We start from the raw sequence: 56,334 nt of genomic DNA, 5'->3' as shown, positions 1-56,334 counted from the left end.
GGCCACCACGCCCTACGGAATCGTGCACTTCTTTCCGGGAGGCACCAAGGAACAATACGAGGCGTCGCTTGCAGCCGTCCATCCAGGCGCGGGGCTCCTGCCCGAGGGGCAGATCTTCCACGCCGGCGGGGCATCCGAGGGGGGCTGGACGGTCTTGGCAGTCCACGAATCGAAAGAAAGCTGGGAAAAATTCCGGGACACGATCCTCCTGCCCCGGATGCAGGCGGGTATTGAGGGCGGCTTCGCCGCTCCGCCCGACGAGACGGTGATCGACCTCTACAAGGTTCTGCCCTAGCAGCACGTAACCCACACAGCCACTTCAATCGCGCCCGTACCAGTCGAGTACGCGCAACGCGCGAAGGGTGTTCCACCGGCTGGACCGGCCGTCACCGGCATCAACCGGGAAATGGACGATCCCGGGATGCGTGTTTTCGAGCAGCCAGGTCCCGTCCGGCTGTTCCTTTGACCGGAGCACCTCCACGGCTTCGGCCAGGCGCGGGTCCGGGGGCTCTCCGGTCGAACGGAAGTACTCCAGGGCACGGAGCACGTCGTAGTGCCAGCGGGTCGGAAAGGAGAACGTCAGCCAAGCCGGGTCTATGACCGCGCCGGTGCTCTTGCGTCGGAACAGGCCCCGCTCCAGCAGATACTCCTCGCCCCGGCGCCGCGCGTCCACGGACTGCGCCGAGCCGCCCGTGACCCGTTCGTGGGCCAGGAGGCCCTCGAGGACGTTGATCGTCGTGGCGGCCGAGGACACCACGGCGCCGGACTCCGCCCAACAGTTCCACCCGCCGTCGTCCAGTTGCCCGCTGACAAGCCTGGAGACGACGCCGTCGACGTCCTGATCGAAGTACGAGCCGAGCGCCACCGTCATTCCGTTGATGCACGGCTCCACCTCGCCTTGGAAATACGGCTGGCCGCCCTCCTCCCAGCGGCAGTTGTCCCTGACCAGCGCTATGGTCTGGCGCATCTGCTCACTTTGCGGGTCGACCCCGAAGTCACGCAGCAGGAGCAAGCTGTACGTTGTGGCGGTCCAGGGCTGGGGGACGCGGTCCCAACCTGTGTCACCGCCGGCATCATCCGCACCGCCGCCCTCGGGACCGCCGCCCTCCGCACCGCCGCCCTCGGGACCGCCGCCCTCGGCACCGCCTCCGTCGGGGCGGTCGCCCCGGGCGGGGAAATATGCGCCATGCGCCCATTGGCCGTCCTCGTCCCGCAATGCCAGCAGGCGGGCACCCCAGCCTTCGGTCGCTACCCGCGCGCGCTCTGCGGTAACGACCTCGGGCGCGGCGTTGCTGAGATCTTGCAACACCTGCCATCGAAGGGAAGGATCTGAATCCATCAGCCAGTCCAGGACGGTCATACGCCGATGGTAGCGCTCACGGCTCGCTGGCATCGGGTGCTCACAGTCGAGTGGGCACGCGGCATTGCCCCGGACGTCCGTGGCCAGCGGGCCGGACGCTCAGGAAGCCTTCGGCCGGATCACCAGGACAGGGCACGGGGAGTGGCTGGCCACCTGGGCGGAGACCGATCCGATGTGCAGCCCGGCGAAACCGCCGTGGCCGCGGGAGCCGACGATCACCAGGTCGGCTTCCCGTGCGGCCTCAAGTATTGCCGACGCCGCTGAGTCGTTTTTGATGGACCGCGTCACGACATTGACACCCACTGCGGATTTCGCCGCCTCGGCGCCCAGCGCTTCAGCCTGCTGCTCCGGGGAGTCCTCCGCCACGATTTCGCCTGCCGCCGTTTCCAGCATCGCCGGATACCACGCCATTGGCGCCTTGTTCCAGACAGTCAGGACCCGGAGCTCCGCACTGCGGTACCGGGCCTCTTCAACACCCCACGCCAGGGCCTCGTGGGATTGCTTCGAGCCGTCAAATCCGATCACGATCACAAAGGGATCAACTTTTTTCATGGTTCCAGACTTTCACTGCCGGTTTGCGGCGCCTAGGGGCCTCTGACCCCATCCGGGTCCGGTGCCTCGCCGCGAAGGCCGTCAAGGCCGCCGCGGGGTTCAGACGATGCCACGCTTGGCTGCCGTCTTGAGCGCGTCGCGCCTGCTTACCGCCCCGAGCTTGCGGTAAATGGACCGTTCGTGGGTCTTGACCGTGTTCACGGAAATGTACAACGCCTCGGCAATTTCAGCAGCGGTCATGATCGAGCGCATGTAGGAAAGGACTTCGCGTTCGCGCTCGGTCAGGTTCCAGTAGGACTGTGCACGAAGGCGGGTCTCACCCTGTGCCTCGCGTGCCATCAGCGCTGCGATGAAGGACTCGTGCGCGGTGCCCCAGACAGCGTGCTCCACGAGCAGATCCGCCAATTCCTCTCTCCGTTCGGCGAAAGGACGCAGGACGGTTTCAGGCTCGGCACGAAGGACAGCATGTTCAATCCGCTCGTGTGCCGCCGCGGCATCTCCGGTTCCATGGGCCATGATCGCCTCGGTCAGGCTCAGGCAGGTGTCGATATATGAGCTGCCGCGGCGATCGGCCAGTGACTCGGCACAGCGTTGCGAAGCGGCGGTGTCACCTTCGCGGCGCAGCAACTCCGCCAGCAGCGTATCCGCCAATGCGCCGTGCCCCCCGGCACCGAGTGGTTGGACGGTCCGCAAAGCTCCGTCCCGGTCGCCCCTGGCTTCGGCAATTTTCGCCACCGCGATGGTCTCCAGGGCATTCCATGAAACGGCGTACCGTCCCCGCCCGTGAAAGGACTCCAGCGCCGCACCGGAGTCGGCCAGGCGGACCAGGTCGCCGGCGGCGCAATCAACCAGGACCCGATAGATGGCGCTGAGCGGACCGGTCGGGAACAGCTCGCTGCCCAATCGCTGCGCTTTGGTAAGACAGGTCCGCGCAGCCTTCAGATCATCATTCCAGTAGCACGCGATGCCACGGGCCAGCCAGGCCGGAGCCATCCGCTGCCGCGAATTCCAACCCAGCGCCTCTCCCCGGTCCAACGCCGCCGTGCCAAGTTCGTCGGCGCTCACGAGGTCACCGGCGATGGCGTGAGCCAACGCGAGCTCGGCCTGGGCGCAGATTTCCACGGCTTCCAGCTGTTCCGGGTTGCCTGTGGCCGCCGTTGCCTGGAGCAGCGCCGTGCCAAGTTCGCCGGTGCGGTGCAGCCGGAACTCTGCCTGGGCCAGCAGGAAGAGTCCTGTCGAGAAGGAGCTGGAGCGGCCATCTCCTGAAATGTCCGTCGTCGACCGGCCGTCGTCCGTCTCGGTGTGCGGGTCCAGCCGGCCGTCGGCGGGCAGCGGCTCGTAGAGCGCCCGGTAACTCTCCAGTCTCCGGCGTCGAATTGCGTCCAGCGCGAAGGTCCGCGACAGCGCCCGGTCGGTGAGCTCGGCCGCGGCGGTGCCGTCGCCGGAAAGGGCACGGCAGACCGATCGGATCATCAGGATCTCCGGATCCTCGCCCCACGGTGCCGGGAGGTCCAGGCACAGCCGTTCCAGGGTCTGCACGTCGTTTCCGAGCAGGAATTCGAGCCAATGGGCGCCGAGGGAAATCACGGCTTGCCGGGGTGCGCTTCCTTGCAGCGCCTGGGCGACGCCCTCGACGACGTCGACGTCCTGGTAGTACCTCGCCGCCACGCGGTGCAGACGCTCGGCGAGCAAAGGGTCGCGCCGCTGCAGGATGCGCCGGCACTGCGCCGCGAAGAGGGAATGCCACCGGAACATCGATTCGCCCGCACGGTATTCGTGCTCCTCGATGAAGAGCCCGTTACGGAGGCATTCCTCAAGCAGCACGCCGCCGCGGGGACGGCCTTCGAGTTCGACGGCGAGCCGGCGTCCGAGCCAGTCGCTGGTAGTGGCCCTGAGAATGAATTCGGCCAGCGACGGTTCGATCTGGTCGAGGATCTCTTCTGCGACGTAGTCGGCGAGCGGGACGTGCGTAGGCGCGGAGCCTGGCGTTGCAAGCGGCACGTTGCGGGCCTGCGCCAAGGAGACCAGGCTGGCGTGGACTGCCACAGGCCAGCCGGCAGTCATCTTCCAGAGCGACCCGGCGTCGAACGTTTGATCTTGTCCCAGCGCACTGGCGAACTGGGCAACTTCCTCCCGCGTGAAGGCCAGTTCGGCGGCGCGAAGTTCACCCAGTCCCTCGCCGTACCGGAATCTTTCGAGCTGAATGGACGTATGGCCGCGTCCCGAGAGGACCAGCCGCAGTGAGGGGGGTGCGGATGCGGCGAGCACCCCGACGATTCCGTTCGCCAGCCCCGGCCCGGCCAAATGGACGTCATCGATCACCAGGACAATCGGTTCAGTGAGGTGCTCGAGTGCCCCGAGGAGAAGGTCGTAGGAGGCCGCCCGGTCGTGGGCAAGGCTCGGGTCCAGGGCGAGGAGGGCGTCGGTTCCGGGTAACGGCAGTTTGCCCGCCGCGGACTGGATCGCCCCAACAACACCGTGAAACAGCCGCGCGGGCTGCGTGTCGAACCTGTCCAGCGACAGCCATGCGCACGGCAGAGCGCACTTGCGGACCCAATCACCCAGAAAAGTTGACTTGCCGTAGCCGGCCGGGGCCGCGACGAGGGTCAGGCGGTGCGAATCCGCGGCCGCGGACAGGGCGCTTTCCAGACGTGGACGCTCCAACGCTCCGAGACCGCGCACAGGCGGGCGGATCTTGAACTGTGGGCCCGGTACCCATTCGGCTTCTAGCCTATCTCTCACATTCCACATGCTAGGTGGGGGCAAAAGGGCACCAACAGGGCGCAAAGACCCCTTGTGCGCCGCTCCTTAGTGCGAAAATACGGCGATTAGGGCGACCCGATTGCGGCACGGCACGAATTGGGTGCCCGGCTGTATCATCAGTCATGCCTATGAAGCACGGCAGCCCGACAGACCCGATTTTCCTTCATGACCTCGACAAGGCCGACCGCAGGCGGGTCATTATTTTCGCGATTGCACGTCTCATCGCATTTTCGGTTGTGGTCCTCGCCCTGTATTTCTTTATTCCCGTCGGGGGATTCAATGACGCCGATCCCGCGGCCGCCTGGATCCGCCTGGCGGGTGTCGTGCTGGTCTTTTTCGCAGTCCTGGCAATTCAATTGCGGCTGATACTCGTGGCGCATATCCCGAGGGTTCGGGCGGCCGCGGCTGTCGCCGAAACCCTGTTGATGTTTTTGTGTCTCTTCGCGCTGCTTTACACATCAATGTCGATCACATCTGCGGCGGCGTTTAGCGAGCCCCTGAGCCGAACCGATGCCCTTTACTTCACCACTTCCACGTTTGCCACCGTCGGGTTCGGGGATATTACGCCGGTAAGCCAGCTGGCGAGGGGTGTCGTGTCCGTCCAAATGATTGCCGATTTAGGTGCACTCCTGTTGATCGCAAAAGTGGCATTCTTCGCGGCAGGGCGGCGGCTGGGCGGCGAATCCTGAACCCGCCGCCGTCATCACCCAAAACGGATGACAGCAGGCCGGCCGGCTGAAATTTCGCGGGCAGGGCCGGGATTCGGTGCGCCACTTTGCACGTCCGACGCGCGGCGTCCAGCCCGTAGGGACGGCCGAGGCGGGCCCTTCCCCGGCGTGACAGATCACCCTGTGTGGGTGGGGCTGGACCGGCACGCCGAGTGAACAATGAAAATAGCCGTGAAATGCCCAGCCGCGGAACACAAGCTAAGGCGGATCCCCTCATGTCGCTGAACGATCAGCCCGCTGGCCCCGCTAGCCCGGAACAGGAAGAAATTCTGCGGTTACGGGCCGAAGTCGCCCGTCTCCAGCAGGAACGGGACACTGCCCGCAAGGCCCCGCCGAGGCCGGCCGTGCGGCATCCGGGGCTGGCCCGGCGCATTGTGGCAATCGTGCTGGTGGTTATCACTGGCCTGTTGGCCTTCGCGACAGTTCCGGCCCTTTACCTTCGCAGCGAAGTCATCGACACCGATCGCTACGTCGCCACCGTCGCACCGTTGGCCTCGGACCCTGCGATCCAGGCCGAAATCGCCGACAAGGTCACCCAACAGATCAACGACGCCGTGGATTTCCAGACCATCACGCGCGATGCCCTGAACGAGCTCGCTAAAACGGCGCCCCGCGTGGCGGCCGTGCTTACCGGGCTGGCCCCGATGCTTGCGGAGCAGACCAAAACGCTCATCCATACCGCCGTTGCCAGATTCGTGGCGACACCGCAGTTCCAGGACCTTTGGATCCAGGTGAACCGGGTGGCGCACCAGGGGCTGGTCAACCTTGCCACGGGAAGCACGGGAGGCACGGTCAGTATTGATGAGAATGGCACGGTGTCGATTTCCACGAAAGAGATCATCGCCCGGGTCAAGACTCTCCTTGTCCAGCAAGGGGTGGATATCGCCTCGAGGATCCCGGAAGTTGACGCGCAGATCGCCCTGTTCCAGTCTCCTGAACTGGTCCGTGCCACGGAAACCATCCGGACCCTGGACCGGCTCGGCCCAATACTGGCGTGGCTGACGGTGCTCAGCGCCGTGGGCGCCATTGCCGTTGCCCCCCGGGGCCGGAGACGGAGCACGACGAGCGGCGTGGGGTTGGCCGTGGCGGTGTCGATGGCGGTGCTGGCGCTGTCCCTTGTGATCGGGCGAAGTTACGTCCTGAACTCGATTCCATCGAGTGCTGTCTCCCCTGCGGCGGCCGAAAGCCTGGTCGAGGCACTCCTGGTACCGCTGCGCACCAGCCTGCGCCTTGTCTTCGTCGTCGGACTGCTGATCGCCCTGGCAGCTTTTCTGGGCGGCCACTCGCGTCCAGCGGAGTATGTCCGGCACGGCCTGGCGACGGCGGGCGACTACATCACCGGCAAGATCGGCGGTGGCCAGGCCAAGCCATGGCAGCTCTGGTTGGCCCGGTACCGGCGGATCATCGAAGCCACCGTCGTCGGCATCGCTGTGCTGGTGCTGATCTTTTGGCAGGACCCGACGGCGGCCGTCGCCATCTGGACGGCCGTCCTGGCCGTGCTGGTCATTCTCGTGGTCGAACTGCTGTGCCGGCCGGCCGTAGCCGGCGGGCCGGGCGCCGAACCCGGCGCCGAACCCGGAGGCGAGCCGGGCGTCGATCCCAGCGGTGAGTCCAGTGTCGAGTCCGGCGGCGTGCCAGGCGGTGAGTCGGTCACGGCGGGCGGCCCTCCCGATGACACGTATCCCACGATTCCCATCCCCCGGGCGCCCGACGCCGGAGGAACCAGCGTGTGAAGGACCGGCGGGACCGGACCACCAGTTAGCGCCGCGCCAGCTGGTGCTGCGCGGCAGCGGCACTCGCCGCAGACGCTGAGGGGGGCTCCGCCGCCGGCACTAGGGGGCGGTCGGCGTGAACGGGAACAGGTCCTCGCCGGCGCCGTGCACCACCACGCAGGTAGCCTCGGGTACTTCCCGCCACGCCCCGCGGAGATCCCCCAGCGGTTCGGAGACGACCAGGCGCGCGTTGTCCGCCAGGTCATGAAGCAACGGGTTCTCCGGGTACTGGACGCGAAGGGTCGCGACGTCGGTGCTGTGGAACAGCGACCGGGACTGCCGTTCACTCGAGTAGCGGAACGCCCAGGTGGTGTCGCCGTCGGTCGTGGCGACTGTCATCTGGATTGGCTCCTCGATCCCGTGGCGCCGGCCGACGTCTTCAATCAGTCCAACCGCGGCAGCTACGGCCGCCCTCGGGTCCTGCTCCAGCCCGAAGGTCAGGGCGAGGAAGAAGAAGAGCTCTGAGTCCGTGGCTCCCTCGATCAGCGGAAAGAGCGATGGCTCAACGGCTATGGCCAAGTCGCGCTTCACAGTCGGGAACTCCCGGATGAGTCCGTTGTGCATCCATAGCCAGCTGCCGTGGCGGAATGGATGGCAGTTGGTCTGTTGGACTGCCGATCCGGTCGAGGCCCGAATGTGCGCGAAGACCCGGCCGGCCGACGCCTGGGCCGACAACTCGCGGAGGTTGCGGTCATTCCAGGCCGGCTCCGTGCTGTGGAACAACCCGGGATACGGCGCGGATCCGTACCAGCCCACGCCGAAGCCGTCCCCGTTGGTGGTTTCAACGCCCATTCGGGCGTGCTTGCTTTGCATCACGAGCGAGTTGGTGGGTTTGTACAACAGCTCCTCCAGTTGCACCGGCGAACCCGAATACGCTAGCCAACGACACATGGCATCCTCCCTCAGTTGTGGACAGCAGTCCATCACGGCGACGGAGCGGGCACATCATCACCCCGGGGTGATTCGGGCCGCGGGGTGGGAGGTAATGGGGTCCCACCCGTGTTCGATAGTTCCGTCGTCGCGTCGCCGCTGGTCAGCGGCGCGCCCGGCATGGAGAGCCGCGCGAAAGGATCACCCGCGGCGGGTGACGCGCAAGCGGGCCCCTCACCCAACACTGGTGGTACCTGCCAGTGATTGGGCTGCCAGGCGAAAGCCCATGGAGAGGTGAGTCCAATGTCGAATCCAAGACCAGTCCTCGCGCGAATGTCTGCGCTCGGGGCGGCGGTTGCGCTGCTCGCCGGCTGCGCCACCTCGGGACCCAGCAGCAGCCCCAGCGCGAGCCCGACGGCGAGCGTTTCACCGGTTTGCGCTGCCGCCACTGGCTTTTCAACAGCCCTGACGAATTTCAAGGACTCCCTCAAGCCAGGCGCCACCATCGGCCAGATCCAGGCGGCCCGGGATCAGGTTCGGAAGAGCTACGACGATCTGGTCAACGCGGCCAGCGACGCGGCCAAAGATCGGGTGGATGCCGTCAAAGCAGCCCAACAGAAGTTCACCTCCGCTGTGAACTCCGTTCCCGACGACGCCACCCTGACGCAGGCGGCCAACTCGCTCAAGGACGAAGCCGCGAACGTGCAGGCCGCCATCAGCGATCTCTCGAATGACGCCAAGTGCTAGTCCGGGCCTCCTGGAATGCCCGCGGTGAAACCCATTCCCATCCAAGGCTGCGTTCGTAGGCGACGCCGCACCAAGCGAAAGTAGGGAAGCCAAAATGAATTTCTTCGAGAACTTTTGGGATATTCTCTGGTGGCTGTTTATCTTCTATGCAATTATCGCCTTCCTGTATGCAGTGTTCATGGTGATCGGCGACCTCTTCCGCGACGACGAGCTCAGCGGCTGGTGGAAAGCCGTCTGGATCGTTCTTCTGGTCTTCATTCCGTTCCTGACCGTGCTGGCATACATGATTGCCCGCGGCAAGGGCATGGCGGAGCGGTCAATGGCGCGGGCCCGCAAGTCCCAGCAGGAAACCGATGCCTACATCCGCAGTGTCGCCACGGCCAGCCCCACCGAGGAGATCGCCAAAGCCAAAGCACTCATGGACGCGGGAACCATCAGTGCGGAGGAGTTTGCCCAGATCAAGAGCAAGATCGTCGTCTGACTCCGGGTTGAGGCGCGAGGAGCAGGCCTGGCCAACTCGCTATTCATGAGGCCATGAGGCTTCTAAGATATGGCTAGGCTGAACCAAGGAGGGCTCATGGAGCCGGAACCATCGGAATCCAATCCACGTTCGGCCCTCCCCCGCACCCTCATAATCCTGCTCGCCCTGGCCAGCGCGACGATTTCAGCGTTCGGCCTCGGCGCGATCCAGGGAATAGTCACCCCCGTCTTTTTTGCCTTCGTGCTGACGCTTTGTGTCCATCCGCTGCGCCGCTGGATGCAGGCACGGGGAATTTCCCGGGGCATCGCCACCGGGACCACTATCGCGGCTGTCTTCGGGTTGCTGACCGCCTTCGCCGCAGTCCTGATTGCCTCGCTCGCCCAGTTCTCCGCGCTGCTGCCGCAATACGCCCCCCAAATGGCCGAGATCGGCGCCAGGGTCTCCGCGCTGCTGGAATCTGTTGGATTTGGCCCGGAGCAAGCCCAGGCAGTCCTGAACGGGTTTACGCCGGGCCGCATCATCGGGTTCCTCGGCGGCCTCCTGGGAAACGTCGCGAGCCTGGTGACCAGCCTCGTGATCATCCTGACGATGCTCATTCTTATGGCGATTGACGGCTCGCGCGTGCCGGCGCTCCTGATTCATCTGAACTATCACCGGCCGGCACTGGTTTCAGCGCTCAACGGCTTCGGAACCGGTGTGCGCCGCTACATGGTCGCCACCACGGTCCTCGGAATCGCGCAGGGGTTGTTCAACTGGCTGGTTCTGGTCATCCTGCAGATCCCCGGCGCCCTGCTCTGGGGGCTGCTGTCCTTCATCTGCAGCTTCATCCCCAACATCGGGTATTTCATCGCCATCATCCCGCCCTTGTTCTTCGGCTACCTCACCGGGGGCTGGCCGACCGTCGTGGCAGTCATCATCATCTATGGCGGAATCAACAGCATCATCCAGTCGATCATCCAGCCGAAATATGTGGGCAACGCGGTGTCGCTGAGTGAGACGTTGACCTTCTTCTCCGTCCTCTTCTGGGCAGTGGTCCTGGGTCCTGTCGGCGCCGTCCTCGCCGTCCCCCTGACGCTCTTGTTCCGGACCATCCTGCTCGATTCCGACCCGACACTTGCATGGTGGCGGCCGTTGACGGGCGACAAGAAGGACCTCGAACTGCTCATCAAGGAAGAAGACAAGGCGATCCGGGCCCGCCGCGGACGACTGAAGACGGGCCGTCCGGACACCGGAAGCGGGCCGAAGGCATGACATGCCGTCGGGGTGCTGCCGGGGGACGGTGAGGGGGGCATGCTGAGCACTCTCAGCAGCCTGGCTCTCTTCGCCCTGGCCGGGGCTCTCAGCACAGTGCCTGTCAGCGTGACGATCATGATTCTGCTCTCGCCAACTCCGCGCCGCGGCGCCCTTCCCTTCCTGATCGGCAGCCTCGCGGGTTCGATCGTGGTCGTGGGCCTGGCAGCGGTCGGGCTGCAATTCCTGCCCGTCAAGCCGCCGCGCCTGCGTAAGGACGAATGGGTGGCACAGATTGCCATTGTGATCGGTGCGCTTCTGGTTGCGTACGCCGTGTACCTCCTCGTGAGCAAGGGTGGCCGGGACAACGCCATGCTTGGCAAGATGAAGTCGCGGTTCCGCTCCGCCCGGCCCTGGGAATTCGTCGTACTGGGCCTGGGCTTTAACCTTCGTCCGAAGGCGCTCCTGCTGGCCGTCACCGCCGGTGCCGTGATCGGTGTCCAGGAACTGCCGCCGCTGCCAAGCAGCCTGCTTGTCCTCGCCTACGCCGCCGTGGTCCAGTCAGCCGTCATCATTCCGGTCGCTGTGTGGCTGCGCTCCCCCGAACGGGCCCAAGTGCCGTTGACCGCCCTATACAACTGGCTGCAGCGCAATGGCCGCAGGATTGCGGCGATCGCGACGCTGACGATCGGGATCTTCCTCGTCGGCTACAGCCTTCTCCAGCTCTGATCGGGCTGCCCCGAAACCACGCACCCCGCCGGATCCCGGGGAACTCCGCTGTCAGGGGGTGCAGCCTGGACGCTCGCCGCTGTGAACTTCAGCCCAGGACGCTCCCCTCGCCGGTGCCGGCGGGCTTGGGGTCAGGGATCCGAATCATGCGGAACGAGGTGCCGAGCCCGGCGAGGCCGGCAAGGATCGGGACGAACAGTGCAATCTGGAGGGCCAGGGGCCGTGCCTCCGTGTTGATGCGGATGATTTCGTTCTGGATGTCCTCCGGCTGGCCGGCGATCTGTTCCTGGAGTTGCGCGTCGCTCATCACCTGGGCGTCGTCTTCCAGTACCGTCGCGACCTGCTGCTTGTCGTCGGGCGGGAGGACCGTGCTGGCATCCGACAAGCCGATGAAGATGGTCGAGAGCGATGCCAGCATGATGCCGCCGGCGAACGCGAGTCCGAAGGACAAGCCGAACGATCCCGCGGCCGAGTTCACGCTGGCGGCCTCGCTGACCCGCTCGTCCGAAATCGGGGACAAGGTGTAGTTGTTGAGCTGGGATACCAGCAGCCCCAGGCCAAAGCCTGAAATGATCAGCGGGATCAGCAGCCACCAGCCGGAGTCAGCTCGCGGCACGATCGGGACCAGCACCACCAAACCCGCGATCAGAAACAGAAAGCCCCAACGTATGAGGCTGGCCGGGCGCCGCCTCCCGGACCTCTTCCCGACGATCATGGCGACAGCGAACATGGTCAGCGAGAGCGGGGCGATGGACAGACCTGACTGCATCGCGTTGTATCCGAGCACCATCTGAAGGTAGATGGGCAGCACGATCATGGTGCCGCCCAGAGCGATCTGCTGGAGCATTTGTCCCGTGGCACCAAAGCGGAAGGCTTTTGCCTGGAACAGGTCCGGATCCAGCAGCGTCGGCTTGTTGCGGCGTTTGCGCTGAAGGAGCCAGTAGACCAGGCCGCCCAGTCCGACGGCACCCACGGCCAGGAGTGCGCCCACTGCCTCGCCGCCTTCCTGCCAGACCAGGATTCCGAGCACGACGCCGCCCATTCCGACGATGGACAGAAGTGATCCGAAGATATCCAGTTCCCGGGGCCCGGTGTACGGCACGTCTTTGACGAGCTTGATTCCGGACAGGACGACCGCGATGATGAGGGCCTCGAGCAGGAAGGCGACGCGCCAGGACAGGAACGTGGTCAGGAAGCCGCCGAGTAGAGGCCCGACGGCGGCGGCGATCGCGGCCGACGCACCGACCAGGGCGTAGACCCGGTGCTGGGCATCTCCCTCGAAATTTCCGTGGATGAGGGACTGCATGGCGGGAAGGAGCAGCGAGGCGCCAAGGCCGCCGATCAGGGCCCAGCAGATGATCACCGGGAGGAGGGTCTGGGCCAGGGTCATCGCCACGGCGCCGACGGCGTAGCAGGCAAGCCCAATGACGTAGGCGCGCTTGCGTCCGATGAGGTCGCCGATCTTGCCGCCGATCAGGATAAAGGCCGCGGATACCAGCGCCTCGAGGGCGATTGTCGACTGGAGTCCGCTGACGGTCGCACCTATGTCGTCCACCACCGCGGAGATCGAGACGTTCATGATCGACGTGTCGACAACCAGCACGAACATCGCCATCGCCAGCAGCAGCGCCAGCCTTTGGTTGAACTGCACCGGCGGGGTCCCGGCGTCCTTCGGAGAGTTCATCGCGGTCCGCCTCCCACACTCGATGGCTCGCTCGGGTCCACCACACAACCGGACATGTCGCCTCCTCTGGAGCAGACCGGGCAGTTCACGCATGAGCATGGTCCTGCAGGCACATCCCACCAGCGCCCACCGCAATGCGATGCTGATGCAAAGCTAGCGGTCCGGCGTCCTGACCGAATCATGCCCAGCGGGTGAGGTTGCTGCCACCTTCCGCCGGCAACGAGGCGGGGCTGCGCTCCGGTGGTGCCCGCGATGGCCTAACGTAGAAGGCTGCCCGGGTTTCGTTCCCGGGCGAAATTCACCACCCACCGCTACAGACTGACGCCCGGAGGAAATCCCAGATGCTGGAACAACTGGCAGCCTTCGTGCTGACCTGCCTGGTCGTAGTGGTGGTGCCCGGACCCGACTTTGCGCTTGTCCTCAGGAATGCCCCCCGCGGCACACGGGCGGCAACCACAGCCGCCGCCGGCATCATGGTTGGCAACACGATCCTTGCCGTACTGGCGGTGCTCGGTGTCACGGCGCTGCTGGGGGCCTCGGAAGTTGTCGGGACCGGGATCAGAATTGCCGGGGCCGCCTACCTGCTCTACCTGGGCCTGCGCGCCTTCGCTGAGGCGTTCGCCAGAAAACCCAAACCCATCCAACCCCCGTCACCGGAAGCAGAACGCCAACGCGGCGGCAGCTCACCTTTCGTGCAAGGAATGGTAAGCAACTTGCTCAACCCTAAAGTCGCCGTCTTCTACTTGTCGCTGTTCCCGCAGTTCACTGTCGCCCCGTTGCCGCCCCTCGCCCAGCACGCATTGATGGCGGGCATCTTCCTGCTTATCGCGTTGGCCTGGTACGTGCTGCTGCTCAGCGCGCTCAAGAAAGTGACCGGAGTCCTCGCCCGGCCCCGGACCAGCCGGATCGTCGTCGGGAGTTCAGGCGCCGTCCTGGTCGGGGTTGGCGGCACCATCCTGACTCAGACGCTGGCCTCCGCCTAGCCGCCCGGGCACGCTCCCGCGCAGCGTTCCCGGGTGTCTAAACTCCGGATCAACCCCGGGGGCGTTGATAAGCGCCCCACACGGCGGGATGATCAGCACATGCCCGGCAACCGTCACCGAAGGAGCCCGACCGTGAGCGCCGCAATCAAGACAACCGAGAAGCTGATCATCATCGGGTCCGGTCCCGCGGGCTACACCGCGGCGATCTACGCCGCCCGGGCCGGGCTCAAGCCTCTCGTCATCGCCGGTGCGGTCACTGCCGGGGGCGCTCTGATGAACACCACCGAGGTGGAAAACTTCCCCGGGTTCCCGGGTGGCATCCAGGGCCCCGAACTGATGGACGGCCTGCAGCAGCAGGCCGAAAAGTTTGGCGCGCAGGTGGTGTTCGACGACGTCACCGAGGTCCGGCTCGCCGGGCACCTGAAGCGTGTGGTCACCGGCGCCGGGGAGAGACATGAAGCGCCCGCCGTCATCCTCGCCACTGGCTCGGCGTACAAGGAACTGGGCCTGCGGGAGGAGAAGAAGTTCAGCGGCCACGGACTGTCCTGGTGCGCCACTTGCGACGGCTTCTTCTTCCGCGACCAGGACATCATCGTGGTCGGCGGCGGCGACTCGGCGATGGAGGAGGCCACGTTCCTGACCCGCTTCGGCAAATCGGTGACCGTGGTGGTCCGCAAGGGCGAACTGCGCGCCTCCCGGATCATGGCCCAGCGGGCCAAGGACAACCCCAAAATCAGGTTTGCCTGGAACTCCGCCGTCACCGCGATCCACGGCAACGGCAAGGTCACCGGAGTGACCCTGACCGACACCCGCACCGGCGACACCCGGCAGCAGGCCGCCACGGGCATCTTCGTCGCGATCGGGCACGTGCCCCGGACCGAGCTTTTGGCCGGCCAGATAGACCTCGATGCGGACGGCTACATCCTGGTCGGCTCCCCCACGACGGTCACCAACCTGACCGGGGTCTTCGCCTGCGGCGACGCCGTGGACCACCGCTACCGCCAGGCCATCACCGCCGCCGGCACCGGCTGCGCCGCGGCCCTGGACGCCGAACGCTTCCTGTCCGCGCTCGAGGACGCCGACAGCATCGCCACCGCGCTGGTCGAAGACCCCACGCACTCCTAGGCGAGCCTTGAAGCGGCCCATCCCGACGGCACTCCCCGGCACCCGCGGTGCCCCGCGGTACTTACGGGTCGGTCGCCGCGCTGTCTGTTGCGGAAACTGGCCGGTCCGCAGGCTCAGCCGGCGCTGACAGCGGGGGGACAAGCAGGCTAGCCTCAAGCTGGTCGGCATCGACGGCTGCGAGGTTACGGATCAGGATGATGAGCCAGGCGAAGATCAGCGAGGCGGCGATCAGCTCCACTGCGGTCAGGTTGTAGTAGCCGACCGGGAACCACAGCACCGCGGCGGCCACAATGACCGCCAGGAAGAGCCACCCCAGCGCAGCGAAGGTGGCCGAGACGGACGGAACCAGCGTGCGGATGCGGACAATGAGGGACGCGAAGACCACCACCATGCCGGACGCGACCAGGGTGTGGAGCCCGAAGCGCTCATCGACGGGGAACAATCCCACGCAGGCGAGGAAGACGCCGATCAGGGCGATCCCGCCTTCGAGCAGCCTCACCCGATGCAGCGCGGACGGGGACTTCGCGGTCGCCGCGAGGGTCGCCGTCGCATATCCCGCCAGCGTGGAGATGACGACGCCGGCGACGATCAGGGTGAAGTTGAACGCCACTCCGGAGACGTCGGAGCTCATGCCGAGGGCACTGAGGTTCTCCTGCCACCACAGTGGATTCTGTGCGGTGAGCATGCTCGTGAGCAGGCCGGTGACCAGGAAGCCGGCGAGGAGGGCGGCGAGCCGGTAGGCGGTCATGCTGAGCGCGGACAGGTAGGCGATATAGGCGCTGATGGCTCCCGTGGTCCCGACCAGGACAGCGGCCGCGAACGGGTAGACGACCGCACCGATGAACGCCTGCTGAAACAGTGAAAAGAGCGCCAGCCAGCCGAGCAGGAAGATGCAGGCGTGCGCCAGCGCGAGTGCGGCGATATCGATGGACGTGCGGATCCGGCCTCCCCCGCGGGCCTCGGGTGCCACAGCCGGACGACGTTGCAGGCAACCGGCCACCACCGCCCCGGCGCCCACCACTGCCGTGCCGATCGAGGCAATGTCACCGATTGAACCCCGTCCGGACAACGGGACCGGTTCCCGCCCGATCAGCAGAAAAGCGATGCCGCCCAGGACGAGGAAGGCGGCGCTGCCGACGAAGAGCGCCCGCGCCTCTGACGTGACGGCTGCTGGCTTGTTCGGGTCTACCATCACTCACTTCGATTCGCTGGCGTTGACGGCTCGTGCAGTTCCGCCGTCAGCGTCAGCCCCTCGTGCCCCAGAAATCTTTCGCATCCCGGGCGCTCGCACACCGGCGGTACTCCAACGCTATGGCCGCGGCGGCCCGGGGCCGTCACCCGGAACGGATGAACCCGCGCCACCGGCCTCAGGTTTGTTGGCGCGCTGCTGGCCCGATGTTGGCCCGCCATCGGTGGACGGAACACACGGCCGGCGCGTGCGTCACTGACCCGCGTGCGGAACGACCAGTACGGGCCTGCCCTGCAGACGGGTCAGGGAAACGCTGACCGAGCCCTCCAGGAGCCGGCCCATCTGGGCAATCCGCCCAGGCCGCTGCCCGCCGACAATCAGCGCAGCCGCGTCCGCGCTCTGCGCCAGCCGGTCCAGGGCGTGGGCAACTTCGCCGTTCAGCACCCGGAAGGACCATGCCCCGCCGGGAGGACCGAGAATGCCCTCAAGGCAGCTGAGCAGCTGTGAGGCCGGGTATTCGGCTTCGACATTCGGGGCGGGATCCAGTGAGGTGCCATCCAGGACTCCGGCCGGCTCCCACTCCGTGAGGTAGCTCGCCGGGTCCACGAACGCGCAAATCAGGTGCACTCCCATGATCGCGGCGAGCCCGGCGGCGGCCCGTACCAGGCGCCCGTCGAATTCCCACGGCACACCGACAACCAGCGGGCCGTCCGACCATTCACCGGCCCCGGCCTGCTGAAAATCACCGGGAGTTTCCATGGGTCCTGTCAGTCGAGGCGCGCACCCGCAGGATGTCTATGCCCTGCGGGCGCAGCGGGAATCCACGCCTTCATTATGCCCACTCCCGGCCTCCCGGTCTCGCGGCCTCCCTGGGGAGTGCGGATTAGCTCGCGGCCGCCGACGTCAGAGCCTGCAACAGCGGCGTCGTCGGCCGACCGATCAGCCGGGACAGCTCGCCAGTGACGGTGGCCAGCAGGCCCGCCTCGGTGTCCGCGTCCAGGGCGGCGAGGAATCCCGCGGTGCCCGCGTCGAGGCCGGCCGCGGTCAGGACCTCAACCAGTTCCGGGGCGGAGACGGGCTGGTAGACAACTTCCCGGCCCGTGATCCGGGTGATCGCCGTCGCCAGTTCCTTGAAGTCCCAGGCGTAGTCGCCGGAGAGTTCGTACGTGCGGCCCTCGTGCCCGGTGGAGCTGAGCACCGCCGCGGCCGCCGCGGCGTAGTCAGCCCGCGTCGCGCTGGCCACCCGGCCGTCACCGGCAGCGGCCACGACGGCGCCCGTCTGCTTGGCCGTCGCCACGGTCTGGGCGTAGTTCTCGGTGTACCAGCCGTTGCGCAGGATGGTGTTGTCGAGTCCCGACGCGCGGATGAGCTCCTCTGTTGCCTTGTGCTCGGGCGCCAGGATCAGTTCGGTGGTGTCCGCGGCCAGGACGGATGTGTAGGCGATGAACCCGACGCCGGCGGCCCTGGCCGCGTCGATGACGTTGCCGTGCTGCGCCACCCGGGAGCCCACCTCGCTTCCGGAAACCAGCAGGAGCCTGTCAACGCCCGTGAGCGCAGCCTCGAGAGCCGCGGGATCGGAATAGTCCGCGACGCGCACCTGGACGCCACGTGCAACCAGCTCCCGGGCTTTCGCGGCGTCGCGCACGATGGCCACCAGCGAATCCGGTTCCTGGCTGGTGAGCAGTTCATCGAGGACCAGCCTGCCCAGCTGTCCTGTCGCACCCGTTACTGCAATCGTCATGTTGTGCTCCTCATCAGTGGTCAAGCCACGTCACGTTATGGTTGGCCGGCGATCCGGCACTGGCGGGCATAACCGGACCCCGGTCCGGTTCATTCCCCTTGTTACGTTGTGCGACCGCTACGTCAGGGTCCACGACCGCTTGGACAACCCGAACCAGAACCCGTCGATTGCTGTCCTGGCCTGGATGTCTCCCGAGCCGTACGCAGCCCCGAGGGCAACATAGAGCGGAGCCCAATGCTCGCTGCGGGGGTGCGCTTCCCGGGCGGCGGGTGCCTTGTTCAGGAAGTCGAGGATGGAGTCGACATCGCCGCGGGCCATGGCCTCCTCCGCCCAGTGGTCGAATTCGCTGGAGGCCGCGGGAGGGGCGGAGTCCGGTCCCCCGGCGGGATTAAACCAGCGCAGGTTGTGCGTCGTGAATCCCGATCCGACAATCAGCGTTCCCCGCTCCCGCAAGGGCCCCAGCGACATGCCGAGGTCGAACAACCCCTGAGGATCAAGCGTCGGCATGGACATCTGCACGACCGGCACGTCGGCGTCGGGGTACATCTCCTTCAGCGGAACGTAGGCGCCATGGTCCAGCCCGCGGCTTTCATCGCGCTCCACGTGGTGGCCGTGGCCGGCGACGAGCTTCTCGACTTCGGCAGCCAGCTCGGGCGCCTGCGGGGCGTCATAGGCCACCTCGTAGTACTTTTGCGGGAAACCGCCGAAGTCGTAGACCAGGCCCGGATCCCGCCCGGTTGCACTGAGCGTCACGGGGGCGTTTTCCCAGTGGGCGGAGACCATGAGGATGTCCCGGGGCTTGCCGAAGGTGCCGGACCAGTCGTGGAGTTCGCGGGTCCACGTGGAGTCGTCGGCCAGCGGCGGTGCGCCATGGCTGAGGAAGAGAACCGGGGGGCGGTCAGTGGTCTGAGTCATGGGATCATCCTAATCCATTTTGATTGAAGCTTCAAGCTTTCGGTCAGAACGAGGGCACACTGAACCCCAGACCCAGAAGGCCCCGGCCCGCCTGCTCGAGAACCGGATCCCGCGTCAGCGCCGCATGGTTCATCAGGACATTGACGTCGCGCTGGATCCGCTGGAGCGGATGCGACAGCCGGTGCACGCTCCCGCCGGATCCCAGCATGATCACCCGAACCGCCTCGGCCGACGCCTCGCCGCTCAGGGCGAGGGACAGCCGATACTGCCCGCGGTCCGGCTCCGTCATGGTCGAAGGCCCGCGCGCATGGGCGGCAGAGACCACCCGGACCGCCTCCTGCCAGTGCAGCCGCGCGGTGGCCACCAGCCCGAAGGCGTGCGCATACCGGACTTGCGCGAGCGGGGAGTCCGCCTGGCGGCTCTCCACGGTGTGCTTGACCTTCCGGACCAGAACCAGCTCGCGGAACAGGTCGAGCGCGTATTCGGCAGACCCCAGGGCAGCGGCCGGGGCCACCATGTTCAGCAGCGCGCCCATGGGGGTATGGATCAGCGGATCCGCGTGGAGCAGGCTCCCCGGATTGGTTTCCGCGCCCAGGAGTTCCCAGTCCAGAGTTCGATGCTCCGGGACGAACAGGTTCCCTGCCCGAATGTCGTTGCTCCCGGTACCCCTCAGGCCGGCCGTCTGCCACACGTCGAGGAGCTCGACGTCGGCCAGCGGCACCAGGCACTGGAGGCGCACGTCGCCGTGCTGCGCGGCGAGCAGCGCCCACTGGGCATGCATGACCCCGGAGGCAAAGGTCCACCGGCCCGAGATGGAATAGCCTCCCGGCACTTTCCTGGCCACTCCAGCCGGCGCCCCGGTAGCGGCCGCCAAGGGAGCCGGTCCGTTCGCAAAGACCTCGTCCTGCGCCTCCCGCGGCCACCGCGCGAGCATCCAGACATGTTCGATCAGATGGCCGGCACTCCACGCCGTGGAGGCGCACCCCCGGGCAAGCCGGCGCACCACCTCCACATAGGTTTCCAGGCCCATGCCGAATCCGCCGACCCCCTTCGGGGAAAGCATGTGGAAGATTTCGGCCGCGTGCAGCTCCTCCATGGTGGCGTCCGGAATGCGCCGGAGCTCCTCGGTTTCCGCGGCCCGCTCGCGCAGGCCGGGCACGAGCCCCTGGACCCGGGCGAGCATGTCGTCATGGGTCGGGACGGCCGCCGCCGCCCGGGCACCGGCCCGGGACGCAGCCCCGACGTCGCCAGGGGCACCGCCGGGCGCACCGGCGACGGGTCCGGCGTCGGACGGGAGCACGAGCGTGTGGCCGGTATGGTCGCGTTTTGCGGCCAGGTACCGAAGATTGGCCGCCGAGGCATGGACGCCGGTGGCGACCTGCCCGGACACTTCGAGGCCGAGGCCGGTCAGCTGGGCTGCCTTGTCCGGGTTGTTGCTGAGCAGCCGCAGCGTGCCGGTACCCATTGCCCCCAGCATCTGGGCCGCCGCCGTGTAGTCCCGCTCGTCTTCGCCGTGGCCCAGGGCCAGATTCGCGGCGTAGGTGTCCAGGCCGCCATCCTGCAGTGCGTAGGCGTCAAGCTTCGAATACAGGCCGATGCCGCGGCCTTCCTGGCGGAGGTAGAGCAGGAAGCCCCCCTCGGCGGCAATCCGCTCCACGGCCTCCCGCAGCTGCGGGCCACAATCGCACCGCTGGCTCCCGAATACGTCGCCGGTGAGGCACTCGCTGTGCAGCCGCACCAGCGGTCCGGCACCGCCTCGCGCCGCGCCCTGCAGCGCCTCCTCCCACTCGCCGAGGGCCAGCAGCAGGTGCTCCTTGCCGTCGGTGAGCCCGCTGAAGGTCAGCACTTCGGCAACGGCTTCGAACCCGTCCGGGAAGCGCAGTGGCACGAAGACGCGGCTGCGCACGGCGGCCGAAGGTGCTGCGGCCTTCGGCGTTGCAGTGGTTTCTGGCGCAAGGGTCATCTCGGGTCCTCAGGTATTGGGCAACAGGTGCTGATGTTGGCGGGGCGGAGCCGTCATGCCAGTCGGCTTCGAGCGACACGGTCCTTCCGGCCACATTTACTTGAACCTTAAAGTTATAGGACCGGGTGGCAGGTGATGCAAGCGATGACCCCGCATGACGGCCGGGCGGGCGCGTCGGCGCGCACCGGCCCGGATTGGCAACCAGCCGGTGCCATCATGAGGGCGTGACTATCCCGAAAACCATCCTGTTGTTCGTCCTCGCCGCCGTTGCCGAAATAGGTGGGGCCTGGCTCGTCTGGCAGTCCGTCCGCGAGGGCCGGGCCTGGTGGTGGGCCGGGCTGGGTGTCGTGGCGCTGGGCATCTACGGCTTTGCCGCGACTTTGCAGCCGGACGCACACTTCGGGCGTATTCTCGCCGCGTACGGCGGCGTGTTCGTGGCCGGTTCACTGGCCTGGGGCATGATCTTCGACGGCTTCCGGCCCGACCGGTGGGACGTCCTGGGTTCGGTGATCTGCCTGTTCGGGGTCGCCGTTATCATGTTCGCGCCCCGCGAGGCCGGATGACCGCTGCTGTCCCTAGGAAAGGATCCAGTAACCATGACCCGATTCGTGATTGGCCCGGACGTTGCCCTTCATCTTGCCCTCGAAAGGTCGGCGGTTTCAGACGATCACCAGCTCGTGGCCCCGACGCTCCTCCGCTCGCAGGTGCTCTCGCTCCTGTACCAGTCAGTCCGGCGCGGCGACGTGACGCGGGCCGATGCCAATCGTCAGCTCGACTACATCCGGGGCCTTCGCATCCGGCTCCTCGGCGACCGCGTCCTGCAACGCACCGCGTGGAGCCTCGCCGAGGAACTTGGCTGGGATGACACCCTCGACGCCGAATACGTGGCCCTGGCCCGGCTTCAGGCAGACGCCTTTGTGACGCTCGACGCCGGGCTCGCCCGCTCCGTGCAGGGCCTCGTGACGCTCGCGGCACCTGAGGCGCTGCTCACTCCGCCATAGGGCGGCGGCGGCCGACTACCGCCCGGCGGTGCGTTCGAGCACCTGGCCGAGGATCCGCGCGCCTTCCCTGAAAGCACCCGGATTGGGTCCGGCGAAGTTCAGCCGGATGAACGGTCCGGCCGGTTCGGCCGGGAACCACTCGGTACCGGCCGCGATGATGACCCCCGCGGCCTCGCAGTCCCCGACGAACTGGTCGACGTCGGTCCCGTCGGGAAGGCGGGCCCAGAGATTGAGTCCGCCCGTGGGCACGTGCTCCACGTGGGCCAGCGGGGCAAGTTCCCGCAGGCTGCTGAGCATGAGATCACGGCGGGACTGGAGCTGCAGCCGCAGTCCGCGCAGGTGCGTCTGCCATCCCGGCTGCGTCACGACGTCGAGGGCGGCCGCCTGGAGAACACCGCTGACATACATCGATTCGGCTCCCCGGTCGGCCAAAATGCGCTCACGCGCCGGGCCGCGGGCGATCACCGCGGCAATGCGTATGGCCGGGGACACGCTCTTGGTCAGCGAGCGGAGGTAGACGACGTGGCCGGAATCGTCGAGGCTGGCAACGGGCACGGAATCGGTGGTGATGCCGAAATCATGTGCCCAGTCATCCTCCACCAGGAATGCACCGTGTTCGCGCACCACGTCGAGCACCTGCTCGCGCAGACGGGCCGGCCATTGCGCGCCAGTGGGATTGGCATAGTTCGGCTGTGCGTAGAACAGCCGCGCGCCGGTCTCGCCAAAGGCGCGGGCCAGGTCCTCGGGGTCCGGGCCTTCGGGACCACTGGGTACCGGAACAACCCGGACACCGGACTGCGCCGCAGCCTGGAGCGCCCCCCAGTAGGTCGGGGATTCCACCAGCAGCGGCTGCCCGCTGCCGACCAGCGCCCGGAACACGGAACTGAGCCCGCCCTGGCTCCCCGGGAGTACGATCACGTCGCGCGGCGTTGGCGGGGCGACGCCGGCCCCAGTGGCAGCCCGGAGCTCGTGCGCGAACCAGGATTGCAGGTCGGGCAGGCCCGCTGCAGGCGGACGTGACAGGGCAGCCTCACCCCGGGCAGCCCGGGTCAGGGCCGCCCTGACCAGCCGCTCGGGCAGCAGTTCCCGGTCCGGATAGCCTGAATGGAAGGCGATGACATCATTTGGGGCGCTGCGCATCGCAGTGGAGACGGGGCGGAGCGGCGCCCGGGGCGATCCCAGCGCCGTCGTCTGCCAGCCGTAGTCCGCGGGCCGGGCTGTTCGAACGGCCCGCACGAACGTCCCGACGCCGGGGCGGCTCTCGATCAGGCCCTGCGCGGAGAGGGTCCGCAGGACCTTTTGCACGGTCACGGGGCTGGCCTGGTACTCGGCGACCAGGGAACGCGTGGAAGGCAGCCGCGCGCCCGGCGCGGCGGCCGCAATCCATTCCCGGAGCCGCGCCGCCATCTGCGAAGTGCTATCGTAAGACATGAAAGACAATAGTAGCGCTACTCAGGGAATCGATCAACCGTTATCGTCCCGGCCGGCAGCCGGACTGTGGTGGGGATTCGTCGGCGTCGCCGCATTCTCCTTCACTCTGCCGTTCACCCGGGTGGCGGTTGCGGGGTTGTCTCCGTTGTTCATCGGATCGGGCCGGGCTGTTGTTGCGACCGTTCTCGCCGCGTTCGCCCTCACTTTGACCCGGCAGCGCCTGCCCCGGGGCGCCCAGTGGGCGCGTATTGCGGTGGTCGCCGGCGGGGTGGTGGTCGGATTCCCGCTGCTGACCTCCTTCGCCCTCACCTCGGTTCCCGCCAGCCACGGCGCGGTTGTTATTGCGCTACTCCCCGCGGCGACCGCAACGATGGCGGTCATCCGCGGCCATGAACGGCCGCCCAGGCCTTTCTGGGTGATCACCGGCGCGGGCGCAGTGGCGGCGATTGGTTTCGCCTCTGCGCAGTCCGGCGGCATCGGGCAACTGCAATTGGCCGACCTGCTGCTGTTCGGCGCCGTCCTCTCGGCGGCAATCGGCTACGCCGAAGGCGGCCTGCTGGCCCGCGAACTCGGGTCGTGGCAGACCGTCTCCTGGGCCCTCGTTCTGTCCTCGCCGCTCATGGCCGGCATCGCGGCGTTCTCTATGGCCAGCCAGCCTCCCTCCGCTACTCCGGTGCAGTGGGCGGCCTTCGCATACTTGGGCGTCGTGAGCATGTTTTTCGGCTTCTTCGCCTGGTACCGCGGCCTGGCCATCGGACCCATGGCGCAGGTCAGCCAGATCCAACTCGTCCAGCCGGTCTTGAGCATCTGCTGGGCCGGGCTCATACTGGGCGAAGACTTGACCTGGGCGACCATCATCGGCGGCACGGCGGTCATCCTCTGTGCCGGCCTGGCCGTCCGCTCCCGGCCAAGTGCGGCGAGGGCGGCGGGAAGCAATCCGTTCGTGCTGGACAGCCCGAAGGACAACGCGAGGGCACTGTGACAGTGAAACAATCCGGCTGATCTGATCACCTGCCCCGCCCCCGAAGCCTCCCAGCCCCAGACCGATCCGCGATCCGAATGGAAGTTCCGTGTACATCCCCGCACATTTCGCCGCCGGCCCCGATGCAGTCCGTCATCTGCTCACGCGCCCGTCCGCGGCCAACCTGGTCACCGCCACCGCGAAGGGCATGCTTGCCACGCTGCTGCCCTTCGTCTTCGACCCCTCGGCCGGTGAGCACGGCGCCCTGCACGCGCATCTGGCCCGCAACAACCCCCAATGGTCTGAACCCGCCCTCGGCGAATCGCTCGCCATTATCCAGGGCGCGGACGCCTACATCTCGCCGCGGTGGTACGCGTCCAAGGCGGAGCACGGACGCGTGGTTCCCACCTGGAACTACTCCACGGCCCACGTGTACGGCACCCTGGTCATCCACGACGATCCCGCCTGGCTCGCCAGCCATGTGAGGCGGCTGAGCAACCACAACGAGGCCGGCTCCGAGCTGCCCTGGACTGTCGAGGATGCCCCGGAGCGCTACATTGCCGGCCAGCTGCGCGCGATCGTCGGCGTCGAGCTTCTCATCACGCGGATCGAGGCGAAGCAGAAACTCAGCCAGAACCGGCCCGACGCCGATGTTGACGGTGTGGTGGCCGGGCTGCGGGCCCGCGGTGACCTGGCAAGCGCCGCGGACGTCGAGAACGCACGTGAGGGCCGCGAGCAGATTCACTGCCCGCACTCCGACTCCCCGGCCGGTCCGACTTCCTGATCCTGGCACCGGCTGCGCCTGCATCCTGATGGCCGACCCGGCACCTGGGCCCGGCCCGGCCGTTTCGCTAGGTTTTCGCTACGAATTCGGGCCGGCGCCGCGGAAAAGGTCAGGCGCTAGGGGGATCCCCGTAGCGCCTGACCTGTGGCGTGTCACGTGTCCGTTTCCGTAGCGGAATCCCGTGCCATCTCGTGGCCGAGGTTCATCACCCGGCGCGCCAACTCCCCCGGGTCCGGTTCCCCGGCGCCCAGCGCCCCCGTGCCCAGTTCACCCGCTCCCAGGATCCCGGCGGCACGCAGGTCTTGCCGCTGCAGCCCCGGCCTGCCCAGCAGGACAGCGGACCACAGCGCCTGCACGGTTGATACGGCCACTGTGGCTCCCGTCGGCCCCGCGACCAGCCAGCCGCCGCTGGTCGCGGCCACTCTCGGGGCTCCCGGCCAGGATTTGCTGGCACCATTGATCGTTTGGGCGACAATCAGGTGCTGCCGCAGCGTTCTGGCCGGGCCCAGGACGGGATCGCTCACCACACTTCGTCCGCACGCACCGCACATGTGAGCGTCCCTCCTAGGGCATGACGTCGCCGGAATTGGGCCCGAGTGTCTGCCCCACATACAGGTTGCCGCCGGGATCGCTGGCCAGGAGCAGCGCCGTCGGCGCCACCTCGGCCGCCAGCCCGAAGCGCAGCAGCGGCAGCCCGGCACGCTTCGCCGCTTTCCACTCCTCCGAGATGCCGTCAACCAGGGGCGTTTCGATGGGTCCCGGGGCAATGTTGTTGACCAGCACGTTGTCGGCGGCCGTTTCCAGGGCCAGCGCCTTGGTCAGCCCCACGACTCCAGCTTTGGCGGCACTGTAGTGGCTGAGCCCGGTGCCGCCCTTGATGGCCAGCTGGGAGGCGATGTTGATGATCCGGCCCCACTTCTGCTGCCGCATCTCCCCCACCACCTCCCGGCAGCAGAGGAAGACACCGGTCAGGTCAACGGCAATCGTCTCGTTCCACATGGCAAGTGTCATGTCTTCCAGCGGCGATTCCGTCAGCAGGCCGGCACTGTTCACAAGAATGTCGATGCTGCCGAGCCGGGACCGTGCTGCGGCAAAGGCCGCCTTCACGCTCGCCTCGTCCGAGACGTCGACGGCGATGCTTCCCGCCGCGCCCGACCGGTCCAGGATGGCGACTCTGTCGCCGTTGGCGGTGAAGGCCTCGGCGATGGCCTTGCCGATGCCGCTGGCTCCGCCCGTGACCACAACGGCGCGGCCCTCCGTGTTTCGGGAGGCGTCAGGGTTGTTCATGTTTGTCCTTCCGAGGCTTTTCAGGCACGCATCTTGATGGTGAGGCCGCCGTCAACAATCAGGGACTGGCCCGTGACGTAGACAGCGTCATCGGAGGTCAGGAAGCCGATCACGCTGGCAACTTCCTGGGGCCGTCCGACGCGGCCCCAGGGGATTTCCAGACCGGCGCGCTGCAGGCCCTCGGGCCCGAGGGAATTCACCGGATCCAGGGACTGGGGAGTTTCGATCAGTCCGGGGATAACGGCGTTGGCGCGGATGCCGCGCGGCCCCAACTCGGCGGCCACACTGCGGATCAGGCCGAGCACGCCGGCCTTGGCGGCCGCGTAGTGGGCATGTTCCTCCCAGCCGTAGACGCCGCCGGCAATGGAGGATACGGCAACCAGCGATCCGCCGTCGGTCATCTTCGCGGAACCGGCGCGCAGGGTCCGCATCACGCCGGTGAGGTCGACGTCGAGCATGTCGTGCCAGCGCTGGTCGGTCATCTCCGCCAGGGGCGAGTTGCGCAGGATTCCGGCGTTGGCCACGGCGTAGTCCAGGCGGCCGTATTCCTGTATGGCGCGGTCGGCGAAGGCATCGACTGACGGGGTACTGCGGACGTCCACTTCGTGGATGACCCCCTGGCCGCCCGCGTCCTTCACGAGGCGAAGGGTTTCCTCCGGGTCGTGCGGGTCGCCGGGAAAGGTTCCGATGACAGAATGCACGCCGCGGTGGGCGTAGTGGACCGCGAGGGCCCGTCCAATGCCGCTGGCCGCTCCGGTGATCACGGCCACCCTGTTCTCAGGCGTCATGGGGGTGGTCCTCGAGCAGGGCTTCGACCGGCGGCTTCGCGGCGATCATCAGCAGGCCGGAGAAAAGGGTTCCGGCCGCGCCGACCCACAAGGCTGCAGCACCGGTTCCTACGCTGGCGGCCGCTAGCGTGAACAGGAAACCACCGAGAATGGTGCCGGGCTGGCTCATTGCGCCGATAAAGGCTGTGCCGGTGGCACGGCAGCTGACAGGGTAGCACTCCGCCATGAAGTACTGGATCGCGGCGTACGGTCCGACCAGGAAGAACAGTCCGGCGCCGTAGGTGACGATGATCATGAAGGGGTCCGTGGCAAGGGGGCTGAGCATGATGGCGAAGGAGATGCCGGAGATAATCCAGCCTCCGATGATGGTCCGCTTGCGGCCGATCTTGTCACCGAGCCACCCATGGAAGACATAGCCGAAGTACGCCAGCCCGTTGATGACGATCAGCATCCAGAAGGCGTCAGAAAGTTCCACACCCTTGGCGTTCTTCAGGACAGAACTGCCGAGAATGCTGAAAATGAGGATGCCGAAGAAGTTGAAGATCCAGGCCAGCGACAAGACGATCGTATTCCGGCGCAGGTGCGGCTCCCAGATGCGCTTGAGCGGGGCCGCGGAGGAGTGCTCGACGCCGAAGGCGTGGGCCAGGGAATGGGCTTCCTCGGTCTTGCCGCTCTTCTCGAGTTGGGTCAGCTTGTGGTGCAGTTCGAACTGCGGCGTCTCCTTCAGTTTCTTTGCGATGACCCACACGATGATCGCGGCCGGAACGGTCGCCATCAGGTACAGGGCGCGCCAGCCGAGGGACGGGAGGAAGACGAGGGCGAGGGCGCTCGCAAGCAGGAAGCCCAGCGGCCAGCCACCCTGGATGAAGGAGTAGTGGAAGCCGGGGCGCTTGCGCTTATCCGCGACTTCGGTGACCTGGTAGACCTCGTTCATGTAGGTGGCGTTGACGGCCTGCTCCGAGAACCCGAGCCCGCCGAAGGAACGGACCAGCACCAGCAGACCGTTGCTGAGGAACGGGATCCCGGTCGGAATCAGGGCCGTCAGGCCCGAGACAATGGCGGTCCCGCCGATAGTGGTCATCATGCCCTTGCGGCGGCCGAGCCGGTCAATGACCGGGCCGATTCCGAAGCAGACGATCGCGGTGCCGACGGCGATCCAGGTGTTGATTGCGTACGCTTCGGTCGCGGTCCAGCCGAACTCCTGCTGCATGGCCGGCAGGAGGGTGCCGAAAAGTCCGAAGTCGAACACGGCGACCGTCCAGGCACAGAGCGCCAGGACGGTGGCGACGGTTGTGTGGTGCTTGGAGAATACCGGGAAGCGGCGTTTTTCGTCCGGTCCGGGTTGCGTCAGATCGACGGCGGGCTGCTGGATGGTCATTACTGGTTTTCCTTTCGGGGGCTGCGGGCGAGGAAGGAGTCCGCGATCTGGTCGAACTTCAGCCAGCTGACGCCTTCGTGGGAATTGATGTGTTCGATGAGGCGCTCGAGCATGAGCAGCACTTGGGGGCGGCCCGAGACATCCGGATGGATGGTCATGGTGAAGACGGCCTGATCCATTTCCCGGTACACCCAGTCGAACTGGTCGCGCCACATTTGTTCGACGTCCCGGGGACTGACGAATCCGTGGGAGTTCGGGGCCGCCTTGATGAACATCATGGGAGGCAGGTCGTCCAGGTACCAGTTGGCCGGGATCTCGACGAGGTCGGTTTCGGTGCCCCTGACCAGCGGCTCCATCCAGGTTTCCGCGGCCTTGGTGTAGTCGATCTTCTTCCAGCTGTCGCCGACCCGGACGTAGTAGGGCTCGAAGTCCTTGTGCATCAGGGAGTGGTCGTATTTGATCCCGCGTTCGAGCAGGATCTCGTTGGTGACCGGGGAAAATTCCCACCAGGGAGCAACGTAGCCCGTGGGCCGACGGCCGGAGACTTTCTCGATGAGTTCGATCGACCGGTCCAGGATGGCCGTCTCCTGCTCGCGGGTCATGGCGATGGGGTTTTCATGCGAGTACCCGTGCACGCCGATTTCGTGCCCGGCGTCGACGATCATCCGCGTCAGGTCCGGGAAGGTCTCGATCGAGTGGCCCGGCACGAACCAGGTGGCGGGCAGGCTGTACTTCTCGAAAAGCCGGATGAGCCGAGGGCCGCCGACCTCGCCGCTGAACAAGCCGCGGGAGATATCGCAGGGCGAGTCCTCGCCCCCGTAGGAGCCGAGCATTCCGGCAACTGCGTCCACGTCCACGCCGAACGCGACTTGGATGTCCTTAGTCATGAGATCAACCTTTCACTGCGCTTTTGTTGAGGTTTGGCTTCTTGTTGAGGTTTGTCTTTGGGCTGTGGATTGTTGGTGAGGCTCGGATGTTGGGCGGCAACTAGTCAGGAAGCGTGCCCCTCAGGGCGAAGGCCTCCGCGATCCCGGCGGCGGGAGTGCCGAGCCTGAGCAGAAGGCTCAGCAGGACAAGCGATTGGGATGGCTTGAGCAGCCCGGCGGGGATGGCACCGGCAGCGCGCAGGTCCTCGCCGCCGCCGTCGCCGTACCGGGGCACCACGGCACCGGCATCCACCCGGGTGCTCGTCACCACCACGACGCCGGCAGCGGTGGCGCGCGCGACTTCCTGGCACAGCACGCGGTTAGCGTTGCCCGTTCCCGTCCCCTGGAGCACGATCCCTGCCGCCCCGGCCTGGAGGGCAGCCCGCAGGAGGGTGGCGTCGGCTCCGGGGTAGGCAGCAATGAGGTCCACGCGCGGCGAACCGGCGTCCGCGCCCGGCAGGGGCAACGGGGGAAGGCCTGGTCGTACCGGCTGGATCTCGACCTCGCCGGAGTCGGACACCGATCCGACGGTTCCGAAGTCCGGGTTGGCGAAGGCATCGAGGCTGGTTGTGTGGCGCTTGCGCACTCCGGCCGCAGGGAAGATGGTCCCGGCAAAGGCCAACAACACACCGGTTCCGCGCGCCCGCGGAGAACCGGCGACGGCGATGGCACGGGACAGATTGCCGGGTCCGTCCGGGGAGTCGGCGTCGGCAGCCTGCTGCGCTCCGGTGAATACGACCGGGCGGGGATCATCGTGGGTGAGGTCAACGAGATAGGCCGTTTCCTCCATCGTGTCCGTCCCGTGGGTGACCACGACGCCCAGAACCTGCGGGTCGGCCAAGGCCTCCCGAATCGTGGCGCAGATGGCGATCATGTCCTCGACTGTCAGCAGGTACGAGCCCTTCCGGAAAACGTCGAACACGCGGACCGGATGGGCCGCTGGCACGCCCATACTGGCAAACACCTGCTCCCCCGTGTCGGACGCCACCGCGGCTCCGCCGGCCTCGGACGCACGTGAAGAAATCGTTCCTCCCGTGGCCAGCAGGACCACGTGGGGGCCAACTAAATCTGTGACGGTCATGTCCACTCCGTTTGTTCTGTAACTGTTTCCGCACACTTACCCAATCGATTGGGTTGGTGGTTAAAAGTTATTCCTGCCATGTTTCCTGCAGATGCTCCCGGAAGTTTCAGGGGGGTAAATACTTCGCCGCCGGCTCCCGGGATTCCGTCTACCCAATCGATTGGGTACGCCGTTTGATTGACTATAGAATGTGAGGTGGGACACGTCAAGAGTGCCTGGACCAGAGATCCGGGCATTATCAGGCACTCTTGGTGATGACGACCTTTTGAGCTGAGGCAGGGGACTGAATGGAAGAGAGCACGGCCGATGGCCGCACCATCACGCTGAAGGATCTCGCGAGCGAGCTCGGAATCCACCCCTCGACCGTATCCAGGATCCTGCACTCGGGCTCCGAAGTGGCGCGCGGGGCAGCCTCTGTAGCTACCGCCGAACGCGTGCGCGAGCTCGCGCGGAAGCGCGGCTACTCCCCCGACCCGCAGGCCGCCGGCCTGCGGACGCGGCGCACGCATCTCATGGGCGTGATAGTTCCCCGGCTTTCGGACCTCGTTCTGGCGATTATGTACGAGGGCATCGACGAAGCCGCGGCGGAGCTCGGCTATTCCACGTTTGTTATGAACTCGCGCGATGAGCCCGAGGAACAGCGCCGCAAGACGGACTCCATGCTGGCCCGACGCGTGGACGGGCTGATCATCGGCGACGCACACCTGGACAGCGGCCTGTTGCGGGAGCTTGCCTCCCGGAAGGTGCCGTTCGTGCTCATGAACCGGCGCGTCCCGGGCTTCCCGTCGGCCACCTGCGACGACGTCCTTGGCGGCGAGCTTGTGGCCGACCACCTGTGGGGCATGGGGCACCGGGACGTCGCCGTGATCGCCGGCGAGCCCTATGCCAGCACGGCCGTCGACCGGACGGCCGGTTTCGTGGACCGCTGGCGCGCGCTGGGCGGGAAGATTCCCCCTGACGCCGTTGTGTGGTCCCGATTCGATACCGGCGGAGGACGGGAAGCGGCCGAGACCATCCTGGCTCACGGCAACTCCCACCCGACTGCACTGTTCGCCGTCAACGACTTCGCGGCCATCGGCGCCATGGGAGCCCTGCGGTCCCATGGCCTCGGCGTCGGCCGCGACGTGGCGGTGGTTGGCTTCAATGACACCTCGCTGGCCGCGGAACTGCCCATCCCACTCTCTTCGGTCCGCTCGCCCATGCTTGATATCGGGCGGACGGCGGTGCAGCTCCTCAAGGGCGTCCTGGACGGCCGGGAGGTCGAATCGGTCAGGCTGGAGCCGGTCCTGTGCGTGCGGGAAAGCAGCGGCTTCGGCATCGCGGTGTGACACTGCAAGAGAATCCTCCAGTCAGTCGAATCAGTGAGTGGAATCGGGAGGCCATGCGGGCACGCGCCGTCCGTCAATCCGTAGCCCAACCGTGCAGGCTCCACGCCCATGAGTTGAGGAGCCCATGACTTGAGAGTAGTGACCCGGGTCACAGCGTCCTATCGGAGGTTCGCCCAAGATTGGGGCGACTTTTAGTGCAAACTGCCCAGTCCCTTTAGCGGGCGGCCGCAACGATGCCGAGGGCGAGCATGCACGTGGCGCGGACTTCGCCATCGGACAGGTCCAGTTTCAGCAGCTCCTCGATTTTCCGCAGCCGGTAGCTGAGCGTATTCCGGTGGATGAAGAGTTCATCGCAGATCTTCGCGGAGTTCCCGCTGTGGCGCAGGTACGCGCCGAAGGTCTCCCGCAGCGAGCTGCCGCCGTCGGAGGCCAGGGGCGCCAGCAGTCGTTGGCACATCGCAACCAGACCCGGACTGGGCAGTCCCTGCACAATGCCGGCGAGATCTGCCAGCGGCGCCTGGTGCACCCCGGGCCGTCCCACATGACGGCGGGCAAGCTGAAGCGCCAGCGGCAGTTCGCTGAGGCCCGCGGATTCCGAGACGATGACGGACAGTTCCGGGGCGTCCGTAAAGAATCCGCGCGCAGCATCCAGTAAGTCGGCCGCCGAGTGCCGGTGCTGCAACAAGAGAGTCGTGAGTCCGGCCTCTTCCATGAACCGCACAGTGCCGAACCCGGCCTGTAGACCCACCCGGGCGCGCCATGCGATGGCGCGCAGCTTTGCGGGGGCCACCTCTTCTGAGCTGCCGATCAGCACCGCACCCCAGTCGCTGTCAGGATCGAAGCCGGACTCGAGGGCGTAGCGGCGCAGCGGCGTGGACGGCTCGCCGCGGTCCTCATAAAGGGCCTCCATGAAGCGTGCGGCTTCCCGGGAATGCAAGGGCGAATGGGACCCGAGGGTATAGCTAAGCTGCATAGCGATGACGGCGGCCACGGGGCCCAGAATGGGCTGCAGCACAATGTTGCTCCCGATCCCCTCAATGGCAAGCCTGAACTGCTCGGACTCGCCGCTGGGAAGGCGCAACGCGGTCCGCGCGGTCCCGCCGTGAGCCGCTCCCGCGGAAACAAGCTCGAAGGCGTTCTGGTCGATCACGGCCACCCTCGCATCGATGGCATCCGCCACCCTCTCCAGGACCTCCGCCAGGGAATGCCCGTCGGCCGCCAACCGGGTGCATTGGTCCGCCAGTTCCCAGCCCTTCCGCAACTCCTCATAGCGCTCGGCAGCGATGACCCGCTCCACGTGCCGCATGACCAACACAAAGGGCACCTGCGGCGCGAGCTCCAGCAGCGGCAGGCCGTGCACCTCGCAGGCACGGAGCAGGCCGGCCGGCAGCTCGCTGTGCGCCGCGCCCAAGCCGAACGCCAGCCCTGAGACGGGGACGGAAACCAGCCGTTCCACGTAGGCGTCCCAGGTCCTGAAGTCCTTGACGTTCAAGCCCATGCCGTTGGTCAGCACCAGGGCGTTCACGCTGAGGAAGGGCGTGGGGTCCATGTGTTCGGTGGGAGCGCACCAGGTGATGGGCCGGGCCAGTCGGCCCTCGCCGCCCGCAACCCGAAGCCGGATGTTGAGATCGGCGTTGTCTGCTAAATCAGAAATTCGCACGGGGCCCTCCCACTACGGCGGGCGTCCCCCACCGGACAGTGCAATAACCATAATTGATGCCCGCAGATTCAGCGACCTGCACAATATCGGGCACGTGAATTGCTGAGTAGCGTTGCACCCATGCAACCCAATGTGACTCCCGACACTTCTTCAGGCACCTCAGCCCACGCCTCTCCCTTCAGCGCTCCCCCCGCCTCTCCTTTCGGTCAAAGGCGTGTGCTCTTGAACTCCGATATGGGCGAAGGCCTTGGCCTCCACGAGTTCGGCAACGACGAAGAACTCATGCGCATCATCGACGTCGCCAACGTGGCCTGTGGGTATCACGCCGGCGATCCCGACGTCATGGAACGGACCGTGGCGTTGGCTGCTGAGCACGGCGTGGCGGTCGGAGCGCACCCCGGCCTGCCGGACATTGTGGGGTTCGGACGCCGCCGAATGGTTCTCACCCCGGCCGAGGTCGAATCGATCATCTTGTATCAGACCGGAGCCCTGACGGCGTTCCTCGCAAAGTACGGGCTGGAACTGAACCACATCAAACCCCACGGTTCCCTCTACGGCATGCTGGCCGGCGACGAGGAACTGATGCAGGCTGCCGCCGGCACAGCCTTGCAGTTCGGCGTTCCGTTTTTCGGGCTCGCGGGGACCGCCCACGAAAGCGTGTGCCGGTCCATGGGGGTGGATTTCGTGCCCGAACTCTATGTTGACCTCAACTACGGCCCGGCCGGTGAGCTGCTGATCCAGCGCCGCCCGGCGCCCACCGATCCCGACGCCGCCGCCGAGCGTGTCAGCAGGGCGCTGGCCGGCAAGCCCGTCCTCGCCGTTGACGGCACCGAGCTGGACATCCGGTTCCAAAGCATCTGCGTCCACTCCGACGCACCCAATTCTGTCGCAGTGGCCACCGCAGTGCGTGCGGTCCTGGGCTGAACCGATCTATCCAAACCATCTGAAAGAGAGCATCCCGTGGCAACCATCGTTTCCCCGCTCCCCGGCGTCTTTTATCGCAAGCCCGGCCCCGGCAAGCCGCCTTTCGCCAATGAAGGCGACGCCATCGAGGTCGGACAGACCCTCGGCATTATCGAAATCATGAAGCAGTTCACCGAAATCCAGTCCGATGTGGCCGGCACCCTGGAGTCGTTTGAGGTCAACGAGGGCGACATGGTCAACCCAGGCGACGCAATCGTCGTCGTCCGGGAAGGATAGCCATGAAGAAACTGCTCATCGCCAACCGCGGCGAGATTGCCGTTCGCATCGCCCGGACCGCCCGTGAAATGGGCATCGAAACATTCGTGGTGGCCAGCGAAGCCGACGTCGAATCCTTGGCTGCCCGGTCCGCTGACCACGTCGTCGTGGTGGGTCCGGCGCCTGCCACCGCCAGCTACCTGAACCAGGACGCCATCGTCGCCGCGGCCGTGGACAACGGCTGCGATGCCGTCCACCCGGGCTACGGGTTCCTCTCCGAGAATGCGGACTTCGCCCGGAAGGTCGCTGATGCGGGCCTGATCTGGGTGGGGCCGCGTGCGGACGCCATCGCCATGATGGGCAATAAGTCCTTGGCGAGGGAATCGGCCCGGAAGGCTGGCGTCCCCGTGCTCCGTGGCTCGGACGGCCCCCTCGATCCGGCGGCCGACGCCGTAGAAATCGCCCGCAGCATCGGCTACCCGCTCGTGATCAAGGCTTCCGCCGGCGGCGGCGGCCGGGGCATCCGCTTTGTGCACAGCGAAGGCAAGCTTCTGGAATCCATTGAGCAGACACGCGGCGAAGCGGCTGCTGTCTTCGGCGATCCCACCGTTTACCTGGAACGCTTTGTCCAGCATGCCCGTCACGTGGAGGTACAGGTCCTCGGCGATGGAACAAACTTCATCCATCTCGGCGACCGCGACTGCTCTATGCAACGGCGCTCCCAGAAGGTCATTGAAGAAGCACCGGCGCCGGACCTCCCGGACCACGTCCGCCAGAGGATCCGGGATTCCTCCGTGGAACTCGCCCGCGAGTGCGGCTACAGCGGCGCCGGAACGGTCGAATTCCTCTATGACCCGGTCAACCATGAAGCGGCGTTCATCGAAATGAACACCCGGATCCAGGTTGAGCACCCGATCACCGAGCAAATAACGGGCGTCGATCTGATCCGCGAACAGCTGCAGATCGCGTTCACCGGGGCGATGTCCCTCCGCCAGGACGACATCGCATTCAATGGCCACTCCATCGAATGCCGTATAAATGCCGAGGACCCCGACCACCACTTCTTCCCCAGCCCTGGCCTCATCACGGCCATGGACTGGCCCGCCGGCGCAGGCGTCAGGGTGGACACCGGGGTGGAGACCGGTTCCACGGTCACTCCGTACTACGACTCCCTGATGGCCAAGCTGATTGTGCATGCGGACACCCGCGAAGCGGCCATTGAGGCGATGCTGACGGCCCTGGATGAGACCCGCATCGAAGGCGTCAAAACCACCATCCCGGTGCACAAGAAGCTGCTGAGCCGGCCCGAATTTGCGGCCGTCACCCACCACTCGAAATTCCTTGAAACCGTCCCCGATCTGATGGAGGCACAATGAGCAGCCCGGAACCCGCCGTATTGGAGGCCCGTTACACCTGGGGCGGAGACGAATTCCTGTTCGTTGAGGTCGCGGAGTCCATGAGCCTGGCCGCCAACTTCAGGGTGATGTCCATAGCAGCGAAGCTTTCGGCCATGCAGCTGCCCGGCATCGTGGACATCTGTCCCGCCAACGCCTCGCTGCTGGTGCGGTTCGATCCCGATGTCCTGCCGCCGTCGACCCTTGAAGAGACCGTCCGGACCATTGAAGGGGATCTGGCGCACCATCACGACCATTCGCTGGAAACCCGGATCGTCGAGGTCCCGGTCTGGTACGAAGACCCGTTCACGGCGGAAGTGGCCGAGCGATTCCGCGAAGGATTCCATCAGGAGCCCGGCGGCACCGACATTGACTACGCAGCCAAGGTCAACAACCTCAAGGACGCCGCCGAATTCATTCAGCGCCACCATGAGCAACCTTGGCTTGTCTCCATGGTTGGCTTCGTCGCAGGCCTCCCGTTCCTCTTCCAGCTGGTGGAGCAGGAAAAGCAACTCGAAGTACCCAAGTATCTGAGTCCGCGCACCGACACCCCCAAACTGACCGTGGGCCACGGCGGCTGCTTCGGCTGCATTTACTCCGTGCGCGGTGCCGGCGGCTACCAGATGTTCGGGGTCGCTGCCGCGCCCATCTTCGATCCTGCCCAGTCCCTGGCCGATTTCAAGGACTTCATGGTGTTCTTCAAGCCGGGCGACATCGTGAAGTTCAAGCCCGTCACCGAGGCCGAATACAACACCATCCAGTCTGAGATCTCCGCCGGAACGTTCCGCTACCGGCAGGTGCCCGTGACATTTGATCTGCCCAGGGCGCTGGCGAATCCCGCGGGCTACAACCAGGAACTCATGGAGGCCCTCAATGGCGTTTGACATCAAGAACCCCGGCCTGGCCACCACAGTCCAGGACCAGGGACGCACCGGCCACTACAACGTGGGCATCCCGCAGAGCGGTTCCCTGGACCAATACTCGGCCGAACTCGGCAATGCCCTGGTGGGCAACACCGCCAAGGAAGCCGTCCTCGAATGCACGTACCTGGGCCCGGTACTGACCACCGACCAGGATGCCGTCGTCGCCGTTACCGGGGCACCGGTTGAGGTCAAGGTCAACGGCGACGCCCGGCCCCAGTGGACCCGGCTCCAGCTGAAAGCCGGCGACGAACTCAGCTTCGGGGTCATCCGGGGAGGCACGCGCTACTACATCGCCGTTCAGGGCGGCATCGATGTTCCTGAGGTGCTCGGCAGCCGGTCCACCTACAGCCTGGGCGCGATCGGCGGGTTCCAGGGCCGCAAGCTGGAGGCCGGTGACCAGATTCCGGTGGGCGCCCCGCTCAACGCCGGAGCCCTGCCCGACGCCGATACAGTTCCGGAGGAATTCCGTCCCCTATTCGCCAAGGAACAGGCCGTCCGGATCGTCCTGGGCCTTTACGACCACCGGCTCACCGACGAAGGACTGGACAATCTCCTCCACAGCGAGTGGAAGGTGACCCCGGTGGCTGACCGGATGGGGCTGAGGTACTCAGGTCCCGGGGTGCAGTGGAAGGAGCGGGAGCAGCCATTCGGCGCCGGTTCCGACCCGTCCAACATTGTTGATGCCGGATACGCTGTCGGCTCCATCCAGATTCCCGGCGGCACCCAACCGATCATCCTGCACCGCGATGCCGTCTCCGGCGGCGGTTACGCCATGGTGGGCACGGTCATCAGCGCCGACATGGATCTGGTGGCCCGGGCCGCCCCCGGCACATCCACCAGGTTCGTGGCAATCAGCCTGGACGAGGCCCTTGTGGCGCGCAAGGAACTCGCCGAGCTCAAGAGGAACGCCCGTGGGGCCATCGGCGCCGGCGGCTGAGTAGCGGACCGGCGGCTGAGTAGCGGCCGGCGGACTAGGGCGGATAGACCGGCACAGGAGCCTTGTGCTTCTGTGCCCGCGGGTCCTTACTGGTGGGAGGAGACCAGGCCGCCCGCCACCAGGGCGCGACATCGCAAGGATCCAGCTCCCGGTTCAACGGTTGGGGCGGCAGGCGCTCCAACCGTCGAACCTGGATCTAGGAGGACAGTCATGTTCGCTCGCGTCAGCACGTATCAGCCCGGCCCGGACAGCTCCGGGGCACCCACAGACGACACCGTCAACCGGGTGCTCCAGCTGCCCGGATGCCTGGGCATCTATTACCTGCTGGGGAAGGACAGCAAGTCACTGTCAATCACGCTGTGGGCGGACGAGCAGGCCCTCGCCGGCAGCCAGGAGGCCGCAGCCAAGATCCGCGCCGAGACCAGTGCGGAGCAGCACATGCAGATCCTGGGCGTGGAGGAATTCGAAGTGCTGACCAGGCAGCTCAAGGATTGAGCGTCAGGACGGGGCGTAGCCACGGGCCAGGGACGACCGGCGGAAGTCGGTCTGCCACACGTCCGTGTCCTGCCCGTCGGCGTCGGTGAGGACGTAGTCGGGCCAGCGGTCAAACGCGGAACAAGGATGGGAAATCCCGAAATCCACCGTGTCGGTGACATCCACTCCGGACACCCCGGTGAGCACCGCGTGATGGTCAAAGAGATTGCGCACCGCTGCGGTTGCGCCGGGCTTGAGGGCTCCGTCCGCGGTCCGGACCGAGAGGACGCTGGGCAGTCCGGCGTCGTAGGGAAGGTCCCGCTTGCCGGCACCGACGACGGCCAACCCGGCTTCGGGCGTGGACAGGACGATCGCGCGAACCGACAGCGCCGGAATGAGTCCCGGAACGGGGCTGACGGCGGCATAGGTGCCGTGGTCGTGGGTGACGTAGCAGCCCGATCTGAGAACAATTCGTGTTCCGGGCACCTGGCCGCGATCGGGAAGGAACTCAACCACGCGGTCCGGGAACGCGGAACCACCCATGGAGTAGATGGGAGTGGCTGTCTCAAAGAACTCCGCCGCTTCCAGATAGATGTCCCGCACCAGCCGGCAGTGCCGGTCAACCGCTGTGACGTTATCCTCGGCCCTGCTGTTGGGCACGACGCCTTCATACCCGGCAACACCCACCAGCCTCAGTCCCGGCGTGGCACGGACCAGCCCGGCCAGCCGCAGACCCTCGGACAGGCTGCGGATGCCGGTGCGCCCGCCGGGAGTTCCGACGTCGATCAGCACCTCCAGGTCGGCCGCCGCGCCGTCGAAGATCTCGGCAGCCACCTTCACGCCTGCTGCCGAATCGACGAAGCAGCGGATTTCCCGGGCGGGATCTTCCTCCAGCCAGGCACGGATACGCGTTAGCCCGGACCTGTCGACGATCTCGTTGGCGACGAGGACGCGCTGATGACCCCAGCGCAGTGCGGAGGCGACTTGATCCACGGTGGCGACTGTGACGCCGACGGCGCCGGCCGCCAACTGCCGCTCGATGATCGGTGCCGACATCGTTGTCTTGACGTGCGGCGCGAGGTCCACGCCCCGCTCCCGGCACCACGCCGCCATGACCCGGATGTTGTTCTCGAGGGCAGCGCTGTTGAGCCGCAGTTGCGGATACGCCGGCGCCGTGAGGGGCGTTGCCGCGAAGTCCGCATCGGTTCCGTCCGATCTTCCGCTCAGCCTGCTCACACGTATCCCCTGTTCTTCGGTCCCAAAATGCTGCCTCGACTCCGACAAATCTACTTCAGTGACGTGTCTACCGGAGTGACGTGCCTCTGGCGGCACGCCCAGGCCCGGGCCGCCTAGACGTCCAGCGCCGGGTTCCGGTCGAAGAAGCCGGCCGGCTTGAGCCAGAACGCGACTGTGTCCACCGGCATGACCGGCCACTCCTCCGGTCGTGGGATGTGGTGAATGCCGAAAACGTACCAAAGGACGACGTCGGTATTTTCCACGGACCGCCCCTGCCGCACCCATTCGGGCATTCCCAGCCCGCCTGTGCCCTGGTTCACGAACTCGCCGGCCGGCCAGCGTTCCGCGGCATCGTTGGGCGTCACCCATACCGTGTGCCCGATGACCTCCGCACGCTGGAAAACCGGAGATGCCGGGTCAAAGAACGACGGGAAAGCTGCGCCGGGCACCAGCTTGTACGACACCGGGGTCCCGAGCCCGTTGACCGAGTTGTCGTTCGTCACCGTCCAGGCCCGCTGGGTCTCCCAGGAGTAGTCGTCGTGCCCCTCGGTCGTGATGGGGGTCTTGTTCTGATGCAGGGCGAGCCCGTACGGATTGTCCGGACCCATCGGGACCATCGCGGTTTCCGAACGGTACACGGTGTTTGCGGTGCCGTCGATGTCCAGGTCGAGCCGGGCCACAAGGAAATGCTGGTGGAAGGGTGCGTAGGTCCGGTTGTCCACCAGCGTTCCGCTCGGATGCTGCTGGCCCTCGCCGAAATGGCTGACCACCATGATGCCGGTGGCCCTCACCTCGCACTCAATGTTCCCGTCCTGGTAGAAGCGCCAGTACACCAGGTATTCATAGTTGGCCACGGTGACATGGAAAGAAATCACCAGTCGACGTATCCGGCGCACTTCCATGCCGCCGTCGTGGTCGATGTGCTTCCATAACACCGCCCCATCCTCTTCGTGGATGCAGATGGCGTTCCTGATGGTGTAGGGCTCCCCCGCAGAATTGTGCATGACCGCATCCAAATACCGGATTTCCCCGAGGCAGTCGCAGCCCAGTTCCAGCGACGTCGTCATGAATCCCAGACCCCATTCGCCGACGTCGAACGCGGTGCGCCGGTAGTGGTCATCGCTGGGATCCCGGTAGGGAACGGCCATTTCGGCGAAGGACAGGCGGTTCGCGATCGGCCGTTCACGGCCGCCGTCGCGATAGCTGACCCGGTGCAGCGTCAGCCCTTCGCGGTAGTTGAACCCGACGCGCAGGGACCAGTTCTGCCAGCTGATCCTGTTGCCGTCCATCTGAAAGGAAACGCCTTCGGGCTGGACAATGTCCAGCGGCTTGAGCGGTTCGCGGGTGCTTGCGTCGCGGAGCCGGTCCGGGATCAGCGCCGGGACATATTCGCCCATGATCTCGGGACGGTCCACCGCAAAGGTGTCCTCGATGTCCAGCAGCTCCATGGACGCCAGGTCAATGACGCAGTGGAACCCGTTGACCGGCCCCGCGTACGGGTTGGCGCCCGCACCGGCACGGACCCACGTGTCGGACCAGCCGATCCGGCGCCCCTGGTGCTTCTCCGGGATCATTGACAGGCCATAGGTCCACACGTCCATGAAGACCAGGGACAGATCAGTGATGCCGCGTTTGGCAAGCGCGGCGATCACCTGCGGGTGGCTGCGCAGCGCTGCGTCAGCTTCTTCCCACTCATCGACGGTCATGTTCGCCTGAACGCCAGGGATATGGGTGAAGGAGAGGACGACCCCGTGAGTCAGCGATAGCCGCGCCTGGTAGGTCTTGTTGGAGGACCGTTCGAAGCAGTTCACCCCGACGATCCGTTCCGGAGCCGGCGCGTCGGCATCGGCTTCGAAGGCGGCGACAGCGGACTTTTCCGGTTCGATCAGCTCGATGGCTGCCAGCCGCCACGCCGGAAACGTGACGCCCTGTGCGCTGGCGAGCAGCTCCGCCGCGGCACGGAACTCGTCCGCGCTCAGCGGATCCAGTGGATGAAACTGGGCCGAAATTCTCACGGCGCTCTCCTTCTCTCAGACCACGTCCACGGCCCCGACAACCAACTGGAGCCGCTGGACCGCTGGCGGATCCTTAGTTCGTTTCCTCCCTGACGTGCCAGGGAGAGCCATAGCCTTCCGGCTCCGGGGCTGCCATCAAATCCAAGAATGGCTTGGACGGGAAAGCTTCGGGCCCCAGGACGCCGGCCCCTGTCCAGAGCCCGGCGGCAAGCAGCTCCAGGGCAATGATCGGATTGATGGCCGTTTGCCACACAACGCATTGACTGGCGTAGTTCTCCATGGTCCACGCATTGTCGACCACATGGTAAAGATAGGTACTCCTCAGGCTGCCCTCCTTATCCTTGCCTCTTACCAGTACGCCGGCACACGTTTTACCCGTGATTTGGGGTCCGAGCGTGGCGGGGTCCGGCAGACACGCTGCGACAACGTCCCTCGGACTGACCAAAGATCCTTTGACGTTCACCGGCTCCGTGGAGTCGAGACCGAGTTTGTGAAGAACCCGGAGCACGTCGATAAATTCGTTTCCCAGGCCGTATTTGAAGTTCACGGATTTAGCATCGATCCAACGCGGCATGAGAAGGACTTCCTCGTGCTCCACATTGACGCATTCGACTGGCCCAATGCCCTCAGGGAAATCAAAGACTTCGGGCTCGCTAAATGGCTCCGTGGTCCTCCAGCCATGATCGGATGAATAGACAACTGGCGGGTTAAGGCATTCCTCAATCGTTGTCCAAATAGAGAATGAAGGGGCAAAGTCATATCCTTCAACCACCAGGTTGGCCCCGTCCCGGACGGCCAGTTCGTCGATCTCGGAGAACAGGAATTCCTGGGCATAGGCGGCAAGAACATCCGACAAACCGGGTTCGACGCCCATGCCGACCAAGGCGAGGCGGCCGGCGGCTTCCCATTCGCCGGACCGTTCAAATTGGAGATCGCCCAGTTTCACCCCCGGGCGTTGATACGGCACTTCCGGATGCGGCGTGGACAGCGACATGGCCATATCGAGGTAAGTGGCACCGGCCTCCGCTGCGCCTTCAAAAATAGGCATCACAAAGCGCGGATCAATAGCATTGAGGACGTGCGTTATGCGGTGCCGGCGTATGGCATCTGCAACGGCCCCCTTGCTCGACGCATCCAGGGCCATCGCCCCGAAGCGTTGACGTAGTTCAGGAGGAACGGATTCCACGACAGATTCCGCGCGCGCCGCATCGTAGTCTGCGACAATATATTCTTCGAAAAAGCCCCTGCGCGCGGCGATGCCGGCGGCTGCTCCGCCCACGCCGCCTGCGCCTATGCATAGGATCCTCATTGGTGTCCTTCAGGTGGGGGAGCCACGACAGCGGACGAATATTCTATGGCGATCCGGCTCATGAGTCCAAACTCCTGGGCAGCGTCTGACCGCGGAAAAAGTCCGGCTTCCGGATCCACCAGATCGCCATGAGCACGGCCCCGATCAGCAGGCCGCCAACGCCCACGACTGCCTCGGCCCCGACACCGAAGATCGTCACGTTGTTGCCTTCTGCGTCCTGCAACCAATCAGGCTGGGCGAAGTTTGACAGACCGTAGATGAAGACGGCCGCCAGCATGAGGCTGCCAACCAAAGGGAACAGTCCGCGCATGATGAAGTTCCGGAACGACGACGTGAGTGTCTTGCGATAGAACCATACGCAGGCGAGGCCGGTCAGTCCGTAGTAGAACGCGATCATCAGCCCAATCGACCCAATCAGGGCGAGAAGTAGAACCGGGCTGATGAACGTGAAAACGAGGTAGAAGAACGCTGAGGCGAGGCCCATACCGATGGTGGACCAGGTCGGCGTGAGGTATTTCGCGTGGATTCGGGCAAACTTTTCCGGGATCGCCTTGTGGACCGCCATTGAAAGCGTAGTGCGTGCTGTCGGAAGGATGGTGGTCTGCGTCGACGCCGACGCCGACGTCAGGATGGAGAATCCGAGAAGCGTCATGAGGATCGATCCAACCGGGCCCTCGCCGAACAGTGTAGGTCCGATAGCCGAAAATACGTCGGCAGAGTTTTCCGGGTTTGCCAGTCCGATTCCCGAGTCGCCGACGCCGGCAAAGGCCACGGCGGCGACGGTCACGATCGCATACGTGGCCAGCAGGAGAATCGTGCTGATGATGGCCGCGCGCCCTGGCGTCTTCTCAGGGTTCTTCGTCTCCTCATTCACAGAGACGGCAGTGTCCCAGCCCCAGTAAATGAAGATCGCAGTGAGCATTGCCGGGGCAATAGTCTGGCCAAAGTCGAGCGTGAACGGATTGAACCAGTCCCACTGCGGGATGAGGGAGTACGGCTCGGCCGTTCCCGAATACACCCTGATCAGTGCGAAGCCCGCGAAGAAAATCAGGATTGCGATTTCAAACGAGAGCAGCACGTACTGCACGTGGGCCGTCAGCTCGATGCCCCGATAGCAGATCCAGGTCATCACCGCGATCCATGCCAGACCTGCAATCGTTGTCGCAACGACGTTGCCCGCCAGCTCCGCGACTTCCGGCAGCCCGAATCCTCCGACAAAAATGAACGAATACGCGCCAGCGATCTGAGCCAAATTGGCCATGACGACTATGTCGGCGATGACAATCCCCCAGCCACCCATCCAGCCGGTGACTGGACCAAACGCTCGAGTTGCCCACGTGAACGTTGTGCCGCAGTCAGGCTCAGCCTTGTTTAGCTCCTGGTAAGCGACCGCGATGAAGTACATAGGGACGAAGGCTAGAAGGACGATTCCGGGTGCCTTGACCCCTGCGAAGACAGTGCCGCCGACGACGATGAATCCCAAACTGGCCGCGAGGCTGTAGGCCGGGGCCGTCGAGGCCACACCCACAACGACACTTGATACGAGACCGAGCGCACTCCCTTTCAGCCCCTTGCTGCCAACCTCTTTGGACCCTGAATGAACGGTGCTTGCCATCTTGTCTCCCAACCGAGGAACCGGCAGCGCCGGTAGCCGAGTCCAAACTTTGCCCAACGAAGAGCGGGAGACCTATGCGTAACTAATGCAAATAATCCAGCTTCTGGAGATTTCCCGCAAGGGGTGGATAGGTCGGGGCAGCCTTGCCCGCTACGGCTTCTCTTCCTCGGCGGCCTCGGTGAAGAGGGCACCCTGCGCGGCTCCCGAGCCCGACCTCCCGCCGCCCGCTCCGCGCAGGATGAATGCGATACCGACGGCGGCCGCCGCGCCGACCAGCGGCCCGGCGACATACACCCAGTAGTCGCTGAAATTTCCGCTGGCGAGATCCGGCCCGAACGTTCGTGCCGGATTCATCGACGTGCCGGAGATGGGGCTGCCCCACAGGCCTGCCAAGGCAATGTATGCGCCGACACCGAACGCCCCAAACAGCCCGACGTTCTGGGCCCCGGAGGCGGTTCCCAGGATGACGCTGACCAACACCATCGTCAGCAGTGCCTCCATCAGGAACGCGGCGCCGGCCGAATAACCAGCCGCCGGATAGTTTGAACCGTAGGTGGCGGAGACCCCGATCACGCCCTGCAGCAGCAGGCAGGCGAGCGTCGCGCCAATGAGCTGAACGACGATGTAGGCCGGCACCCGGCGCCACGGGAAGTCACCGCGGAGCGCGAACGCAATGCTGACCGCAGGGTTCAGATGCGCGCCCGAGATCTTGCCCATGAACAAGATGATGCCCATGACCATCAGGCCCGGAGCCACCACTGCCGCCGTGCGGCTGATGACGCCGGGGAACGCCTGGCCCATCATGCCGCCGCCGGCCGCGACGACCACGAGCAGGAACGTGCCGTATAACTCCGAGAACAGGCGCCGCCATTCCTGGCGCGGATCATTAAAGTCCTCAATCCGCTGCAGGACGCTTTGCTCCACTATTTCAAGTATGTTGGGTATGACGTCGTGATGCGCGTGGTCCCGGCGAGCGCCGTCTTTGTCCTGATTTGCCGCCATGGCTGTCCGCCTCCGCAGGTTCTGGCCATGTGGTCTGCCGTGCCCAGCCTCGGTCTGCCACCTCAGAAGGCCAATGTACCGCTGACGGCGACAGTTGTCAGCGCTCCGCGGGTGGCTCGCTGCCAGCGGGTGGCTCGCTTAGGGTCAGTGTGGCAATTTCGAAGGACATCCGAGGGACAAAGTCCTAGCATTCAGCCATGAGGCAAGAAACCTGGCAAAAGTATTCCGAGTGGCCCCTCGTCGGTGCGGCTTTTGTTTTTCTGGCGGCCTACTCCATCCTCGTCATTGCAGAACCGCCGCAGCCCTACGCCGACCTTCTCGGAATCGTCGTGGGGTCAACGTGGGTCGCCTTCGGCGCCGACTACATTGTGAAGTTGCTCCTGGCGCCCCAACGGGGCCGGTGGTTCGTCCGCCACCCCTTGGACCTGCTCATGGTGGTGCTCCCCGTTGCGCGGCCGTTGCGGCTCCTGCGTCCGTTCACCTTGCGCCGGGTCATGGAACGGGCCCCGGGCACCGCCATCAGGACCCGCGTCCTGGCCTACGTCATTGTCTCCGCGGTCCTCCTGCTCTACACGGTCGCCCTGAGCGTCTTCAATTTCGAAAAGAGCGCACCGAACGCGAATATCACCTCGATGGGCGACTCGTTGTGGTGGGCAATTGTCACCATCACAACGATCGGCTATGGCGACTACTACCCCGTAACCGTTCCGGGCCGGTGGGCTGCGGCCACGCTGATGGTCGGCGGGTTTGCAGTCCTGAGCATGGTCACGGCGGTGGTGTCCTCCTGGCTCGTTGAAAGTGTGACGGCAGCAACCAATCTGCGGAGGCGATCGGACGAAGGCATCGGCAGCGAGGAACGTGCCCGCCTCGTGGCCCAGATCAGCAGGCTCCATGACCAGCTGGCCCAGGGACCGGGCGATTCCGGCAGTACCCCGGCCCTCGGAGGGACACCCAAGGAACCGCCTCAGGGGCATTGACGCTGCCTGCGTACGCTTGGACTTTCCTGACGCCATGGCCGCAGCCGGCCGGAGCAGGTACAACTGATTCATGACCACCCCTTCCCTGGTGCTCGGCCCTATGGTGCGGTACGTGGATGAGACGTCGGCGAGTGTCTGGGTGGAGACCCAAACCGCTGCCCGGGTTTCCATCCGTGCCGGCGGCCGGGGCTGGGAGGCCCGCACATTCGCAGTTCACGGCCACCACTACGCGCTGGTGGAATTGGACGGGCTGGAGTCCGGCACGGTGACGCCGTACGCCCTCGATATCAACGGAACGCAGGCCTGGCCCGACCCCTCATCCGGGTTTCCGCCGTCCATGATCGCCACACTGGCCACCGGTAAGCCGCTGCGGATGGCATACGGCTCCTGCAGGACCAGCGTCCCGCACGATGCATCCGGCAACCGGACCCATGGCGTCGACTCACTGCGCGCCTATGCGCTGAAGATGGCCTCCGGCGGAGACCTGCCGTGGCCGGATCTTCTGGCCTTCCTCGGAGACCAGGTGTACGCGGACCTGACCAGCGAACAGATGCAGGAGTTCATCCGCGGCCGGCGAGACATCAAGGCACCCCCCGGCGAAGAGCTCAAGGACTACGAGGAATACGCCCACCTGTACTTTCTGGCCTGGTCAGACCCCGCGAACCGATGGCTGCTGTCGACCCTGCCCAGCGCCATGATCTTCGATGACCACGACATCCGCGACGACTGGAATACCTCGCTGAGCTGGAAGAAGAAGATGGAGGCGACCTCGTGGTGGCGTGGGCGGATCGTCGCGGGACTGGCCTCGTACTGGGTCTACCAGCATCTGGGGAACCTGTCACCGCAGGAACGGGCTGAGGATGCCGTGTGGCAGCGGATCATCGGGCACACAGGCGGGGATGAGCTCGATGTGGGCGCCGAGCTGGACAGCTTCGCGGAGCGGGCTGATCGGGACCCCAAATCCTACCGGTGGAGCTACTGCCGCGACTTCGGCGACACCCGGCTGATCGTGGTTGACTCCCGCGCAGCCCGGGACCTGACGCCGGACGACCGGGCGCTGGTCGATGCGGTGGAAATGGCGTGGCTGGACGACCGGATGCAAGGCGGCTTCCGCCACCTGCTCGTGGCGACGTCCCTGCCTTTCCTGTTGCCGATGGGCCTGCACTACGTCGAGTCGTGGAATGAGGCCGTCTCTGAGGGCGCGTGGGGTAACCGTGCCGCCTGGGCCGGCGAGAAGCTGCGCCAGGCGCTGGACCTGGAACACTGGGGCGCATTCCAAAACAGCTTCCGGGAACTGGCGGCCATGGCCAGCGAAGTCGCCGACGGCAAACGCGGCCCGGCACCGGAAACAATCATCTTCCTCTCCGGGGACGTCCACTACTCCTACGTTGCGGAGGTGGAGCGTGCCTCGGGCAGCCGGATCCTGCAGGCCGTCTGCTCCCCCATCCGCAACCCGTTGCCCCGCCTGATGAGGTCCTTCGCGGCCATCATGTCCTACGGCCTGGCCACCCCGGTGGGCGCCTTGGTCGCGCGCTCCGCCAAGGTGCCGGACCCGCCGTTCCACTGGTCCGGCATCCGGGGGCCCTGGTTCCAAAACAACGTGGCCTGCCTGGAGGTGGTACCGGAAGGGCTGAAATTGTGGTGGCAGACCGGGGTGGTGGACGACGGCGACCACCTGCATCCGAGGCTGGAACGCGTCGCTACCCTCACGGTGTCTCCGCGGAGCGCGCAGGACCCCGTCCACGGACAGCAGGGGCAGCAGCGAAACGCATGACGCGAGTTTCTTGTGATCCCCGCGTCTGATCCCCGCGTCGGCGCAGACGTTCTACCGAAGGTCGCGGTCAGCGGCTGCCACGTTCTCGATGGCGACCGTTTCGATGATTCTGGTCGATGGCTCACCGACCAGCGCCGGCGCCGTCACACCCGTTTTCCACGTATCGTTCTGCAGCCGGCCCAGGAAGTCCACCGCCGCCGCCTGCGTATCGAAGTCCATCTCCAGCATCACGTAGTCCTGCTGGTCAAGCGGGCGCGAGATCCGGAATGACCGCACGCCCGACGCGGCGCGGTCCAGCGGATCGCTGTCGAAAGCCCTCCGCCACATGTCAAAATCCCGGACCTGGTGTTCGATCTGCAGGGTAATCACTGGGGCGCTCCTGTCGACGGTTCTACACGCCCACTGTAGGCCCCGAAGGCCCCGCCAAGTAAGGAGCATGGCCGAAGTGTTATTCCGGCTGGCGTCTTACGCCGGCTGGGATCCGGTGTTGGTGCTGGTCGGGGCGTTGGACTGATCGGCCTGGTGGCGTTGCCGGCGGCTCGCCAGCAGGAACGGCACCGCGATCAACTCGATCACGCCGCCGATCGCCAGCGACGCGGCATAGCCGTACACATCTGCCGCCCGTCCGAGCAGCGGCTGGACCACCACGCCACCGCTTGAGCCCATGAGTGAATCGAAGCTGAGCACTGTGGCGCGCTGCTTCGAGGCGATCATGTCGTTCAGGTACGCCTGCCGCACCGGTATGCCCGCCGAGGACACCACTGCCCAGAGCGCCAACAGCACCAGGGCCAACCAGAATACGTGGGTGAACCCGAGCACCACCAGGATCACCGTGTCCACGACGCTGCTCAGGATCAACACGGTGGTGCGCCGGCGGACAAGGCGCCGGATGCGCGGAGCCGTCCAGCCGCCGAGCACCTGCGCCGCGGCCACGATGGCCGCCGCCAGGCCCGCGACAGAATACGCGTGGGGGTCCCCATAGAGCTCGAGCAGGTACGGCTGCAGGGCGTAAAACACATAGATCCCGACGCCGAAAGTGAACGGCGCGGCCAGCATCACGTAACGTACGGGCGGATTCTTCAAGCCGTTCTCGATCGAGGCGGCGAGTACAGCACGGGTCGCCTGGAGGGGATGGGTCGAGCGTTCGGGGGTGAACCCGACGTCGCGCATGAGCCCAAACGCCACCGCGAACATGGCCAGCAACACGCCCACGCGCATCAGGAACGGCACGCCCAGATTGGTGGCCTGCGCGATCACGCCGCCGGCAACAGAGCCGGCGAGCATCGCGACTCCGGCGACCATCTGGCCTCGACCGAGCACCGCTTCCATCCCGCCCTCGAACCCAGAGAAGCGCAGTGCATCGACGAGCCAGGCCTCCACCGCTCCGGAGAAGAAGGTGAAGCCCAGGCCGAGCAGGACCGACACCACCGCCCACCACCAGAACGGGGCGGAGAACTGCCAGAGCAGGTAGTAGAAGTAGGTCGAGACGGCGAGGGTCACGGTTCCGAGCAGGAACGAGACGCGCCGGCCCCAACCGTCGGCAACCACCCCGGTGGGCACCTCGAACAGCACCATGCCGGCCGTGAAGAAGGCATTCGCGGCAAACGCCTCGAAGTTGCTGAGACCGGCGTCGAGCAGGAAAAGGGTGTTGATCCCCCAGATGAACGAGGCCGCAAGGGTATTGCCCAGCGTCAACGTCAAATAGATGCGCTGAATCTTTCGGGCGGCGGCGTTCATCGCGTCGCCGTCCCCGCCAGGGCGAGGAGGGAGCACGAGCCCATTCTCGTCTCCGCTGCCGGCACGCGCCAGTGCACACCAGGCGCAGGGCAGGACGCGAACGGTCGAGCCGACGATGCCCGGTCTGCTCAGCTGCCCTGGTTCGTGTAGAACGACCGCCGGCGGGCGTACTCATGGACCCGGTCCAGGGTGGCGATCTGGTCGCGTGCCTTGGTGGCCAGTCCGTCGAACCTGGAACCGTCCAGTCCCAGATCGCCGGAGAGATCCTGCAGCGTCTGCCACAGCCCTAGTTTTCCCATCACCGCCGACCGCATGACCTCGGACTCCAGCACCAGCGTCATCGGCGAGCGGCTCACCACCCGCCCGTTGAGCTTGAGTCGGCCGGCACGCTCCGCAACCCACGCCGCCACCCGCCGCGGAGTTCGCCGTGGCAGGCCAAAATCCCCCACTAGTCCGCGCAGGTACTCCCGCTCCTGCCTGATTTGGGTGGCAAGTGCCGCAAGTTCGGCGTGGAAGGGGGTGTCCGTGAAGTCGCGCGCCATGCGCTCTATGCGGCCCTGCCCCGCTGTGGCTCCCGCGAGGTGGTCCGAGAGGTAGAGCCCGAACAATTTCTTATCGATTTTTCCGGAAATCTGCGGTGCCATGAATGCTCCACTCTGATCGAAGGGTTGCTTCGGGAAACATCACCCTACCGGAGGGCATGGCGGGCCCAGAAGTTCTATCGGGGCGCGGAATCGTCGTGCGCCGGCCGCACTGACCCGGCGTCGGGATCCATCGCCACGAGCCCGGCGTCGTCCTTCACCTCTGTCAGTTCCTGCGCCACGTCAGGCTTGAGCCAGGACGCCACCACGCTGACTCCGCCTCCGTCGTCGCGGTCGATCACGACGTCGATCTCGGAGGCGGCCGCCCCCATGCGCGACAGCTGCTCGCGATATGACGCGACGAGCATCTCCAGGCTTTCCTCGGTCCACTCCCCCGGCCGCATCCTCGTTGAGATTTCGACCGGTTCAGGCTGATACAGCGTCATGAAAGTCCTTCCCGTGGGGTTCGATCAGGGTGAGCACGACCCCATTCTCGCCCCCTGCGCCGGTGTGCGCCAGAGCAGGGACATCGGGCCGCCATGGCGCCAGGGCGTTCCGAAGTGAACTACGGCTATTCCCAAGTACTCCCCGCACTCGATCACCTGGGCGCGATGCACAGCGACGTCGTCGTTCCTCTCCTGCAGGCCTGGCTGGGAAAAGTGGGCCGGCAGCAATAGGAACATCTCCCCGGGACTGTCGCGGCGCCGGTTCCTATGTGCTGAGGCGGAAAACGTCGGCTTTGATCGCGTGGCGTCCGGTCTTGCGCTTCCCCGACGGCGTCCCATACAACACCAAGGCCGACCGGTCATCGTCGAGAACGGTGATCCCCTCGGCATGGTCCTCGTCCTCACCGAACGGCGCGTCAAATTCGCAATGCAAGTCGTCTTTCGGCAGGACGGCCTCGGCCTGCGACGTCAGCGCGCCCCGCCAGCGAAACACGGCCGCGCGCCCGTCGAGTTCCATGGTGGGTCCTGCCAGGACGAGCAGGTCCCGTCCGTGACGGCACAGATCCCGCACGCCCAAACCATGCAGGCGAAGGAAGTGCTTGCGGTAGCGACGATTCCCGGGACCGATCGGCTGCGGCTCCAAGCCGGGCCCGCCACCAACCTGGAGCTCTATGATCATCGCCCACCCACGCAGCACCGGCCCGCGCAGACCGATGAACACCCGGTCGCCCGCTACGGCGAGGCCCTCGCAGTCAATGCCGTTGTCCTTGCCCGGGATCGGGCGACCGGTCGTCGAGGACTGGATGAAGCTTCCAAGATGTGGGTCATCAGCCAGCAGATCCACCAGGTCCGTGCCCCGGCCGAGGCCCAGCACGGCGGGGCGCTGCTGCTGCCCCGTCCGGCCGCCGTCCGGATCGAGGAGGACCTTAGTCGAAAGCCGGGCCAACACCCGACGGCGCTGGCTGACCTCCACTGTCGCCAGGGAATCCTGCGCTTCTGCGGGTGTGGCGTTGTTCTTGACCTGTTTGCGGGCCGAGCTGTGCGATCCAAGCAGCCACAGCGTGTCATCCTCGACATCGAGGCCCTCGATGTCCATCTCACCCCTGTCCCCGGGCAGCTCAAGGAGGTGGGTGAGGTCGAAGCTGCGGTGGGTGCGGGCCTGGCCGCCGGCCTCCAGGGTGAGCCGTTCGAGGCTGGTCGTCTCGTCATTGGCGACCCAAAGGTGGGAACCCTGCCGGGCGACCGCGGACAACCCGTCGCGCAGGTCAGCCTTCGGATCCAGGGTGCTGCGCTGGTCGAGTACGAGGCTGATTTCGCCGGAGGGCTCGTCCGGCCGCGGCCATCCGCTCACCGCGGCACACCCATCCTCGTCAGCGGTGATCGGCAGCTCATTCCCGCGCTCTCCGTTCGCGCAGCCAAGGGATGAGGCCACCTGCCAGGAGCATGTCCACCTGACGGCTGGAGAGACTGTGCCGCACAGGGTAGACCTCGTCTCGGGTCCGGTTCTCCACGAGGATCTCCTTGCCTGTGAGCAGGGCGTCGTGTATCCCTGTCAGCGCGAGCACATCGTCCTGTTCGATGCGGTCATGATCGGCCGCATTTGTGAACTCGACTGCGAGGACGCCGAAATTGGCCAGGTTCTGCCAGTGGATCCGCGCGAACGAGACGGCCACCACTGCGCGCAGCCCGAGGAAGCGCGGGGTGATAGCTGCGTGTTCCCGTGAGGATCCCTGGCCGTAGTTCGTGCCGCCGACCAGGATGTGCCCGGTGGAGTCGCGGGTTTGGGCGGCGCGGGCGGCGTAGGTGGGGTCGAGCTGGTCGAAGGTGAATTCGGCGAGTTTGGGGATGTTGCTGCGGTAGGGCAGAACGCGGGCACCGGCAGGCAGAATCTCGTCCGTCGAGACATCGTTGCCCACCACCAAGGCCACCGGTGCCTCGATGCGGTCGGCGAGTGGGCCGAAGACCGGAAGCGAGGAGATGTTTTCGCCCTTGACCAGCGCTACTTTGCCGGCTTCCTCCGGCGCCAACGGCTCCTCCAGCATTGCCACGTTCACGCTCGACAGCGCGGGAAGTTCGATCTCGGGATACTCAAGGTCGAAGAGCTCCGTCAGGTCCCGCGGGTCGGTGATAATTCCGGTGAGCGCAGCAGCCGCAGCCGTCTCCGGTGAGCACAGGTAGACCGAGTCCTCCTTCGTGCCCGAACGGCCGGGAAAGTTGCGGGGCATAGTGCGCAGGCTGTTGCTTCCGTTCGCGGGGGCCTGTCCCATCCCGATACAGCCCATGCATCCGGTCTGATGCAGCCGGGCTCCGGCGCTTATCAGATCAAACGTGGCCCCCATCCTGGTGAGGTCCTGCAGGATCTGCCGGGAACTCGGGTTGACGTCGAAAGACAGTCCAGGGTGGCATTGCCGTCCCTTCGTGAGGGCGGCGACCATTGCGAAGTCGCGCAGGCCCGGGTTCGCTGAAGACCCAATCACTACCTGCGCCACCGGCCTGCCAGTGACCTCCCGCACCGGAACGACGTTGCCGGGCGAGCTGGGCAGGGCGATGAGCGGCTCGATCGTGACCAGGTCGATCGCGTCGGTCACGTCGTAGGTGGCACCGGAATCGGCGAGGAGTTCGGTGAAATCGTCCTCGCGCTGTTCGGAGCGCAGGAAGGCCCGCACCTGGTCGTCGGCCGGGAAGACCGTGCTCGTCGCACCGAGTTCGGCGCCCATATTGGCAATCACGTGCCGGTCCATCGCGCTCAGTGTGGCGAGGCCGGGACCGTAGTACTCGATGATCCGGTCCTTGCCGCCCTTCACGCCGTGCCGGCGAAGCATTTCGAGGATGACGTCCTTGGCACTGGTCCACGGTGGCAGCTTGCCGGTAAGCCGCACGCCCCAGATCTCCGGCATCTTCAGGTAGAGCGGCTCGCCCGCGATGGCCAGGGCCACCTCGGTGCCGCCGACCCCGATTGCCAGCATCCCCAGCGACCCAGCGGCCGGGGTGTGACTGTCGGAACCGACCATGGTCGTGCCCGGACGGCCAAACCGCTGCATGTGGGTCGGATGGGACACCCCGTTTCCAGCCTTCGAGAACCACAGACCAAACCGGCGGCAGGCCGAGCGGAGAAAATCATGGTCTTCAGCGTTCCTGCTGTCGGCCTGCAACAAGTTGTGGTCCACGTACTGCACGGATACTTCAGTTTGTGCCCGGTCCAGCCCGATGGCCTCCAGCTCGAGCATGACCAGCGTCCCGGTCGCGTCCTGGGTGAGGGTCTGATCGATATGCAGGCCAATCTCACGGCCGGGAATCATCTCCCCGGCCACCAGATGGGATGCGATGAGCTTTTGGGCCACGTTGTAGGCCACGGTGTGTTCCTTACTCGATGGCGAGGCCGGATGCCTCCGCCGTCAATGAACCGGACACCGGGCACTCCCCTTTATCCCCAAATTAGCCCACTCCGGGCGCCGGGAACAGTGGGGATTTGACGCTCATCGTGGCCCTGCCGGAAACGGTGCGCTCCTGGTGTTCAACGAGCTGAGGAAGGCCAGTGCCGCGGCCAATCCCGCACTCAGCACAACGGCTCCCAGCCACATCGACACTGGCCATTGAATCGATGCAGCCAGGGCGATCCCAGCCAGTTGGCCGGTCCAGATGAGTGCCGCCAGCACGGCGGTGACCGCCGGCAACGTGCGCCTCAGCCACGGGCCCGGCCGTCGGGCAAGCAGCAGATCCGCCGCTACCGCGATGATCGTGGCTCCGGCAGCACCGGCGACCGCGGCCGGGCGCAGCCCCGACATGGCCAGCGGCAGCCACGCCACCACGGCGACCAGGATGGTGGCAATACCGAAAGGCGGCCTTCGGGCTCCGGAGAAGGTGTAGAGGAAGGGGGCGATAATCAGCGCTGTGGTCACCAAATAGCTGGCCAGTCCGAGGGCCGGGGGCAGCTCCGCCTGGGTGTGCCCGGGGCTCCCGATCGGCGTCTGTAGATAGGGGACGGCCGGCGGGGTCCGGACGAACGCCGAGCAGTAAATGAGGAAGAAGGCTCCCAATCCGGTCATCAGGGCGAGAGACAACAATGCAGCCGGCGTCCATGAGAAGGCTTCTGCGCCGCCGGCGGCCCGTGCACTGCGGATACCGGTGCCGAGGATGAGGAAGAGGCTGAACCCCAGCAGCAAGTGGGTGGGGCTCACCAGCGCATCGAGGGAAACTTCGATGCCCAGGATCTCGTGCCAGGCCAGATCCAGGACGCCCGCGACGGCGAACAGGACCAGTCCGATGACCGTGCCCGTGTAGCCGGCCGGCACCGACCGCGTCAATGGCCGCCCGGGCTGGCGGTTCCTCCAGATCACACTTGCCGTCCACGCGGCGGTGGCCACGAGGCCCGAATAGAGTGCCGCGTGCCAGGGGGTGAAGAAGGTTTCAAGCCCGGGAACGTGCAGGTGGGCCCAGCCGTCGAGGAACACAGCCAGGAGGAGCCAGATGCCCAGCAGTTGCGTCACAAGGTCGTTCCGCGCACCGGCCCGAAGAGTCTGCGCTGCCGTGTCAACCATCGTCACTCTCCTCGCACACGCCGTGCCGTCACCCTCGCCGTGCCATCACCCTCGCCGTGCAGTCCAGGGAGGCCGGGACGCCCACACTTGGCCCGCGTCGAATGGTTAAAGCTTGGACCTCCCGGTGTCCGACCGCCAGTGCTGCATTCCCTCAGTCCGTCGCTGGTTGTGCCGACAGGTTATGCCTGCGGGTTAAGCCTGCGGGTTATGCCTGCCCGGTGGTGACGTTTTCGAGCACGACGGCGAGGCCCTGGCCGACGCCGATGCAGATCGCGGCGACGCCCCAGCGCTGCCCGGAGGCCTGCAGGGTACGGGCCAGGGTGCCCAGGATCCGCCCGCCGGAGGCGCCGAGCGGGTGGCCCATGGCGATCGCGCCGCCGTGCCGGTTCACGATTCCCGCGTCGATGCCCCAGGCGTTGATGCAGGCCAGGGACTGCGCGGCGAACGCCTCGTTCAGTTCGACGGCGCCGACCTGGTCCCAGCCGATCCCGGCCTTGGCGAGGGCCTTGTTCGCGGCCTCGACCGGGGCGTAGCCGAAGTACTGCGGGTCGTTGGCGTGCGCGCCGCGCCCGGCGATCCGGGCCACAGGCTCCAGGCCCAGGAGCCCGGCGGCCTTTTCACTGCCCAGCCACGCCGCGGACGCGCCGTCGGAGAGCGGGGACGCGTTCCCGGCCGTGACGGTGCCGTTCCCGGTCCGGAACACGGTCTTGAGCCCGGCGAGCTTCTCCGCCGAGGACCCG

General features: G+C 66.0%; 54 protein-coding genes (1 of these 54 only partly in view). 23 read left to right on the top strand and 31 right to left on the bottom strand.

Annotation, left to right across the window (positions count from 1 at the left end):
• A protein-coding gene (locus AC1DN2_RS05640; RefSeq protein ID WP_476849538.1) for a hypothetical protein crosses the window boundary here: on the top strand, positions 1-295 show its 3' portion. It extends 2 nt beyond the left edge of the window; 295 of the gene's 297 nt are visible here — the last part of the coding sequence; only part of the start codon is in view: it crosses the left edge, with 1 base visible at position 1; it ends in the stop codon at positions 293-295.
• Between the two features lie 24 nt (positions 296-319).
• Here the strand turns inward: AC1DN2_RS05640 and AC1DN2_RS05635 are convergent, their stop codons facing one another.
• The 3 genes from AC1DN2_RS05635 to AC1DN2_RS05625 form a co-directional block, all read right to left on the bottom strand.
• Entirely contained in the window at positions 320-1,360 is a 1,041-nt protein-coding gene (locus AC1DN2_RS05635; protein WP_476849537.1) for a hypothetical protein, read from the bottom strand.
• Between the two features lie 99 nt (positions 1,361-1,459).
• Positions 1,460-1,912 carry a universal stress protein gene (locus tag AC1DN2_RS05630; RefSeq protein WP_476849536.1) on the bottom strand — a complete coding sequence of 151 codons (453 nt, stop codon included), beginning with the start codon at positions 1,910-1,912 and terminating at the stop codon, positions 1,460-1,462.
• Between the two features lie 99 nt (positions 1,913-2,011).
• The gene (locus AC1DN2_RS05625; RefSeq protein WP_476849535.1) at positions 2,012-4,654 is read right to left on the bottom strand and encodes a helix-turn-helix transcriptional regulator; all 2,643 of its coding nucleotides are present in this window, start codon (positions 4,652-4,654) and stop codon (positions 2,012-2,014) included.
• Positions 4,655-4,803: 149 nt separating this feature from the next.
• Between AC1DN2_RS05625 and AC1DN2_RS05620 the strand changes: the two genes are divergently transcribed.
• Both AC1DN2_RS05620 and AC1DN2_RS05615 read left to right on the top strand, forming a co-directional pair.
• A complete protein-coding gene (locus AC1DN2_RS05620) occupies positions 4,804-5,364 on the top strand; it encodes a potassium channel family protein (RefSeq protein ID WP_243177831.1) in 561 nt (186 codons plus the stop codon).
• Between the two features lie 254 nt (positions 5,365-5,618).
• A complete protein-coding gene (locus AC1DN2_RS05615) occupies positions 5,619-7,136 on the top strand; it encodes a transposase (RefSeq protein ID WP_476849534.1) in 1,518 nt (505 codons plus the stop codon).
• 99 nt (positions 7,137-7,235) lie between these two features.
• On the opposite strand, the gene AC1DN2_RS05610 is transcribed toward AC1DN2_RS05615, so the two are convergent.
• On the bottom strand, positions 7,236-8,066 hold the full coding sequence (locus AC1DN2_RS05610) for a class II glutamine amidotransferase (protein WP_476849533.1): 831 nt from the start codon (positions 8,064-8,066) through the stop codon (positions 7,236-7,238).
• Between the two features lie 312 nt (positions 8,067-8,378).
• Between AC1DN2_RS05610 and AC1DN2_RS05605 the strand changes: the two genes are divergently transcribed.
• The 4 genes from AC1DN2_RS05605 to AC1DN2_RS05590 all read left to right on the top strand — a co-directional run bounded on the left by AC1DN2_RS05605 (position 8,379) and on the right by AC1DN2_RS05590 (position 11,232).
• Positions 8,379-8,792, top strand: coding sequence for a hypothetical protein (locus tag AC1DN2_RS05605; protein WP_028276752.1), 414 nt, complete (start codon positions 8,379-8,381; stop codon positions 8,790-8,792).
• Positions 8,793-8,886: 94 nt separating this feature from the next.
• Positions 8,887-9,273, top strand: coding sequence for an SHOCT domain-containing protein (locus AC1DN2_RS05600; protein ID WP_230010772.1), 387 nt, complete (start codon positions 8,887-8,889; stop codon positions 9,271-9,273).
• Positions 9,274-9,369: 96 nt separating this feature from the next.
• Positions 9,370-10,524: an AI-2E family transporter gene (locus tag AC1DN2_RS05595; protein ID WP_476849532.1), complete on the top strand. Its 1,155-nt coding sequence runs from the start codon at positions 9,370-9,372 to the stop codon at positions 10,522-10,524.
• A gap of 39 nt (positions 10,525-10,563) precedes the next feature.
• Positions 10,564-11,232, top strand: a complete 669-nt coding sequence (locus tag AC1DN2_RS05590; protein ID WP_476849531.1) for a GAP family protein — start codon at positions 10,564-10,566, stop codon at positions 11,230-11,232.
• Between the two features lie 88 nt (positions 11,233-11,320).
• Here AC1DN2_RS05590 and AC1DN2_RS05585 read toward each other — a convergent pair whose 3' ends face one another.
• Positions 11,321-12,916: an MFS transporter gene (locus tag AC1DN2_RS05585; protein WP_476849530.1), complete on the bottom strand. Its 1,596-nt coding sequence runs from the start codon at positions 12,914-12,916 to the stop codon at positions 11,321-11,323.
• Positions 12,917-13,257: 341 nt separating this feature from the next.
• On the opposite strand from AC1DN2_RS05585, the gene AC1DN2_RS05580 reads away from it, so the two are divergent.
• Together AC1DN2_RS05580 and trxB are read left to right on the top strand one after the other, a co-directional pair.
• A complete protein-coding gene (locus AC1DN2_RS05580; protein WP_476849529.1) occupies positions 13,258-13,899 on the top strand; it encodes a LysE family translocator in 642 nt (213 codons plus the stop codon).
• A gap of 99 nt (positions 13,900-13,998) precedes the next feature.
• A complete protein-coding gene (gene trxB / locus AC1DN2_RS05575) occupies positions 13,999-15,024 on the top strand; it encodes a thioredoxin-disulfide reductase (protein ID WP_476849528.1) in 1,026 nt (341 codons plus the stop codon).
• A 61-nt stretch (positions 15,025-15,085) separates the two neighbouring features.
• Here the strand turns inward: trxB and AC1DN2_RS05570 are convergent, their stop codons facing one another.
• The 5 genes from AC1DN2_RS05570 to ribA form a co-directional block, all read right to left on the bottom strand.
• Positions 15,086-16,216, bottom strand: coding sequence for a hypothetical protein (locus AC1DN2_RS05570; protein WP_476849527.1), 1,131 nt, complete (start codon positions 16,214-16,216; stop codon positions 15,086-15,088).
• A gap of 249 nt (positions 16,217-16,465) precedes the next feature.
• Positions 16,466-16,972, bottom strand: coding sequence for a universal stress protein (locus tag AC1DN2_RS05565; protein ID WP_223916985.1), 507 nt, complete (start codon positions 16,970-16,972; stop codon positions 16,466-16,468).
• 124 nt (positions 16,973-17,096) lie between these two features.
• Entirely contained in the window at positions 17,097-17,954 is an 858-nt protein-coding gene (locus tag AC1DN2_RS05560; RefSeq protein ID WP_476849526.1) for an SDR family oxidoreductase, read from the bottom strand.
• A gap of 117 nt (positions 17,955-18,071) precedes the next feature.
• The gene (locus tag AC1DN2_RS05555) at positions 18,072-18,869 is read right to left on the bottom strand and encodes a dioxygenase family protein (RefSeq protein ID WP_028276744.1); all 798 of its coding nucleotides are present in this window, start codon (positions 18,867-18,869) and stop codon (positions 18,072-18,074) included.
• A 43-nt stretch (positions 18,870-18,912) separates the two neighbouring features.
• Positions 18,913-20,832 (bottom strand): GTP cyclohydrolase II RibA, encoded by a 1,920-nt coding sequence (gene ribA, locus AC1DN2_RS05550; protein ID WP_476849525.1) that lies wholly within the window; start codon positions 20,830-20,832, stop codon positions 18,913-18,915.
• Positions 20,833-21,056: 224 nt separating this feature from the next.
• Between ribA and AC1DN2_RS05545 the strand changes: the two genes are divergently transcribed.
• Complete coding sequence (locus AC1DN2_RS05545) at positions 21,057-21,395, top strand: YnfA family protein (RefSeq protein WP_028276742.1); 339 nt, start codon at positions 21,057-21,059, stop codon at positions 21,393-21,395.
• A 33-nt stretch (positions 21,396-21,428) separates the two neighbouring features.
• Positions 21,429-21,833, top strand: coding sequence for a type II toxin-antitoxin system VapC family toxin (locus AC1DN2_RS05540; RefSeq protein WP_230011597.1), 405 nt, complete (start codon positions 21,429-21,431; stop codon positions 21,831-21,833).
• Between the two features lie 15 nt (positions 21,834-21,848).
• Here AC1DN2_RS05540 and AC1DN2_RS05535 read toward each other — a convergent pair whose 3' ends face one another.
• Positions 21,849-23,264 (bottom strand): aminotransferase-like domain-containing protein, encoded by a 1,416-nt coding sequence (locus AC1DN2_RS05535; protein WP_476849524.1) that lies wholly within the window; start codon positions 23,262-23,264, stop codon positions 21,849-21,851.
• On the opposite strand from AC1DN2_RS05535, the gene AC1DN2_RS05530 reads away from it, so the two are divergent.
• Positions 23,263-24,246 (top strand): DMT family transporter, encoded by a 984-nt coding sequence (locus AC1DN2_RS05530; protein ID WP_476849523.1) that lies wholly within the window; start codon positions 23,263-23,265, stop codon positions 24,244-24,246. The genes AC1DN2_RS05535 and AC1DN2_RS05530 overlap by 2 nt on opposite strands.
• An 88-nt stretch (positions 24,247-24,334) precedes the next feature.
• Entirely contained in the window at positions 24,335-25,009 is a 675-nt protein-coding gene (locus tag AC1DN2_RS05525) for an FMN-binding negative transcriptional regulator (protein WP_476849522.1), read from the top strand.
• Between the two features lie 152 nt (positions 25,010-25,161).
• Here the strand turns inward: AC1DN2_RS05525 and AC1DN2_RS05520 are convergent, their stop codons facing one another.
• The 6 genes from AC1DN2_RS05520 to AC1DN2_RS05495 form a co-directional block, all read right to left on the bottom strand.
• On the bottom strand, positions 25,162-25,533 hold the full coding sequence (locus tag AC1DN2_RS05520; RefSeq protein WP_476849521.1) for a hypothetical protein: 372 nt from the start codon (positions 25,531-25,533) through the stop codon (positions 25,162-25,164).
• A gap of 40 nt (positions 25,534-25,573) precedes the next feature.
• Positions 25,574-26,296, bottom strand: coding sequence for an SDR family NAD(P)-dependent oxidoreductase (locus tag AC1DN2_RS05515; RefSeq protein ID WP_476849520.1), 723 nt, complete (start codon positions 26,294-26,296; stop codon positions 25,574-25,576).
• A gap of 20 nt (positions 26,297-26,316) precedes the next feature.
• Complete coding sequence (locus AC1DN2_RS05510; RefSeq protein WP_476849519.1) at positions 26,317-27,084, bottom strand: SDR family NAD(P)-dependent oxidoreductase; 768 nt, start codon at positions 27,082-27,084, stop codon at positions 26,317-26,319.
• On the bottom strand, positions 27,074-28,462 hold the full coding sequence (locus tag AC1DN2_RS05505; RefSeq protein ID WP_243177850.1) for an MFS transporter: 1,389 nt from the start codon (positions 28,460-28,462) through the stop codon (positions 27,074-27,076). The genes AC1DN2_RS05510 and AC1DN2_RS05505 overlap by 11 nt, the downstream gene beginning before the upstream one ends.
• On the bottom strand, positions 28,462-29,349 hold the full coding sequence (locus tag AC1DN2_RS05500; protein ID WP_476849518.1) for a polysaccharide deacetylase family protein: 888 nt from the start codon (positions 29,347-29,349) through the stop codon (positions 28,462-28,464). Before AC1DN2_RS05500 ends, AC1DN2_RS05505 begins: the two co-directional genes overlap by 1 nt.
• 100 nt (positions 29,350-29,449) lie before the next feature.
• Positions 29,450-30,469 (bottom strand): asparaginase, encoded by a 1,020-nt coding sequence (locus AC1DN2_RS05495; RefSeq protein WP_476849517.1) that lies wholly within the window; start codon positions 30,467-30,469, stop codon positions 29,450-29,452.
• 287 nt (positions 30,470-30,756) lie between these two features.
• Here AC1DN2_RS05495 and AC1DN2_RS05490 point away from each other — a divergent pair, with 287 nt between their 5' ends.
• Positions 30,757-31,797 carry a LacI family DNA-binding transcriptional regulator gene (locus AC1DN2_RS05490; RefSeq protein ID WP_476849516.1) on the top strand — a complete coding sequence of 347 codons (1,041 nt, stop codon included), beginning with the start codon at positions 30,757-30,759 and terminating at the stop codon, positions 31,795-31,797.
• Positions 31,798-32,011: 214 nt separating this feature from the next.
• On the opposite strand, the gene AC1DN2_RS05485 is transcribed toward AC1DN2_RS05490, so the two are convergent.
• Positions 32,012-33,457: a PucR family transcriptional regulator gene (locus AC1DN2_RS05485; protein WP_476849515.1), complete on the bottom strand. Its 1,446-nt coding sequence runs from the start codon at positions 33,455-33,457 to the stop codon at positions 32,012-32,014.
• A gap of 216 nt (positions 33,458-33,673) precedes the next feature.
• Between AC1DN2_RS05485 and pxpA the strand changes: the two genes are divergently transcribed.
• The 6 genes from pxpA to AC1DN2_RS05455 all read left to right on the top strand — a co-directional run bounded on the left by pxpA (position 33,674) and on the right by AC1DN2_RS05455 (position 38,385).
• Positions 33,674-34,381, top strand: a complete 708-nt coding sequence (gene pxpA / locus AC1DN2_RS05480) for a 5-oxoprolinase subunit PxpA (protein WP_308288969.1) — start codon at positions 33,674-33,676, stop codon at positions 34,379-34,381.
• Between the two features lie 36 nt (positions 34,382-34,417).
• Positions 34,418-34,657, top strand: coding sequence for an acetyl-CoA carboxylase (locus AC1DN2_RS05475; RefSeq protein WP_028276237.1), 240 nt, complete (start codon positions 34,418-34,420; stop codon positions 34,655-34,657).
• A 2-nt stretch (positions 34,658-34,659) separates the two neighbouring features.
• Entirely contained in the window at positions 34,660-36,012 is a 1,353-nt protein-coding gene (locus AC1DN2_RS05470; RefSeq protein ID WP_476849514.1) for an acetyl-CoA carboxylase biotin carboxylase subunit, read from the top strand.
• Entirely contained in the window at positions 36,009-36,914 is a 906-nt protein-coding gene (locus AC1DN2_RS05465; protein WP_476849513.1) for a 5-oxoprolinase subunit B family protein, read from the top strand. Before AC1DN2_RS05470 ends, AC1DN2_RS05465 begins: the two co-directional genes overlap by 4 nt.
• Positions 36,904-37,890, top strand: a complete 987-nt coding sequence (locus AC1DN2_RS05460; RefSeq protein WP_476849512.1) for a 5-oxoprolinase subunit C family protein — start codon at positions 36,904-36,906, stop codon at positions 37,888-37,890. The genes AC1DN2_RS05465 and AC1DN2_RS05460 overlap by 11 nt, the downstream gene beginning before the upstream one ends.
• Positions 37,891-38,100: 210 nt before the next feature.
• Complete coding sequence (locus AC1DN2_RS05455; protein WP_476849511.1) at positions 38,101-38,385, top strand: hypothetical protein; 285 nt, start codon at positions 38,101-38,103, stop codon at positions 38,383-38,385.
• A gap of 3 nt (positions 38,386-38,388) precedes the next feature.
• On the opposite strand, the gene AC1DN2_RS05450 is transcribed toward AC1DN2_RS05455, so the two are convergent.
• The 5 genes from AC1DN2_RS05450 to AC1DN2_RS05430 form a co-directional block, all read right to left on the bottom strand.
• Positions 38,389-39,600: an alanine racemase gene (locus tag AC1DN2_RS05450; RefSeq protein WP_476849510.1), complete on the bottom strand. Its 1,212-nt coding sequence runs from the start codon at positions 39,598-39,600 to the stop codon at positions 38,389-38,391.
• 113 nt (positions 39,601-39,713) lie between these two features.
• Positions 39,714-41,615: a primary-amine oxidase gene (locus tag AC1DN2_RS05445; protein WP_476849509.1), complete on the bottom strand. Its 1,902-nt coding sequence runs from the start codon at positions 41,613-41,615 to the stop codon at positions 39,714-39,716.
• A gap of 73 nt (positions 41,616-41,688) precedes the next feature.
• Complete coding sequence (locus tag AC1DN2_RS05440; protein WP_476849508.1) at positions 41,689-42,924, bottom strand: saccharopine dehydrogenase family protein; 1,236 nt, start codon at positions 42,922-42,924, stop codon at positions 41,689-41,691.
• A gap of 58 nt (positions 42,925-42,982) precedes the next feature.
• Positions 42,983-44,539: an APC family permease gene (locus AC1DN2_RS05435; protein ID WP_476849507.1), complete on the bottom strand. Its 1,557-nt coding sequence runs from the start codon at positions 44,537-44,539 to the stop codon at positions 42,983-42,985.
• A gap of 150 nt (positions 44,540-44,689) precedes the next feature.
• Complete coding sequence (locus tag AC1DN2_RS05430; protein WP_476849506.1) at positions 44,690-45,541, bottom strand: MIP/aquaporin family protein; 852 nt, start codon at positions 45,539-45,541, stop codon at positions 44,690-44,692.
• A 197-nt stretch (positions 45,542-45,738) separates the two neighbouring features.
• Here AC1DN2_RS05430 and AC1DN2_RS05425 point away from each other — a divergent pair, with 197 nt between their 5' ends.
• Together AC1DN2_RS05425 and AC1DN2_RS05420 are read left to right on the top strand one after the other, a co-directional pair.
• Positions 45,739-46,518, top strand: a complete 780-nt coding sequence (locus AC1DN2_RS05425) for a potassium channel family protein (RefSeq protein ID WP_476849505.1) — start codon at positions 45,739-45,741, stop codon at positions 46,516-46,518.
• Positions 46,519-46,588: 70 nt separating this feature from the next.
• A complete protein-coding gene (locus AC1DN2_RS05420) occupies positions 46,589-48,292 on the top strand; it encodes an alkaline phosphatase D family protein (RefSeq protein WP_476849504.1) in 1,704 nt (567 codons plus the stop codon).
• A gap of 51 nt (positions 48,293-48,343) precedes the next feature.
• Here the strand turns inward: AC1DN2_RS05420 and AC1DN2_RS05415 are convergent, their stop codons facing one another.
• The 4 genes from AC1DN2_RS05415 to AC1DN2_RS05400 all read right to left on the bottom strand — a co-directional run bounded on the left by AC1DN2_RS05415 (position 48,344) and on the right by AC1DN2_RS05400 (position 51,056).
• Positions 48,344-48,661 carry a hypothetical protein gene (locus AC1DN2_RS05415; protein WP_223917034.1) on the bottom strand — a complete coding sequence of 106 codons (318 nt, stop codon included), beginning with the start codon at positions 48,659-48,661 and terminating at the stop codon, positions 48,344-48,346.
• Positions 48,662-48,757: 96 nt separating this feature from the next.
• The gene (locus AC1DN2_RS05410; RefSeq protein ID WP_476849650.1) at positions 48,758-50,029 is read right to left on the bottom strand and encodes an MFS transporter; all 1,272 of its coding nucleotides are present in this window, start codon (positions 50,027-50,029) and stop codon (positions 48,758-48,760) included.
• Positions 50,030-50,157: 128 nt separating this feature from the next.
• Positions 50,158-50,673, bottom strand: coding sequence for a hypothetical protein (locus tag AC1DN2_RS05405; RefSeq protein ID WP_476849503.1), 516 nt, complete (start codon positions 50,671-50,673; stop codon positions 50,158-50,160).
• 74 nt (positions 50,674-50,747) lie between these two features.
• Positions 50,748-51,056 carry a hypothetical protein gene (locus AC1DN2_RS05400; RefSeq protein ID WP_230008448.1) on the bottom strand — a complete coding sequence of 103 codons (309 nt, stop codon included), beginning with the start codon at positions 51,054-51,056 and terminating at the stop codon, positions 50,748-50,750.
• Positions 51,057-51,149: 93 nt separating this feature from the next.
• Between AC1DN2_RS05400 and AC1DN2_RS05395 the strand changes: the two genes are divergently transcribed.
• A complete protein-coding gene (locus tag AC1DN2_RS05395; RefSeq protein WP_476849502.1) occupies positions 51,150-51,287 on the top strand; it encodes a hypothetical protein in 138 nt (45 codons plus the stop codon).
• 34 nt (positions 51,288-51,321) lie between these two features.
• Here the strand turns inward: AC1DN2_RS05395 and AC1DN2_RS05390 are convergent, their stop codons facing one another.
• The 4 genes from AC1DN2_RS05390 to AC1DN2_RS05375 all read right to left on the bottom strand — a co-directional run.
• On the bottom strand, positions 51,322-52,407 hold the full coding sequence (locus AC1DN2_RS05390) for a DUF3616 domain-containing protein (protein ID WP_476849501.1): 1,086 nt from the start codon (positions 52,405-52,407) through the stop codon (positions 51,322-51,324).
• A gap of 37 nt (positions 52,408-52,444) precedes the next feature.
• Complete coding sequence (locus AC1DN2_RS05385; protein WP_476849500.1) at positions 52,445-54,409, bottom strand: aconitate hydratase; 1,965 nt, start codon at positions 54,407-54,409, stop codon at positions 52,445-52,447.
• A 123-nt stretch (positions 54,410-54,532) separates the two neighbouring features.
• Entirely contained in the window at positions 54,533-55,594 is a 1,062-nt protein-coding gene (locus tag AC1DN2_RS05380) for a hypothetical protein (protein WP_476849499.1), read from the bottom strand.
• A gap of 205 nt (positions 55,595-55,799) precedes the next feature.
• On the bottom strand, positions 55,800-56,334 hold a 535-nt coding region (locus tag AC1DN2_RS05375), incomplete at its 5' end, for a thiolase family protein (protein WP_476849498.1).

It is taken from the genome of Arthrobacter sp. 01L42 (assembly GCF_056400005.1).
This window is presented reverse-complemented; position numbering and strand designations above follow the sequence as displayed.

Bases quoted from the DNA above. Each gene is read 5' to 3' on its own strand.
- AC1DN2_RS05605 (WP_028276752.1), top strand. From the start codon at position 8,379: ATGTCTGCGCTCGGGGCGGCGGTTGCGCTGCTCGCCGGCTGCGCCACC.
- AC1DN2_RS05400 (WP_230008448.1), bottom strand. From the start codon at position 51,056: ATGACGCTGTATCAGCCTGAACCGGTCGAAATCTCAACGAGGATGCGG.
- AC1DN2_RS05555 (WP_028276744.1), bottom strand. From the start codon at position 18,869: ATGACTCAGACCACTGACCGCCCCCCGGTTCTCTTCCTCAGCCATGGC.
- AC1DN2_RS05505 (WP_243177850.1), bottom strand. From the start codon at position 28,462: ATGACCATCCAGCAGCCCGCCGTCGATCTGACGCAACCCGGACCGGAC.
- AC1DN2_RS05570 (WP_476849527.1), bottom strand. From the start codon at position 16,216: ATGGTAGACCCGAACAAGCCAGCAGCCGTCACGTCAGAGGCGCGGGCG.
- AC1DN2_RS05635 (WP_476849537.1), bottom strand. From the start codon at position 1,360: ATGACCGTCCTGGACTGGCTGATGGATTCAGATCCTTCCCTTCGATGG.
- AC1DN2_RS05530 (WP_476849523.1), top strand. From the start codon at position 23,263: ATGAAAGACAATAGTAGCGCTACTCAGGGAATCGATCAACCGTTATCG.
- AC1DN2_RS05590 (WP_476849531.1), top strand. From the start codon at position 10,564: ATGCTGAGCACTCTCAGCAGCCTGGCTCTCTTCGCCCTGGCCGGGGCT.
- AC1DN2_RS05465 (WP_476849513.1), top strand. From the start codon at position 36,009: ATGAGCAGCCCGGAACCCGCCGTATTGGAGGCCCGTTACACCTGGGGC.
- AC1DN2_RS05435 (WP_476849507.1), bottom strand. From the start codon at position 44,539: ATGGCAAGCACCGTTCATTCAGGGTCCAAAGAGGTTGGCAGCAAGGGG.
- AC1DN2_RS05380 (WP_476849499.1), bottom strand. From the start codon at position 55,594: ATGGTTGACACGGCAGCGCAGACTCTTCGGGCCGGTGCGCGGAACGAC.
- AC1DN2_RS05560 (WP_476849526.1), bottom strand. From the start codon at position 17,954: ATGACGATTGCAGTAACGGGTGCGACAGGACAGCTGGGCAGGCTGGTC.
- AC1DN2_RS05600 (WP_230010772.1), top strand. From the start codon at position 8,887: ATGAATTTCTTCGAGAACTTTTGGGATATTCTCTGGTGGCTGTTTATC.
- AC1DN2_RS05495 (WP_476849517.1), bottom strand. From the start codon at position 30,469: ATGACCGTCACAGATTTAGTTGGCCCCCACGTGGTCCTGCTGGCCACG.
- ribA (WP_476849525.1), bottom strand. From the start codon at position 20,832: ATGACCCTTGCGCCAGAAACCACTGCAACGCCGAAGGCCGCAGCACCT.
- AC1DN2_RS05470 (WP_476849514.1), top strand. From the start codon at position 34,660: ATGAAGAAACTGCTCATCGCCAACCGCGGCGAGATTGCCGTTCGCATC.
- AC1DN2_RS05580 (WP_476849529.1), top strand. From the start codon at position 13,258: ATGCTGGAACAACTGGCAGCCTTCGTGCTGACCTGCCTGGTCGTAGTG.
- AC1DN2_RS05405 (WP_476849503.1), bottom strand. From the start codon at position 50,673: ATGGCACCGCAGATTTCCGGAAAAATCGATAAGAAATTGTTCGGGCTC.
- AC1DN2_RS05620 (WP_243177831.1), top strand. From the start codon at position 4,804: ATGAAGCACGGCAGCCCGACAGACCCGATTTTCCTTCATGACCTCGAC.
- AC1DN2_RS05460 (WP_476849512.1), top strand. From the start codon at position 36,904: ATGGCGTTTGACATCAAGAACCCCGGCCTGGCCACCACAGTCCAGGAC.
- AC1DN2_RS05510 (WP_476849519.1), bottom strand. From the start codon at position 27,084: ATGACGCCTGAGAACAGGGTGGCCGTGATCACCGGAGCGGCCAGCGGC.
- AC1DN2_RS05455 (WP_476849511.1), top strand. From the start codon at position 38,101: ATGTTCGCTCGCGTCAGCACGTATCAGCCCGGCCCGGACAGCTCCGGG.
- AC1DN2_RS05515 (WP_476849520.1), bottom strand. From the start codon at position 26,296: ATGAACAACCCTGACGCCTCCCGAAACACGGAGGGCCGCGCCGTTGTG.
- AC1DN2_RS05565 (WP_223916985.1), bottom strand. From the start codon at position 16,972: ATGGAAACTCCCGGTGATTTTCAGCAGGCCGGGGCCGGTGAATGGTCG.
- AC1DN2_RS05585 (WP_476849530.1), bottom strand. From the start codon at position 12,916: ATGAACTCTCCGAAGGACGCCGGGACCCCGCCGGTGCAGTTCAACCAA.
- AC1DN2_RS05535 (WP_476849524.1), bottom strand. From the start codon at position 23,264: ATGTCTTACGATAGCACTTCGCAGATGGCGGCGCGGCTCCGGGAATGG.
- AC1DN2_RS05410 (WP_476849650.1), bottom strand. From the start codon at position 50,029: ATGAACGCCGCCGCCCGAAAGATTCAGCGCATCTATTTGACGTTGACG.
- AC1DN2_RS05630 (WP_476849536.1), bottom strand. From the start codon at position 1,912: ATGAAAAAAGTTGATCCCTTTGTGATCGTGATCGGATTTGACGGCTCG.
- AC1DN2_RS05595 (WP_476849532.1), top strand. From the start codon at position 9,370: ATGGAGCCGGAACCATCGGAATCCAATCCACGTTCGGCCCTCCCCCGC.
- AC1DN2_RS05500 (WP_476849518.1), bottom strand. From the start codon at position 29,349: ATGACTAAGGACATCCAAGTCGCGTTCGGCGTGGACGTGGACGCAGTT.
- AC1DN2_RS05540 (WP_230011597.1), top strand. From the start codon at position 21,429: ATGACCCGATTCGTGATTGGCCCGGACGTTGCCCTTCATCTTGCCCTC.
- AC1DN2_RS05610 (WP_476849533.1), bottom strand. From the start codon at position 8,066: ATGTGTCGTTGGCTAGCGTATTCGGGTTCGCCGGTGCAACTGGAGGAG.
- AC1DN2_RS05615 (WP_476849534.1), top strand. From the start codon at position 5,619: ATGTCGCTGAACGATCAGCCCGCTGGCCCCGCTAGCCCGGAACAGGAA.
- AC1DN2_RS05490 (WP_476849516.1), top strand. From the start codon at position 30,757: ATGGAAGAGAGCACGGCCGATGGCCGCACCATCACGCTGAAGGATCTC.
- AC1DN2_RS05425 (WP_476849505.1), top strand. From the start codon at position 45,739: ATGAGGCAAGAAACCTGGCAAAAGTATTCCGAGTGGCCCCTCGTCGGT.
- trxB (WP_476849528.1), top strand. From the start codon at position 13,999: ATGCCCGGCAACCGTCACCGAAGGAGCCCGACCGTGAGCGCCGCAATC.
- AC1DN2_RS05420 (WP_476849504.1), top strand. From the start codon at position 46,589: ATGACCACCCCTTCCCTGGTGCTCGGCCCTATGGTGCGGTACGTGGAT.
- AC1DN2_RS05430 (WP_476849506.1), bottom strand. From the start codon at position 45,541: ATGGCGGCAAATCAGGACAAAGACGGCGCTCGCCGGGACCACGCGCAT.
- AC1DN2_RS05395 (WP_476849502.1), top strand. From the start codon at position 51,150: ATGGCGCCAGGGCGTTCCGAAGTGAACTACGGCTATTCCCAAGTACTC.
- AC1DN2_RS05440 (WP_476849508.1), bottom strand. From the start codon at position 42,924: ATGAGGATCCTATGCATAGGCGCAGGCGGCGTGGGCGGAGCAGCCGCC.